The following is a 57,671-nucleotide window of genomic DNA, read 5'->3' as shown; positions in this document are numbered from 1 at the left end:
AAAGAGGCTATGGAAGGCAATGGGCACTGCCAGCGCAAAGGAACGGCGCGGCTGGGGCAATCTGTCGAAGGGGCTGCGCAGCACGAGCATGGCCATAACCAGACCGAAAAACGTCGACTGCGCAACCTTCAGCAGCGCCTGAACAGCCGCTATGCCGACATCGGCGCCTGATTGCAGAAGAGGTCCGTCGGGAAGAAGATGGAAGAGGCCGAACACCAGGGAGCTAGCTACCATTGCAAAGCGGGCCGGATTCCGGAAAAGGGCGCATGAGGCTTCCCGCTGGGAAAAGGATCGCGCCCAAGACAGGCAGCTCCACAGCAGAACCCCACGGAAGAGTATCTCCTCGACAAACCCCGCCTCTAAAGCGGCGGCCAGAAGCTCGCCCAGGCGGCTGAAATCCCAAGCCGCTGAGCCACCTTCTACCAACTCTTGGCCCGCGCCGCCCGCCACTGCAGCCAGCAGCGCAAGCACAAGAGGCAAGCCGAAGCCGGCAGGTATGATTTTGGCGTTTCCCATGGGCCATCATTATAATAGGTACGCTCACACGCGCCATAGGTTCTCGTCGAAGGCGGTGCGGATGAGCGATGTCGGTGCCGCCGGGACCATACCGCGCGCCCGCGCGACTATTTTGGTGCCGGTGCGTCGAGGCTGCCCGCTCGAACGTCGATGCCGATAACGACGTGGGTGGCGCCCGCCCGAGCAAAGACCAAAGCGCCGCCGGGACCACCTGCCTGCCCTGCCGCCTGTCCCCTGCGAAAGGATTCCCGTGGATCGTTTGCCTTCTGCCTCCGCATTCATCTTAAAGGTAGCGGCCATCGTGGGCATGACGTGCAATCACGTGGCGAACGTATTCGGCGGCGCGCTGCCCGGCGGGGCGATGGTGGCGCTGTATGCCTTGGGCGGCCTCACCTTTCCCATCATGGCGTATCTGCTGTGCGAGGGCTATCGACACACATCTAGCGTGCTGCGCTATGCCGAACGGCTCGGCGTGTTCGCGGCCATCTCTCAAGTACCCTATTCGCTGCTGTTCGGCGCAACGGGCAATGTGCTTATCACCCTGCTCATAGGTTTGGGGATGCTGTGGGCGCTTGACCGCATGAGAAGCCGCGCGCTGTGCGCGCTGGCGATGCTCGCGGGGCTCGTGGTCAGCAGCTTGTGCGACTGGGGAGTTATTGGGCCAGTGATGATTCTGCTGTTCTGGCACCTGCATGACCGTCCGCGTGGCGTGGCGCTGGCGATGCTTGTCCCGCTGCTCGCCTTTGGACTGCCGGCGCTTTCGTGGGTGATCTCCGAGACAACGCCGCTGAGCCTGGGTGTGCTGGGCTACTACACCATTGGGTTCGGTTTGGCCACGGTGCTCATGCTGAACTACAACGGCCGGCGAGGCCGGCCGATGAAATGGTTCTTCTACGTGTATTACCCCGCGCACCTCATGGTGCTGTGGGCGCTGACGCAGATTGTCTAGAACGTCTGCTGCGCGTTCGGCGCGACGGACGCATCGGCTTCGGGAGCAACGTTGCCGAGCACCTGACCCTCGAACGCTGCGAGCTTCTGGGCCATGACCAGGCGGCGGCGAACTGCCACCACGCCCCACAAAGCGGTACCGATTGCGCCCAACCCGGCAACCCATGGGGCCGGATCAACCGGAGCGTCGAAAGCGCCCAAGGGTACCTCTTCTTCGGGAATGACGGCCGACGAGCGAGCTACCATGGGCGTAGCGTCATCGGCAATGGCAACCTCTCCCACCACGAAGGGCTCGGCGGCTGCGGCCATCATCGGCTCGGCCACCAGGGCGCGAGACTCCGGGATTGCCTCGGAGACCTTCGAAGGGGAAACCGTCGTGCGTTCACCGGCGGCAAAGCCATCACGCGGCGCGGTCGCGGCGGCGTTGCCCTGCGCCGAGCCCTGAGAGCGCTGCGGGTTCTTCGGCATGGTGAAGTTGACGTTCGGCGCACTCGGTTTGCTGCCGGAAGGAGGGGTCGGCTTCGCAGCGCCGCCCTCGCCGGCCTCACCCACGCCGGGGCCTTCGCCCTGCTCACCATTGCCAGGAACGTCGGGCACAACCATGGGATCATCGCCATTGCCCTCATCATCGGGAGTGGGATTGGGAGAGGCGGCCACCTTCTCGTACACCAGCGTCATGCCCGCTGCCGCAGACCGCGCAATGGGCGCCCCCGTTACCTCAACCGACAGGCCGCCGTTCTGCTTTTCGGTAAGGCTTTCGGAATAGACATAGCCTTCAATGTCGACGACCTGATCAGCTGCCGCCATCTGAGAGCCAAGGGCAGCGAGGATGGTCCGTGTGCCCATCTTGCCGCCTTCCACATCGACGTCGCCCACCTCAAGAGCGTTTCCGTCGGCATCGATATAGCGAATCTCAAAGCTCACCAACTGATCGGACAGAGCACCGTCCAGGTGCCATGCATTGCCCTTGACGTCATAGCTGGAAGCTCCGCTGTCTACCTTAAGGGTCGTCCACTCTGCCGCACTCAGGCTCAGAATCTCTGCCCCTGGATAATACGCAATGTTTTTCAGCGCCGCAGCGATGCCGTCTTGATACAGCGCGACATCCTCGCAGGCCCCTTGAGCAAGGAGATTGGCCTTCTCTAATCCGTCCAAAGCAATGACGCCGACCGTGAACCAACCGTCTTTGTTGACTCCCAGGCCGCTTGCGTTTGCCGCCTCAAGAGCTTTACCCTCAAGCTTCAGGTACACGAACACGTTGGCGCCTACCTCGGGATCCTCGGGCGCTTCCATAGTCGGCTGCTCGATGGCCTCAGGCTGGCCAGCCTGCGTCTCATCCGCCAAGGCAGCGCTCGAAAGCGTAGCCAGGTTCAAAAAGGATGCAGCAAGAAGCACCGTCACAACGGCGGCAACTGCTTTGGCAAAAAGGCTCTTTTGCGTATTGGTAAACCGTGTGATGCCTGCCATGACCATCACCCGTTTCCTTCCCGTTTAACCTCTCGATAAAGATTATTGTAGTTTACCAAACGCTGGCGAAGTTATCAGCCGACTAGCGACCATTCGGGGCAATTATTACAGGAATCCTCATAGAGAAATTCCCAGGTTCTCGCCTATTTTCGCAAAAGAACTAGCTTTGGCCCAAACCTCGAAGGAGTTCCTCTCGATAATCCGCATCGGTCGCTGCGCGGCGAGCGTCCTCGAAACGGCCGGCATCCATGAGAGACGCTATGAGCGCACCGGCCTCAGCGAGGCCCTCGGCTCTCCCCTCGGCTCTCCCCTCGGCTCTCCCTTCGGCTTTCCCTTCGGCCATTCCGACAGCTCTTCCCTCTGCCATTCCGGCAGCTCTCCCCTCTGCTAGGCCTTTTTCCCATCCGGCCTTTTGCAAAAGACGCCCTTGGGCGCGCATATCTTCTTCTATGGTCAACATGGCGAGAGCTCCTTCCTTCCACAATCCGTCGGCATTGGCCGCTGCAACCGCAACAGCAATATCAGCCGCAAGTCCGTCGTCGCCGGCATCATCGGTTGCTATGTACCGAAGTAAACCACGAAGCTGCCCGGCGGGCAACTTCTCCCAAGCAGAAACGTTCAAGACCGACCAAATGAACCCGTGACCTAGCTCGACACCGTCATTCTCTTCGCAACGCATATCGAATGTGTACACGGGCAATCCGGCGCCGAACTCGTCTTGTAGGCAAATGAATATGATGAAGCTATTCGGGAGGTTGTCGTAGGAGACCCCCGGCGTCAGCATCGCGGTATCCATCGCGCCCTGGTAGTAGCGCATGCGCTTTCCGAGACCCTCGCGAGAGTAAGTCTGCATCTCGACATCGTAAACCGCACCTGACGTGCGAGCCATCACATCGAGTCGCACACCATGGGCGCCGATTCGCGGCTGCAGGGTTCGCTCGGCAACTACGTTGCTCACTTTTGCGATGGGCATGCCGAGAACCGTCTCCAACAAGCGCTGGCACAAATCGGTTCGTTCTTCCATGACGCGATCGAACATTGGATGTTCGCTGAACAGAAGGTCTCTTATCTCCATGGCCGTCTCTTTCTCTCTCGGATAGACGAGACCAATCTGCGCCATCCGAGTCGCAGAAACGACGGCGGGAAGTCCCGCCTTACGCCTCCCCCGAACCGCAAAGACATCGCTTGATTGCCTCAAACGCGCCTCCCGCAAACCTCCCGCGCGAGACAATCGCCTGAAAGGTTAGGCATTGGCGCAACGTCCGTGCACGCTGGAACTGTCTGCACAAGAAGCGTTTCCGCCGGAACATCCCAGCAGATAGCGATACTGGTCTGAAAAAGGAGACGCTGGGAGCTTAGCTCTGCGCCGGCGCTCGTAGGAGCTACTCGTAATAATCCACATCGGTCGCTGCGCGGCGAGCGTTCTCAAAACGGGCGGCATGACGGGGTCTTCTTTCTCTCAGGATCGTCGAACAAGCCCTCTATGCGAGCAACAAGATTTGCCACCATCGCAGGGTCCTCCAGCCTACTCAGAGCGAAAGCCCGTTTGCCCGCGTCCTTGAGCGAGGCGCCGACATGATATGCCTCCCTTCCATCCAATACGAGAAATCTGTCGTGGAAGGAGCGGCTCTCTGCAACCGCCAAGGGACCGTGCTGCCATTCGAAAGCGGCTAAGTCCTCCTTGGCAAACCCGCGCCCGGGGTATGTCACCACGGCGCATCGCACGTTCTCTTTTTTCTTCGCGAGCACATTCAGCGTGGCGGCATCAATGTAGCCGTCTACGAGAACGATCTCTTCCTCCGCTTTTCTTACGATGCTCGAAAGCAGAACGAAGGCGTCGAACGTTTCTCCCTCATAGAAGATGCGCTGTGTCGGCACAGCACTAGCCTCAAGGTAGCCGAATATCTTCTCAAATCTCTCATCTGACACGCGCTCATGCTCAAGCTGTCGCCCTTCTAGTGCTGACATGCGCTGCGACAGGCCGGCGCTGCGCATAATCGACCGCCGCATCTCTACAAAGGCGTCCATTATGCCGATGCTAACCTCAATGGCCCTGTCGCTGCGGAGAACGGCTGAGAGCATGGCGACCCCTTGCTCGGTAAACGCATAGGGCAGGTACCGCGTCCCGCCCCAACTTGAGGTCACAATTTGTGACCTCAAGTTCTCGACCTCGCTGGCAGTCAACCTGAACCTGAACCTCGAGGGAAATCTTCCCTCGTTTCTTTTCACGGCTTGATTGAATGCCTTCGTCTCCACTCCGTACAAAGCCGCGAGATCTCGATCGAGCATCACCTGCTGTCCACGCACCGTGTAGATTAACGACCTCAACTCTACCTTCACGCCCGCAAGCTCCACAAAATCATTCATATCGTCCTGCCGTTCAGTTCAGTTCGTGAGACCCCTATCCTGCTTTTACCGAAAGACAATCGGAAACATAGCAGCGCAGAGTCGCAGAAATGACGGCGGGAAGTCTCGTTTCGCACCTCCCCTGCGTCTCACAGATGTCGCTCGATTGGCCCAAGCGAACCTCCCGCAAACCTCCCGCGCGAGACAACCGCCCGACAGGTCAGGCATTGGTGTGGGGCGGGAGTGCCCGTCGCAGTTCCGAGTCTTTTCATGAATTCATGCGAGGAGGGCGGAGCTCGTCAGAGCGCCGCCCTCCTCCGGGTTGGCTATGTCGCGGGCGCGGAAGGCCCGTTTGGCGCCTCGGCCCTAGGCGGCCAGGAGGGCTGCCAGGTCCTCGCGGGAGGCGAAGGGGCGCGACTCGGCGTCAGGGTCGTGGGCGGGGAGCACCTCGCCCCCTCACTCCCGACCTAGCTCGCGCATAAGCTCCTCGCGGTAGCCCGCATCCGTTGCCGCACGGCGTGCGTCCTCGACACGCCCGGCGTCCAAGAGAAGCACAATGAGCCGTCCGAAAGCGGCTTCGGCCTCCGAGACTTGCATCTCCATTTCCTGCTCCAACGTGTGCACGCGGCCCACCCACTTCTTGTCCTTGTTGAACTCCGCGACGAGCCAGTCAATGCGCTCCGTCAACGGCCCGGTCGCCTTGCCGGTTCCCACGTATTCTAGCATCTCGCCAACAGCGCCACCGGCCTCGACCCACGCCCTGGCGTTAAGCGCGGTCCAATGCGAGCCATCGCCGACGCGCATCTCCTTAGCTTCGACGCACATACGCTCGATTGAGTATACCGGGAGTCCCATACCGAACGGGTCATACATGCAGAAGAACACTATGAAGCTCTCGGGCAGCTTACTGTAAGCGTGGCCCTTCTCTAGAGAGGCGATGTCCATCGCCGCTTGGTAGTAGCGAAGGCGCCTCCCCATGGAGGGCTCGCGGTCAACCTGCATCTCTATGTCGTAGACCCGCCCATCCTCTTTGGCGACGACGTCCATGCGCACGCCCTTCTCGGCCGCGGCGGGCTCGTAGCACTGCTCGGCGTTGAGGTACACGATCTCGCCCGCCTCTATGCCGGTCACCGCGCGAAGCACTTCCCTGCAGACGTCCTCCTCGCACATGACCCTGTTGAACATCCACCGGTTCGTGAACTTGAGCCTTCCCTTAGCCATCGCTTCCTCCTTCTCGCTCGGTCTTGAGGTTGAGCCTAGCCCACCACAACCGCAGAAATGACGGCGGGAAGTCCCGCTTCGCGCCTCCCCCGTGCCTCAAGGACGTCGCTTGATTGACTCAAACGAACCTCCAGCAAGCCGTAGTCACCGGAAAAAGGGACGGGCCGCGCGTCTGCGCGGCCCGTCCGGGCAATTGGCTATGTCGCGGGCGCAGAAGGCCCGTTTGGCGTCTCGGCCCTAGGCGGCCAGAAGGGCTGCCAGGTCCTCGCGGGACGCGAAGGGCTTGGGCTCGGCGTCAGGGTCGTGGGCGGGGAGCACCTCGCCCTCCCACACCTCGCCGTTGCGGTCGAACTTGCGGGAGCGCACCACCCAGCGGAACGACGGGCGCACGCGTTCGTCGAGGGCGGCCACCTCGTCGGGGAAGGCCATGCCCGCCAGCGTGCGCTCGAGCGCGCCCAGCTCCGTCTCGCCCGCGTCGGGCATCACGAGCCCGGCCTCGGGGTTGTACACGACGCCCTCGCCCACGAAGGCCAGGCGCATCTTCTCGCGGCGCTTGCTCTCGGCCCACGCGATGCCCGCCACGACGGCGGCCACCACGAGCCACCACGCGACGGCCACGACCAAATCCAGCGGATCGTCCACATGGTTGAAGCCGAGCGCGAACCACATCCACAGCAGCACGCCCGCAGCGACAGCCGCGATTGCCGTGACGATCCAGTTGCTCTTTCTCATCTCAGTCACTCCTTTCAAGTGAGGAAGGGGGCGGATCTGTCGGCCGCCCCCTCGCGGCTTTGCTTACAGGGCCTGGTGACCGGCAACGGCCACGGTCTCGGCCTCAGCATCCTCGATGCCGAGGACCTGCTTTTCCATGTCATCGATCTCATCGGTCAGGCCGAGGCGACGACGGGCAACAACGATGCCGTACACGGCGGTGATGAGGATGCCGAACAGCATCACCCAGTGCACCCAGCAGTGCGGCTCGTCGAAGGCGCCCATCGGGGTTCCCTCGTCCTCAATCTGCTCGGGCTCAGCGGCGGTGAGCTCAACCGTCGGCGTGGCAGCCTGCGGGGTCGCGTCATCGACAATCTCCTCAGCCTCGGGAGCCGTGGCCGCAGGAGCGGCCGGAGCGGCAGCCGGGGCCGGAGCGGCAGCGGTCACCACCGTAGCCGGACCAGCCGGAGCGGCGGGGGTCGCAGGGGTCGGAGTCGCCGGAGTCGGGGTCGCCGGCGGAATTACCGGAATCACCGCCGGCGGCACGACAGGCGCAGCCGAAATCGTGAGCGTCGCAGGCACGTAAGTCACCGTGTAGTTGCCCTGGATTGTGAGACCCGTCGGCACGATCTGGTAAGAGCCAACAAGCTCGCCCGCAGCACGAGAAATCGTGTAGCGGATAAGGCCGGCGGTCTCGCCGTTCACCAGACCGCTAACCGTAGCGGCCAGCGCCGGATCGGCCGTGCCGGCCACCTTGCCAGCAGCGACGGCAGCCACGGTCACGGACGCGCGGTTGATGACCACGGTCACGACCTTCTCAACCGTCTCGTAGTTCGGGTTGGTCGCGCGGACAGAGACCTCGTAGCTGCCGGCGTTTAGGAACGTCGGCAGCTGGGACGTCCACGCGCCGCCGTCGACGGAGTACTCGACGGTGGAGTTCTCGCGAGCGGCTGTCGCCGTCAAAGTCAGCACCTGACCGTCGTAGGTCTTCACGATGCTGTTGGCCGCAACGTCGTTGATGCCGGGAATGATCACGTCGTTCTCGGTAGAGGAGAGAATACGGAAGTCGGCGGGAACGAACGTATACTCGTAGTTCGGGTTGCGATCAACCCAGGCCACATTGGGAACAAGTACGCCCTCGTAGAGGCCGGCCTCGTTCACAGAGGCGTTGGAGCGGATCACGGAAACGGCACCAATCGGGTCCTCACCAATCAAACCAGTCTTACTCCAGTCAAAGGTGGGATCCTCCTCCCCGTATACCTTGCCATTGGCCACGGCGGAGATTGTCAGCGGGGCCGGGGTGATCTGGTAGTGGCGCTCCACGGTGCCGGCGTAGTTGCCCTTGCCGGTGATGGTTACCACGATGTCGCCGGTCACGTTGGTGAGGTCGTCCTTGGAGTAGGCGACCTCGTAGTCGGTGCCCGCGACGAGCTCCTTCTCGCCGTCCTTGACGACGGGCTCCCACTTCTGCTCCTCGCCGTTGTAGACCAGCGAGATCGGGCTGTCGGCGTCGAGGCCGAGCTGCTCGCCGGGGTTCTCCGGGTCGGGCTCGGGCTCCGGCTCGGGCAGGGCCTTGGCGGAGACGGTCAGGTCGGCGGGGACGAACTGGATGTCGTAGTTCGGGTTGGCCTTGTCGATTGCCTCCCATCCGGCGACGGAGACGGCGCCGGGGTATTTCTGCGCGGCGAGGTCGGGGGCGGGGGCGGGATTGGACTCGGCGGTCAAGCCCTTCGGTTCCTCGCCGGCCACGAAGCCGCGGCCACCCTCGGCGTCGAACGCCTCGGCGGAGATGTCACCCCTGGCCAGGCTGAACAGGTCGCCGTAGGTCATGGACCAGTCACCGGCTGCGACCCTCGCGGGGCGGGCGGTGATCTGGTAGTAGCGCTTAATCGTCTGAGTGCCAGTGGAGTAGTTGCCGATGCCCTCGATGGATACCTCGATGACGTCTACAACGTTCGTGAAGTCAACGCTTTCGGGAGAATTGACGTACTTGTACTCAACCGTGTAGTGCAGACCTTCTTCGAGCTCCTTCTCGCCGTCCTTGACGACGGGCTCCCACTTCTGCTTCTCGCCGTTGTAGACCAGCGAGATCGGGCTGTCGGCATCGAGGCCGAGCTGCTCGCCGGGGTTCTCCGGGTCGGGCTCGGGCTGTGGCGCGGGCAGGTCCTTGGCGGTGATGGTCAGCGAGCCGTACACGGCGGCACTGTAGTTCGCGGACAGGTCCTTGCTGTCCTTCACGATGGTGACCTGCGCGCCCTCGATCGGGCCATGAGCCTGCGGGTAGGTTCCGACGTCCACGCCCTTGACCTCGGCGCTGGAAACAGTGACGGCCGCGTCCTTGTCGGCCTCAACCAGGCCCTTGACCTCGATTGTGGCCGCTTCGTCCTGGCCGACAGTCAACGTCTGCTCGGAGCCGTTGTACCCGACAGTCTTGGAAGCGCTAACGGTCAGCGGAGCCGGGGTGATTTTGTAGGTGCGCTTCACCTCTCCGGTGTAGTTGCCCTTGCCCTTGATGGTCACGGTGATCTGCCCGGTAACGTTGGTGAAGTCCCCGGTGCTGTAGGAGACGTCGTAGTCGGTGCCCTCGCGGAGGACGGACACCTTGCCCTCGGCATCCTTCATGGTCACGATCGGGGCCCACTGATGGGGCTGGCCGTCGTAGACGACGTTCTCCGGGGAGTCGATGGCGACGCCGACGTAGCCGGGCGCGTCGGGGTCCTCGCCGGGGACGATGGCCCGCTCGGTCACCGTCAGGGTGCCGCACATGGACTCGACCACCTTGTAGTTGGACGCCTTGGCGGTGTCCCACTCGATCACGTAGGAGTTGTTGCCCGCGGCGCCGCCGACCTCGGTCTGGGAGCCGGTGACGTCGAGGGCGGCGGTCTCCCCCTCCACGAGGCCGTCGATGCTCCACCCGTCCTTCTTGGTGAGGGCGATGCCGTCGTAGACCTTGCTGGCCGAGGCCGTCGAGACCTTGAGCTCGGCCGGGGTAATCACGATGGACCCGGAGACCTTACGAATGCTCAGCTTGTCGGTGACGTCCTCACCTGCAGCGTTTTCGATCTTGAGCGTCGTGACCTCGGCCTTGACCCCTTCAGCGGGAGTGACGTCCTTGGCCGAGGCGGTGGTCACCGCCTCAACGAGGGTGTATCCCTCGGGAAGCTCGGACACGAAGGCGGAAGCCGCGTGCTCCTGGCCGTCGTAGACGTACTCACCGCCGACAGCGGCAACCACGACCTCGTCAGCGTACTCGGTGACGGTCAGGGTGCCGCACTTGGACTCGACCACCTTGTAGTTGGACTCCTTGGCGGTGCCCCACTCGATCACGTAGGAGTTGTTGCCCGCGGCGCCGCCGACCTCGGTCTGGGAGCCGGTGACGTTGAGGGCGGCGGTCTCCCCGTCAACGAGGCCGTCGATTCTCGACTCGTCCTTCTTGGTGAGGGCGGTGCCGTCGTAGACCTTGCTGGCCGAGGCCGTCGAGACTCTGAGCTCGGCCGGCGTGACCTCGTAGGTGCGGGTCACGGTGCCGGTGTAGTTGCCCTGGCCGGTGATGGAGACCGTGATCGCGCCGGTGACGTTGGTGAAGTCGCTCTTGTCGTAGGAGACGGTGTAGTCGGAGCCCTCGGCGAGCTCGGACACCTTGCCCTCGGCATCCTTCATGGTCACGGTCGGGGCCCACTGATGGGGCTGGCCGTCGTAGACGACGTTCTCCGGGGAGTCGATGGCGACGCCGACGTAGCCGGGCGCGTCGGGGTCCTCGCCGGGGACGATGGTCCGCTCGATCACGGTCAGGGTGCCGGGAACCTTAGTCACCTTAAACTGAGCCGTCACATCATTACCCTCGGAGTCGAGGACGATCTCATTGCCAGAGATAGTGGTCGGCCAAGAGCCGGCGTTCATATTCTTTGCGGACGACGTAAGGCCCTGCACATAATAGGTCATATCCCCAAACGTCACGACAATCGCAGGCTCGCCTCCATGACGAAGAGCAGACGCTGGAACAAAGCCAGCATTCACAAAGCCGCTTACTTCAAAAGTGGTTTTACCGTCGTAGATATAGGGAGTCGTATTGGAGGCACCCGTCACGGTTGCCTTAAGCTTATTCTCGTCAGAGAGAGAATTGACGGTAAGAGAACCCTCGGAATCAGTAATGTTGTAGTTCTCTGGATTCGTGTTGGCCTTAAGAGTATAGGTGAAGGTGTTCTCGCTCATGCCGGGAATGGTCTGAGAGCCCGTGCAGACGAGTTTTTCGATGCCTTCGCCAGCGACAAACCCGTCGCCATCGGAGACCTTATAGCTGTTCTCGGTCAGAGGCTTGCCGTCGTAATCCTTCTCGTCGCTACCGGACGTGATGGTCACGGTGCGCTTTTCAATGGTGACGGTCACGGTGCGCTCGAGCTCGACACGGCCGAGAACCGTTGCCTTAAGATTGACGGTGTACTTACCGGCATCCTTGAACTGGGGCATCTCGCTGGTCCACGCGCCCTGATCAGAGGTCTTATACTCGACATCGTACATGTTCTTGTCGAGCTCAAAGTCCGTTCCGAAGAGCTTGACCTTCGCGTCGATCACGCCGTCATGGTTCTGTCCGTCGTACTTGCCAGCATAGCCGATCGCTTCAAGCTGAACGAACTGGGCATAGAGCTTGTTGCCGTCCATACCGTCGACACCGATCTTGATACCAGGCTGGAAGGCATTGCTCACTGCCTCAGCAGTCGGACGTTGCTGCTCGGTCCAGCCGATGAATTCGACGCCTTCGGGAGCGGAGAACCCGAGCCCAGAGAGCTCGGGGACGTTGAGCGTCGCATTGTTCGCGATCGACGCGACTCCATTTTGCTCATAAACCACACTATTGCCCTGATTATCGTCGAAGGTCAGCGCGGTCTTGGGGGCCGCGAGGCCGTACTCGGCAACGGCAACCACATCGACGGTTCCCATGGGGATCTTGTCGCCGGGCTGGTACAGGGTGTCGCCGATCTTCCAACCCTGGAACAGAAGCCCCGCCGTAGGAGCCTCATCAGCGCAAGGGAGGAGCTTCGCGTAGGCACCGTCGACATAGTGGTTGGAGTCGGAGGTGGCGGAGGCGGTGGCGCCGTCGGTCTGCCTGTAAATCACCGTCGCGCCCTCGGTCGCCGTGTTGGAGACGTACAGCGGGCGAATGGAGATGTCTTTGGTGATGACGGTGCTGGTATTGAACGGGGCGCCGTTGTCGTACACCCAGCCGGCGAACACCTTACCCGCAGGGGTGTTTTTTTCCGCGGCGGCGTTCATCTTAGCGACGGCCTCGTCGCTCAGCGGTTTGTTGTACTCGGCCGCAATGGCAACCGTGTCAGTGGCATCGGCGTTTACAAAGACGGTCGCCTTGACCTCGGGGGCCTTCCACTTGGCGTAGGCGATGAAGTTTGTCGCGGGCATCGTGGCATCTTCGGCTACCGCGTCCGTGCAAGCAGGATCAAGATGCCAGCCATCGAACACGTAGTCGCTCATACCTTCAGGCTTCTCGGGATTATAGAATCCCTTCAGGTAAGAGGAGAGGGGCTTTTCGTAAGGAACCGTCTTGGTGCTTACAATCTTCACGCCATTACTGAATTGAAGAGTATACGAGTTACGGTAATACAATAGCGGAGGATTATCATATGCATAAGGCTTATTGAAGCGGTTCGCTGTTACAGCCTGGGTGAATCCTGTTCTATCGAAATAATCCTCGTCGTATGTGAGGTATACTTTCCCGTCATAGTAAAACGTATCCGCGAGGTAATAAACCTTTCCCCCAGACTTCAATGTCTCAGCCCCAGCGGGCACCTCTCCATCAATAGATTCTAAATAATGATAGAAAGGGTGTTGAGTCGCTGAACTATAGTATGTCAAAGTCAGCTTGGCAGAAGGCATCTTTGCGAGATAGACATACTGTTTGTTAGTCAAACTTGAAGTCCAGCTAGAAGACGGCTGCTGCTTTCGCACCTGCTCCCATATTCTTGCCAAATCAGCATCATATTTTACTTTTTCGTTGTAATAAACGGTGCCACTGTTCCACAACACGCCTTTTTTTACAAACTTGAGATCATATGTCTTGCGCTCGAAGTAGATGTTGAAAATAGTGGAGCCATCGCCCGCAATGGTAACGCCAGCGTTCTCGCTTTGCGTCTTAGCTGCGTAATATGTGAACTGGTTCCTGTCACCTTGGTTCGGAAGCTTACTGTTCAAAGAGCTCACCAGCTGGTTACCGTTCAGAGAACCGATACCCGCGCCAGCGGTGCCGGTCTTCGTTTCACTGTCGACGTATGTGTAGCCATCATCGTCGGCGTTCTCGATCCAGTACTGGACGGTATAGTTCACGTTGGTCTTTGGCGTCCAGCGAGCCGTAAGGGTCATAGACTCCATCGGCAGGCTTTCGAACGTCTCGCGGGTGTCGCCGTTGTACCAACCTGCGAAGTCGTAGCCCGGGCGCGCGGTCTTGAAGGAGGCCTCGGCGTAGCCCGCCTGATCTCCCCCAGCCACAACGAAGAAGGGGTCGACGGCCGTGCCGCCGGCGCTGTCGAAGGTCACCCAGCAGCCATCGGCCACCTTCGGGTAGACCTTCATGGGCTCGGAACCGCTGAACTTGGCGCCCTCGGCGAGGGCAACCGTGCACTCGCGATCGATGAACCACCCGGCGAAGCCCTGGGTTGATGACTGGATGAAAGCCTTGGCCGTCGCCGTGGCGGCGGTCGTGTTGACGACTTCGCTCTCAGTGCCCGACTCGGTCCACAGGACGTTCTTGCCCTGCAGATCCATGAAGTAGACGTAGCGAATCTCCTCGAAAGCTGCGTAAACCTCTACCGTGGGCTCCTCGGTCGTGCCCGCATTAACGGGCATATAGGGGGCAGCGAGATCGAGAACGTTGCCATCCTTGAACGTCCATCCGGCGAACTTGAAGCCGTCCTTTGAGGGGGCCGCCGGGGCTACAAGCGTTTCGCTCCCCTTGATCTTCTGGGTATCGACGAGCTCACCTTCCACATAGAACTTGTAGGTGACGGGCATCTTCTCCGTCGCGGCCACCACATAGATAGAGAAGTGCTCGACGTCGAAGGACTGGACGTCGGCCTCGGCCTGGCGGGTGGCGACCTCGGTCACGGTGGCGGCGTTGTCGCTCACGTGGTAGACGGAGATGTCCTCGCCCTCGAGGTTGGCATCAAAGAAGCAGACGTTCACCTTGCCGTCGGGCTGAATTTCCTGGCCGTCCTTCACGAGGGTCACATCGATGGCCTCGTAGTCGTCGAGGGACTTGCCCTCTTCGGCCACGGCCTCTTCAACGGCCTCCTTCACGGCGGCGGAGTTGACGCGCTTGGCGTTCACTTCCGTGCCTGCGGGGACGACTCCAGCGTCGGCAGTCACCTTCACGACGATGCTGCCAACATGGGCGTAGCCCTCGAATGCCTCGGGGGAGTCCTCCTCGGCGGCCTCGGTCGCAGGAGTCTCTTCCCCAGCAGGAGCCTCATCCTCGGCGGGGGTCTCGGTCACCTCCTCTGCGGCTTGCTCGGGTTCGGCCGGCTCCTCTACGGAAGCAGGCTCGGGCTCGTCGGTCTCAGGCTCGACGACCTCCTCATCGGTCTCCGCCTCATCCGCATCGTCGACTTCCATGCCGAGGGTCTCCTCGACGGTGGTCTCCTCGTCGACGGCGTTGGCGTAGTCCGTGAACATGGTCACGTTCAGGAACGAGAACACCAAAAGCACCGACAGCATTACCGATAGGAATTTGCCCTCGGCGGTGTTTCTCGCGTCCATGAATCGCGCGATGGTCCGCATACCCCACACCTTCTTTCTCTACTACGTTTGCTTCTACGACTCTTTAAATACCGTCTGCTCGCCAGCCGGATATTTAACTAGGTAACCGAAGCGTTTCGCTTAGGCTGTTTTGTTGCCTGCGCGTCACGCTTCGTACACCCGCGCGTTACGGATGACTAGAATCACTTTATCTATCTGGGAAAACTTTTCCACCGACGTTATGACCGGTTTTGTCAACAATAATTAAATTGCTCAGAATTTCAAAGCTTTGACCTGGGGTTTTACAAAGAAAGTTCTGATTTAGACGAAAAATTACAGATAGGCTAATGACAGGGCAAAGAACGACTAAGTTACGCTCTAAACGAACTAAACCAGAACCGAACGGTAGGTTCGGAGGGGCGAACGGTTTTTAGCCTGTAAGGTTTTTGAAGATACCTTGAAGCGCGCATGGCCGCGTTTCAAACTAGGCGCCGAGGCAGGTGATGGGGATGACATAGACTCCATCGTCGCGGCGATAGGCGTAGCCACCGGGGGTAAGCACGGCACAGAAGGACGGCGCGCCCATGACCCCTGTGTCTATTTTGTCAGCTACCTTTTTCAGGCTCTGTGCGCCCTCTTCCACCAAGCGCGCGCTCATCTTCATCTCAAAAAGGGCATAGCTCCCGTCCCGAAGGACCACGACTGCGTCGGCCTCAAGCCCCGTCTCGTCACGGTAGTGGAACACCTCTCCGCTGAGCGGCTGCGCGTATACACGCAGGTCGCGCACGCAGAGCGATTCGAACAGCAGGCCGAAGGTTGACATGTCCTTCAGCAGAGAAGCAGGGCTTGCGCCAAGCGCAGCCACGGCGATAGAGGGGTCGGCGAAGTGTCTTTTGGGTGTCTTCGTAATGCGCGAGCGCGCGTGCAGCGACGGTTCCCAGGCCGAGAGATCCTGTACGACGTACAGCTTGCGTAATGTGGCAATATAGGTGTCGACTGTTTCCCGGGACAGTTCGGTTCCGCGGGACTTTAGATCCTTGCGAATTGTCGCATGTGTGGTTTGCGTGGCAGTGCACCGAGCGTATTCACGCATAATCACGCGCGCGTACTGGGAATTGCGTGCCACATTATCAGGACGAGAGATATCTTCCTCTGCAATGGCAGTAAGATACTCGTAGGCAGTCTCCAGCGATGCTTCGGAGACCTCATCTAAGGCCACGGCAGGCCAGCCGCCACGGCAGGTAAGCGCGGCCACTGTCTCTATCGTAGAGTCGGAGTGGGCCTCTATCCCCTCACCTCCTTGCTCGAAGAGGCGGGCCATTGACACCTGGCCTGTGGAATCTCCTGATTCTGCAAGGGACATCGTAAGCATATCCATAAACGCAAACCGGCCTGTGCCGGAGTGACTCGGCTTGCTCGTCGGTGTCGCTGACCCAGCAAGGATGTACTGCCCTTTGGCCCTTTCTCTGTCCACGGCAAACCGTACTGCGTCCCAAAGCTGGGGAGCCTCTTGCCATTCATCCAAGAGGCGCGGTTTTTCACCTTGCAGAAGCAGCGAGGGGCGCGCCTCTGCGAGCAGCAGGTTGTTTCCCTTCTCGTCAGGGTCTTGCATCATGAGGGCACTTTTTGCCGCCTGCAGTGCCGTTTCGGTCTTGCCGCACCATTTAGGACCCCTTATTACGACAGCACCTGCGCTCGCCAGCTTCTTGCGAAGAATTCCATCAGCGATGCGAGGACGGTAATCCTTTATTGCAAGATCAGTGACCATTTCTTACCCGTCCTCTTATATTCGACCAGCAATTTCCGTGTATTTTAACCTACAAATTCCGATTTTTTCAACCTGCAAATTTCGGTTCTGATTGATTGAGGGTTGATTCAGGGTATGTTTTCCATAGGATGTTCCGCCTGCTCAACCGAGTGACGCTTCTTCTTTAAGCAGTCCACTCTTCTTTTTTTCAAGTTCTTTGGATACGGGTTGCACCGGGGGCTTAGACGCCTAAGGCGTCTTGTCAGCGCGCTACGCTTTGCGGGTGGAGAGGCCGGAAAGGACAGAACCTATGGCGCAGAAGGCGGCGGCCATGAGGACAATCCAGCCGAGGAGGAGCTTGCCCGGCGTGCTGGCGAGCGCCATAAGGAAATACCCCACGTAGGGGATGTGGAACGTGACGCGCCCCAAAACGTTGGCGTAGGGGACGGGGCGCACGTCGAGGTCTTCGTTGGCGTCGCCTTTGGTGACAAGCTCGGCGCGATTGGTATCGACGACTTCCACGCGGTGCACGATGACATCCTGGTCGCGCCAGAAGGCGGCCACATCGCCCGGGGCCAAATCGGCGCCGCCGACGGGCTCAGCATAGACGAGGCTGCCCGTGGGATAAGCCGGTTCCATAGATCCGGAAATGATAGCGTAGGACTGCAGGCCCATGATACGCGGGGCCACCGACGCGGTGATAGCCACAGCGGCCAGCGCCACCAAGATAAGCGCCCCTAAAGTTGTGAACAGGCGCGCAAGGGCGCGGTAACGAGCAAGCCGCCGCTCAACGCCATGGGAGAAGGCGTCGGCGGCGGCTTGGGTATCAGAGGCGGGTGTTTGCATGGGGCTATTGTCCCACACTTTCCGCGTTACTCCTCGGGCTCGGGCTTGTTGTTGCGGCGGGCGATTACAAGAATGATAGCGATAAGCGCGGCAATGACACCAGCAGCAAGGGCCCAGGGAATCCATGCGGTGTTGGGCGCCGGCACCTGGCTGCCGGGCTGCTCGCCAGCGGACAAGGCGTTCTCGTCGTCATCGATGCGCTCAACGCCGGGGGCGGCTAGAGGGTTGCCGCCGGCGTCGAGAAGCTCTTCGCCATCGGGGGTGACAAGGCCCGCACCGGGCTCGCGCACGCCACCGTCTGCCAGGCCGGCGTCAGCGTCGTCGGCCGCACCGGGCGTGACGACCGTGGTGTAGGCGCCGGGGATGGTGTTACCAGTGCCAGTGCCGGTACCCGTGCCCTGGCCGTCTCCCGTACCCTGCGGCGGGTTCACGGTGATGTTCACCGTGCCGTCGGGCTGCAGTTCAGTAGAGGCGTTGTCGGCCAGGCGGGTGTAGCGGAACTCCACCACGTTAGCGGACTCGTCCTCGCTGAGCGTGAGCAGCACAAGCGTCGCCTGGGGCAGATAGTTCTCAATGTAGCGCGGCGCGGTGGCCGGGGTGTCGCCGATGTCGCCGAAGAACGTCTCGGACTCGCGCAGCGCCTCGCCCGTTTCCGCATCAACATAGTTCACCGTATAGGCGACGCGATTGGCCATGATGCCGTAGGCGACGACGAAATCCATATCCTCGGTGATGGCAACACCGGGAGCAGGCACGCCGTCAACCAGGGTGTCCTGCTGGTCCACCATGACGCCATCGGCGTTGGGACGGGCGTAGTAGATGGTCTCTTCGCCAATTTTCGTGGCGCCTTCGCGATTCTTGTCGGAACGCACGTTGTCCAGCGCGGCCAGGCGAATGCCCTTGGCGTAGTACTTGCTGTCTTCGGGGACCTCGATAGAGATGCCGTCGAAGGAAAACGCCGTGCCGGGCGCGACATCGGCAAACGTGAGCTGGGTCTGGCCCGCCTCGGTACCCTGGGCCAGCGTGCCCTGGTTGCCGCTGAACACCGACACCAAGTAGGTGGTGCCCGCGTAGGCTTTGGCCGGGGCCGGCTGCGCGTCACTCTTGCCCTCAGAGTCGGCAAACGCCGCAGGAGCGGCCAGCGAGACGGCCATCATAGTGGCGCACAGCACCGCCAGGGCGCGGCGGCCGAGGTTCATCTTCTTCATCGGGTCTCGCCCTCCTCAATCTCGTTTTTACGGCGGCGCACTGCAGCCACCACCAGCACGGCACCGGCAACAATCACCACAATGGCGATAATGCCGATGGGCAGCATGTCGCCGGTTTGAGCCAGTCGCTCAAGCAGCGACGGCTTCTTGTCGGAGTCTTTCTTCGAATCGTCCTTGTCGGACTTCTTCTCGTCCTTCGGGTCCTGCGGGTCGCCAGAACCGGAGGTGCCCGGCTCGTCGGTGGGCTCGGCGGCGAAGGACAGCTTGATAACCGCCTCGGAATCGAAGTAGGTGTTGCCGTGGGTCTCGCCATCGAGCGCCACGTCAAGCTGCATAGAAGCCTTGGCGCCTGCGGCGAGCGTATCCAGGAAGAACCATTCGGTCGTGCCCGAAATGGCATCCTTCAGGCCCTCGGTGGAGCCCGTGTTCGCATCGCCGGAAACCACGTCGTTGGTGAGGATGACCTTCTTCTCGCCGGCCGGGGTGATGAACGTGAGGCGATAGCTGTAGGAGCCGCCCGAGGCGTTCACCTTTTCGAAAGTCTCCTCCATGGTGGCGAGCACTTCGTTGCGCATATACCAATCGGCGGCCGTAGATGCGCTTTCCTTCAGCGTGATGGAGAACTGCGCAGAGTCGCCCGGCTGCAGGCCCGCGATGGTTTTGGTGATGTTCGCGGAGTTGTTGTCAATCATCTTGTCGCCGGTGAACTCAACGGTCCAGTCTTCGGCATAGGTTTTCGCAAAGGCCGGCGTGGCGGTGATAGCGACGCAGGTAAGCGCCAAGGCGATGGCCGCGAGCGCAGCGAAGGCACGGCGCATAGTGGTAGTCATCGCGACCCCCTATTCCTCGCCGGACCAGTCAAGGCCCTCGTCAGCGAACTGGGTGACATCGATGCCCCACGCACTTTTTGCGGCGGCGACGGCGTTGTTCACCTGCACGGAATCAACCTGGGCATCCAGAGTGAGCCAGCAGGAGGCGTAACTTTCCACGGTGTTCTTAATGCGGTCGTTCACCCTGATGGCGGTGACAGCCGGCTGCGCGGCGGCCTCGCCGGGGGCGAGTACCGTTTTGTAGTAGAACACCTCGCGCTCCGGCGTGCACTCGGCCTCGGAGCGGACCCAATACTCGGCAGACTTTTCATCGAAGACGAGCTCGATGAGCGACGGATCGAGGGAGGACGTCTTCGTTGCGGAATCTGCACTTTCCCCTTCGGACCAGTACTTGCGCACGGTGAGGCGCACGTACTCGGGCATGCCCTCGGCGGCGGTACCTTCGGCGGTTGCCACATCTTCGGAGATGTTCTTCACGGACAGCAGCTCAGTGTAGGCCTTGCCAGGGATAAGGGAGGTTCCCTCGGTTTCCGCGTCTTGCTTGGCAATTTCCTCAATTACCTTGTCGAGCTTCAAATCGCCCACGCCGCTGCGGATGTTTCCGTTCTCGGTGAGGGCGACGCCGATGTGGGTCTGCGCGATTTCGGCCTCGTACTCGGGGCTGAAGTAGGTGAGCGCCGAGCGGGCCGGGGTGACGGCCATCATAGCCAGGCAGCCCACCAAGGCCGCGGACAGCACGATAAGCGTGATGCGCTGCGTTTGGTTGAGGTTCTTGAGCGTCTTCAGCATGGGTTACTCACCGTCCTGGTTCTGCGCGGCGGTATCGTCGAAGGCGACGGCGCCGATGAGGCTCTTCTGGCCATCGTGGAACGTGCCCAGCATCAGGCCGCCGGGCTTGTAGGACTTAGCCGAGGCACACTGCTGAACGACGGCTATATCGAAGGCGGGAACGTCCTTGCTCTCATCGATGCTCACATCCACCTTAAGCTTTGAGGTAAAAGCACCAGGAACGATGGGGCTTGTGTAGTACCACCAGCCCTCGTCTTTGTTGCCCTCTACTGACTGAGTCCAGCCCGACCCGGTTTCAATTTCGGTCTTACCGTCATCGGCAACGGGGAAAATTCTAACCGTAACGCCGTCAATAGTGGGCGCGAACACCTTCACGCGCACCATGGCATCCACTTCGCCGGTGTTCTTCACGGAGATGACCTTGTTCAGGCCGTCCGGCTCTTCCTTCACTTCCGTCGAGGGAGGATTGGATTCGTATTTGAAGGCAATCATGCCGCTCGCGCGGTTCGTATCGGTGTAGTAAGCCCAGGCCGTGCCTGCGGCGGCTCCCAGGGAGACCACCAGAGCCACCGCCAGCGCCGCCGCCATCCGACGTCCAAAATGCTTGCGCGCCATGGCTACATCCCCTCTTCCGTCGTCAGTTCGCGAGTACGATCAGCGTAGTTGGCATCAGGTGTATAGGAGAACTTGCCGTCGTCGTCCTTGGAATAGTGATTCACCACGCCCGTACCATAGTGGGGTACTTTGGAGTAGACGTTTTTGAATTCGACCCGGTTCTTCTCTGCGTTTTCGAGGGCTTCTTTGCGAGCTTTCTCCAAATCCTCGGTGCTGGGCTCAGTCTTGCCGGCCTCAATAGCCACCGTCACGCCCTTAACCTGGACAATGCGCTTGTTAGCAGCGACCTGCTCGTCATTGAAATTGTCACCGCTATAGGAGATCTCCTCAATAACGTACCAGCCTTCGGGAATATCCTCGAGAATACGCGGCTCCGCAGACTTTTCCCCTGCCTTAAAGGTGAAGCCCACGATATTGCGATAGATCTCAAGATCTTTCACCTTGCGCTCAGCCGCATCTTTATCACGGTAGCCGACCACATTGAACACTGCCGTAGCAGAGCCATTGGCTTCGTTGAAGCCCTCAAGGCTCTTGTTAATCTGCAGGGCCGCAACACTGGTCGAGCTAGGCTCCTTGGAATCACCCGGGTTTCCCGGAGCCTGGAAGTCGTAGCCCACAGCGATGCGATCGTTGCTCGTGATACCCGCTCCGTTAGTGTTGGAGTAGTTGCCGGTGAAGAATAAACGGGCCTCAGCATAAGCAGCGGCAATAGCGTCATCATCGGGATGCGCCGCGAGAGCTAAGTGGCGAGAAGCCTTCACGTAGGCCGCGTTCTCAGGAGCAAGCTCGCCCTTCTCGATTACGCTCACCTTGAACTTACGCTGGTCTTTGAACGCCTTGATTTCTTGAGTTGTCTCAGGGTTTTTCTTAAGGCCAATAGAAGGGAGGGGCTCATCGGAAAGAGTGATGAGATACTCGTTGTAGCTACTGTCGGTTTCTTTGATATATTTAATATCTTCGATGACTGCAGTGCCCGATATCGGAGCTTTATTATTCCCCAAATCAATTGTCGAGAAATCTATCCCGTAACCCTTAACGGTCTTCAATTGATTTGCAAGGCTCTTAGGTGCATGGAGGGTGATTGTGTCTTTGTCTTCCGCGGCCGGATTTTTTGAATAATAGAGCATGTTCAGGAAACGTTCACTCATTGAACCGTTAATGCTTATGGTATTGCCAGCGTTGTTGTAGTCAACTCTCGTGCAGACGATCATGCCCTTGCTGATATCGCCGTCGGTGTGACCGGTCCAGTTGTAGGCGCCTCCGCCAAGCATAGACCCAAAAACCGTAGCATCCTGCGCGCAGTAGAAATCGGAGGACTCGGAAGGTTCAGTGATAAGGTAGTTTTCCTCAGTCCATTCCGGATGACCCCAGCTCTCGAGAAGCTCCTCTTTCTTCTCGGCGCCATAGACCTCCTCGTACTTTGCAAGGTTGAAGTTCCACTTGTCGCCATACTCGTTGGGATTAGTCGTAACGTTTTCTCCCAGAGCCGTGTTACCGAAGACGGCCGCATCGGAAGAAAGGACAGCGCCATTCGTGCAAACACCGACACCGCCGCCAAAACCACGCGCCGTATTCTTAGTGACAAGCGGGTGGTAGACGAGAATACCCGTCGTGCAGGCCAGAGGCTTCGATGAATCCCACATGGCGTGCTCGAGGAAGAGGCCGCCTCCGCCGTAATCGAATTCGGTAGCCGTCATGTTGTTGGTCACGTAGCCACTCTTCACATAGCTGTTGTCTTCGATCGCGCGGCCCGGCTTGTAAGAAGTACGCGCGAAGATGCCGCCGCCCTCGCTTGTGCCCGCATAGTTCGAAGAAATCGTAGCCGATTCAATCTGAAGAAGCGGTTCGACATATCCGTACTTGAAGTAAGTCACCATCAGACCGCCGCCACCATCGGCAGCGAAGTTGCCGGTGATTGTAGCACCATCGACCGTTACTTTGTCGCCTGAGAACACGGCTCCACCACCACCGCGGCCAGCTTTCCCTATTTTCCCAGCTGTATGACTAGCGCTTTTGTCGTTGTCTGCACGGTTGTTGGTGAGCATCACATTTTCGGCGAGAACGAGCGTATTTTGGTTGTAATCCGTGTTCAGTCTGTCGGGCAAACAAATGGCGCCGCCGTTGCCGCCGGCCACATTGCCCGAGAACACACTGTTGCCCTGAGCGGTAACGGTGCTTCCTTTTTCGGCGTAGATGGCGCCGCCAAGGCAAGTGCTGTCAAAGCTTGTCTCATTAAAAGTTTGCAGGGCCGCCTCTCCCGCTTTGTTGCCAGCGAACAGCGCCTCACCCTCGATGGTTACCTTGGATTTGTTTGCGTAAATGGCACCGCCGTTGTTGTTGTTGTCACCTGCGGCCGTGTTACCCGCAATAATTGCGTCACCCTTGACGGCGATATCCGCCTTGGTGGCATTGATAGCGGCACCACTTTCGCCGCGGCTGCCAACGAGGAAGCCGCCGCTTACGACAACCTTACCTTCGTTGACCTTAATGGCGCTCTCGCCGTCGGTCTGCGTAAGGCGGCCGCCTTCGATGCTCAGTATGCCGTTCTTCTGCACGTCAACAAGGTTCGAAGTGCCCCTGGCCTCAATAGCGCCCTTCGCAGGCAGCTTGAGGGTGTATTCATAGACGTACTCTTCAGTTTGACCCTTGGCGGGCATATCAGGATAGGAAATCGTCTTGTAGTAGTTCAGAAGCAAGTCGCCGTTCTCGTCGACTCCATAGGTAGCAGTCTTGCCGACCATTTTCTTGAACGCGCCCGGATTATCCGCGGGGTTGGGCAGCTTCGTGCCGTCAAGCGTGGATTCCTCCTTGTCTGCATTGTTGGGCTTGTTGGGAACTGTTACCGCCTTGGCTCCTTCGCGGCTATCGGTGATGGTGAAGTTTGCGCCATCACCGACCGTGAAAAGGCTTCCCGTGCTTTCAACCGTGATATTGTGACCATTGAGGTCGAGCGTCTTCGTTCCATCAATCGCGATAGTGCCCGTGGTCACCTTGATATCCTCATGCAGGACAGCCTCATTGGTGCCGGCGTGCCCAGTGAGGATTTCGACGAGGTCCTCCCAGCTGCTCACATTCCCCTGCTTGGAATCGGTAGTGGCGATCGTTACCACCACGAGGGCGTTATCAGCGCCTGCCTGCTGGAGGACAGCCTCTTCAATAGTGTACGTTCCGTCCTTAGCGACAATGGCGGCGGCGTGAACCGTAGCCTGCTGGTCCGCATCGTCAGCTTCTACGGAATTTACGCCGGAAGCCATAGGCGTCGCATCCTCTTCGACGACCTCCTCTTCGGCGTTCTGAGTTGCCGGAGCATGCTTCTCGTCGTTCGCAGATTCCTGCTCATGCTTCTTCTGAAGAGCCGCCGCAGTCTCGGAAATGGGAGCACCGGCTCCTTCAACGTAGATGATTCCCTCTTCCGTAGCAATCGGCTCCTGGTCGGCCGACTCGTCTGCCGAGTCTCCCTCGGCAAGGTCGTCGGAAGCTTCCACTTCGCTGGCCTCGGACTCGTTTTCGCCCTCCTCCGCCGTGACGAGACCGGAGCCGGGCTGCTTGGAACCCATGGCCTGAGCCTCGGGCGCCGCCGTAGCCGCTTCGGTGACGTAGCTCACGGCAAATTCGGTGTCGGAGTTTTCCGCCTCAATGGTGAAGTTCAAATCCGCGCTCGTGGACGCCTGGTAGGACTCCTCGGTTTGCGACGTGAATTCCTTGTCGCCCACCTTGGCCTTCACACCGGCCTGGGCAATTTCGAAACGCACTTCCACCGTGGTGTCGTCGGCCACAGCCTGGGGCGCACCCCACAGGTGGAAGTAGCTCATGGAGGCAACAAGGGCCGCTGCCACAGAACAGGCAACGACCTTCTTGGCCATGGATGCATTGTTTGCGAAGCTTCGGCTGAATGCGTTCATGCGCTCACCGTCTCCTCGTCGCTCCTCGTTTGGCCGCCCCTTTGCGACCAGTTTTCCTCATCTCTTCGGTGCCTGGCCTCGCAAAGTGCTCGACAGACACGTATACGCGCGCGAACTCTCTCACTTTCGCGCGCTTCGGAAGGTTTCTTTAAAAGAGAACTCAAGTCAGCCCCTCTAAGGTATGACCTGCTCTTTTCCTCCTTGTATGATGGAGGCTATTCTAACCTCTGCGACGAACTATTGTCTAGTCGTCAACGGATGGTCGACTGTTCCTTTCTGAAGGAACCTTCCGAGGTCGAGAATAAGATATATGTGCGCGAATGTTATTATTTGAAGGGTATTTGACTGTCATATGCTAGGGTATTGACAGGTTATTTTTTCGAAATTGTGCTGCTCAGAGGTCGTGAGTGGCTAAAACAAGGCGAACACCCGAAGGTGTTCGCCTAATTCTTCTATGGTGGAGCGTAGGGGGATCGAACCCCTGACCTCAGGCTTGCAAAGCCCGCGCTCTCCCAGCTGAGCTAACGCCCCATAGCGTGCACCGAAAGCCATCGCTTTGCGCGTTCGGGATATTCGACTGAGATTGCTGCGGCCGATTTGGCCCGAAATATAATAAACGCTCCACCGGCTAACTCGGCTCACGGTGGAGCGTTTATCGCAAAGTAATGGTGGGCCCGAATGGATTTGAACCAGCGACCTCACGCTTATCAGGCGTGCGCTCTAACCAACTGAGCTACGGGCCCTTGAAAAAGTGCTTGACTATCTTAAGCCTAGGACAGGGGTGGGGTCAAGAAAAATTTTGCCGAATTGTAAAAAGTGCACGGATGGCCGCAAACGGCATCAGTGAGAAAATGGAATCGTCCTCAGTGCCAGGGATAACAGGGCCGCTGGGGTCGGGCGCAGCGTCGGGACAAGAGGACGCTGAACGCGGTTGCAGCACCTACGACAACAGAAAGGTCGCGTTATGGTTCCTTTGAAAGTGCTGACCTTGGTGGTGGCAGGACAAAACCAACCTTCGGTACTGGTGCTTCAGCCGGTGGAGGACGCCCCGGCGGGCAAGGCGCGTATTGTGCCCATTTGGATTGGCCCCACGGAGGCGGCACAGGTAGGCATGGCGCTGGAGCACGTGAAGCTTCCGCGGCCGATGACCCACGATCTTATGCTGGATGCACTCACCAACCTGGATGCCCGTATCGATTCCACAGTCATCTACGGTTCGAAGGGGCAAATGTTCTTCGCACATTTGGTCATCTCCCAGGGCGGGCGCCTTATCACGCTTGATGCCCGGCCGAGCGACGCCGTCGCCTTGGCCGTCCGACAAGATGCGCCGCTCTATATCGAGGAAGACGTGCTTGATGCGGCGTCGTTCCCTTTCTTGTTCAAGGGAGAACAGCAAACAGAAGAAGAGATCGCCGAGTTCAAGACCTTCCTCGACCATATTTCGCCAGAAGACTTCACCAATATCGACGGACTGTAGGTTCTGCCCGCGCGGAAGATGGGGATGAGCCCCTTAGGAAGGCGGCTCCCATAGAAAAGGGGGCGACCGAAGTCGCCCCCTGTGCGTCTGGGTGTTATATCTGCGGCTCGCTACTCTTCGGCAGCTTCGCCTTCTGCGGCTTCTTCCTCGCCAGCGCTCTCCTCGGTGGCATCCAGATCGTCATCGAGGTCGTCGATGGCAAGGGTTCCGTCCTCGCTCTCTTCCTCGAGCAGCTCCATCTGGTTCTCGTCGGCCTCAGCCTTCTTGGCCTTCTTCTTGCCCGTAGAGGCGATGGCCACCGCGCACACCTTGTCCTTGTCGGCGACGTTCATCACCTTCACGCCCTGGGTGGAACGACCGAGCTCGGAGATGCCCTTCACCGGGGTGCGCACGATAACGCCCTCCTCGGACACAATCATAATCTCGTCATCGGGGCCGACGATCTTCATGACCGCGAGCAGACCCTTCTTGTGAGTCATGGTGATGGTGTACACACCCTGACCGCCGCGATGGTGCTCGGGGTATTCTTCGATCTTGGTGCGCTTGCCGTAGCCCTTCTCGGTGATCACGAACAAGTCGGTACCAGGCTTGGCGATTTCCATGCCCAGCACATGAGCATCGGCCGGCACGTTCATGCCGCGCACGCCCATGGTGCCGCGGCCCATGGCGCGGGCCTCGGACTCATCCCACAGGATGGCCTTGCCGGCACTGGACACCATGATGACCTTCTCGCCCTTGGCCACGCGCTTCACGGAGATAAGCTCGTCGCCGTCCTTCAGGTTGATGGCGATAAGGCCGTCGCGGCGGGTGCGGTCGTACTGGTCCATAGAGGTCTTCTTCACGTTGCCCTGAGCCGTGGCGAACATGAGGAACTCTTCGGCCGGGAAGTCCTTCGTGGCGATGACGGCTGAGATGGCCTCGCCCTTCTCCAGCGGCAGCAGGTTCACGATGGCCGTGCCGCGGGCATGGCGGCCGGCCTCGGGGATCTCGTACACCTTCAGGCGGTACACCTTGCCCTTGGTGGAGAAGAACAGCATATAAGAGTGCGTGGAAGCCACGAACAGGTGCTCCACGAAGTCGGCGTCCTTCAAGTTCACGCCCTGCATGCCCTTGCCGCCGCGCTTCTGCTGGCGGTAAGTGCTCACGGGCAGACGCTTGATGTAGCCGGCCTTGGTCATGGTGACGACCATATTCTCCTCGGCGATGAGGTCTTCCACCTCGATATCCTTGGCCTCGCCGGTCAGACGGGTGCGGCGCGGCGTGCCGAACTTCTTCTTGATCTCCTGCAGCTCTTCCTTGATAACCTGCTTCAACAGGTTCTCGTCGGCGAGAATCTGCTTGTAATAGGCGATCTTCTCGCGCAGCTCGGCCAGCTCTTCCTCGATCTTGGTGCGCTCCAGGCCGGTGAGGCGGCGCAGGCGCATCTCAAGGATGGCATTGGTCTGCTTCTCGGTGAGGCCGAAGCGCTCAGTGAGGCGAGCGGCGGCTTCCTTGTCCGTCTGGGACGAGCGGATGATGTGGATGACCTCGTCGATGTTATCCAGCGCGATGATGTAGCCCTCGAGGATATGCTCGCGCTCCTCGGCCTTGGCCAGCTCGTAGCGGGTACGACGGGTAACGACGTCCTTCTGGTGCTCGATGTAGTAGAACAGCATCTCCTTCAGCGAGAGCACTCGCGGTGTGCCGTTCACCAGGGCCAACATGTTGCAGCCGAAGCCCACCTGCAGCTGGGTGTGCTTGAACAGCTTGTTCAGCACCACCTGCGGAATGGCGTTGGACTTCAGGTCGATGATGATGTCGATGCCCTTGCGATCGGCGGCGTCATGGATGTTGCTGATCTCGGGCAGCTTCTTGTCGCGCACCAGCTCGCCGAGCTTCTCCAGCAGGCGCTTGCGGTTCACCTGATAGGGAATTTCCTTCACCACGATGGAGGCGCGGCCGTTCTTCTTCTCTTCAATCTCGCATTTCGCGCGGATGGTGAGGTTGCCGTGGCCGGTCTCGTAGGCATCCAGAATGCCCTTCTTGCCCATGATGAGGCCGCCCGTGGGGAAGTCGGGGCCGGGCATGGCGGTAAGCAGGTCCTCCGTCGTGCAATCCGGGTTGTCAATCATGAGGCAAGTGGCGTCGATGGCCTCGCCCAGGTTATGGGGCGGGATGTTGGTGGCCATGCCGACGGCGATGCCGTTGGAGCCGTTGACCAGCAGGTTCGGGAAACGGGCCGGCAGAACCGTGGGCTCTTGCAGCGACTCGTCGTAGTTGGGCTGGAAGTCGACGGTTTCCTTCTCCAGGTCGCGCAAGAGTTCCATCGCCGGCTTATCGAGGCGGGCCTCGGTGTAACGCATGGCAGCGGCGGAGTCGCCGTCGATGGAGCCGAAGTTGCCATGGCCATCGATCAGGGGCAGGCGCAGGCTGAAGGGCTGGGCCAGGCGCACCATGGTGTCATACACGGCGGAGTCGCCATGGGGGTGGTACTTACCGATAACGTCACCAACGGTACGGGCCGACTTCATGTGCGGCTTGCTCGGCGTGTAGCCGGACTCGTTCATGGCGTACAAAATGCGGCGATGCACCGGCTTCAGACCGTCGCGCACATCCGGCAGGGCACGAGACACGATAACGGACATGGAGTATTCCAGGAACGAGGTCTGCATCTCCTTGCCAAGGAAGGCCGCGCGCACCGTGGTGCCCTCGCCGCCGTTGGCGCCCTCGATGATGGAGCCGTGGGGGTTGGGCATGTCCACCATCATAGAGCGAGCGCGCTCCTCTTCGGAGATGACGTGCTGGGCGGCGTCTTCATCCATGGTGGAAGAGGCGCTAGCCAGCTCGGCGTCCTCGTCGCCCTCCTCGTCGGTGTCTACGTCCTCGGCCAGGTAAAGCTCGTCCTCTTCGGCGGCTTCCACCTCGTCGCGGTCGTCGAACTCGTCGATATCGTCAAAATTATCAGCCATTTAGCTCTCCTTAAATATCGAGGAAGCGGACGTCGCGGGCGTGCTTTTGGATGAACTCCTTGCGGGGCTCAACCTGCTCGCCCATAAGCTCGCTCACCACGCGCTCGGCTTCCACCGCGTCATCGATGTTCACCTGCAGAAGGGTGCGGGTAGCCGGCTCCATGGTGGTTTCCCACAGCTGCTCCGGGTCCATCTCGCCGAGGCCCTTGTAGCGCTGGACGTCGAACTTGCCCGGATCGTCGTACTCGGCCAAGGTGGCGGAAAGCGCCTTCTCATCGTAGATGTAACGCTCCACCTTGGGGCTGCGCGAGTTCTTCTTCTTCAGGCCGAAGATGGGCGGCTGGGCGATGTAGATGTAGCCCAGGTTGATGAGCTCGGGCATGTAGCGGTAGAAGAACGTGAGCAGCAGGCAGCGGATGTGCGCGCCGTCAACGTCGGCATCGGTCATGATGATGATGCGATGGTAGCGAGCCTTTTCGGCGTCGAAGTCCTCGCCGATATTGGTGCCGATGGCGGTGATCAGCGAGCTGATGGTCTCGGAAGACAGCGAGCGATGAAGGCCGGCGCGCTCCACGTTCAGAATCTTACCGCGCAGCGGCAGGATGGCCTGGAACTTACGATCGCGAGCCTGCTTCGCCGAGCCGCCTGCCGAGTCACCCTCTACAATGAAGATTTCGGACTGGCTGGCGTCCTTGCTGGCGCAGTCGGCCAGCTTGCCGGGCATGCTGAAGGAGTCCAGCACGTTCTTGCGGCGGGTCATCTCGCGGGCCTTGCGGGCGGCCTCGCGGGCCTTCAGGGCCTGGGTGGCCTTGCCGATGATGCGCTTGGCCGGCGTGGGGTTCTCTTCCAGGTACTCCCCAAGGCCCTGGGCCACGGCGTTTTGCACGAGCGGGCGAATCTCGGTGTTGCCGAGCTTCGTTTTGGTCTGGCCTTCGAACTGCGGGTCGTGCAGCTTCACGGAGATGATGGCGGCCAAACCCTCACGGGCATCCTCGCCGGAGAGGTTCGAGTCCTTCTCCTTCAAAAGGCCCTTAGCGCGGGCATAGTCGTTGATGGTACGCGTGATGGCCTGCTTGAAGCCGTCCATATGCGTGCCGCCCTCGTGGGTGTTGATGTTGTTGGCGAAGGCCATAACCGAGTTGGTGGAGTACGAGCTGGACCACTGCAGGGCCACCTCCACGGTGCCATCGGCGTTCTCGGCTTCGAAGTAAATGGGCTTGTTCAGGGTTTCCTTGCCCTCGTTCAAGAACTTCACGAAGTCGACGATGCCGCCCATGGCCTGGAACACCTCGGTGCGGGGGTTGCCGTCGGCATCGGTGATGCGCTCGTCGATGAGGATAATCTTCAGACCGCGGTTCAAGAAGGCCATCTCGCGGAAGCGGGCGGCCAGGGTATCGTAGTCGTAAACCGTGGTCTCGGTGAAAATGTCGGGATCGGGCCAGAAGGTGACCGTGGTGCCGGTGGTTTTGGCGCTGCCGATTTCATGCAGCTTCGTCTTCGTCTTGCCATGGTCGAAGTCGATTGCATATTCCTTGCCGTCACGGCGCACCTGCACTTCCACCTTTGTGGAAAGGGCGTTCACGACCGATACACCCACGCCGTGCAGACCGCCGGACACCTTGTAGCCCTCGCCGCCGAACTTGCCGCCGGCGTGCAGGATGGTGAGGACGACCTCGACCGTGGGGATCTTCTCCTTGGGATGCTTGTCCACGGGAATACCGCGGCCGTTGTCCTCGCAGGAGATGGAGTTATCCGGGTGAATCGTCACCTTAATGGTGTCGCAGTAACCGGCCAGGGCCTCGTCCACGGAATTGTCCACTACCTCATATACCAGGTGGTGAAGACCGCGGGGGCCGGTGGAGCCGATGTACATGCCCGGGCGCTTGCGAACGGCTTCAAGTCCTTCCAGAACTTGAATGTCAGAACCGTCGTAGTGATCTGGTTTATTTGCCACTGACACTCCTTCGCTCTCTGAACATAAGAACGCGCCCGGAATCGGGCGCCGAATGAGCGTCAATTATAGCATGGGGAAATCGTTTTTCTTCGACACATCGCGGATAGCGGCTCTTTTGAGACTGTTTAAGGGGTACTTTTGAGAAAAAGGGGAGAATCTATTGCGAATTATGGAAAACCACCCTTAAATCGCACGAGAAATCGTGGAGAAATAATACCGCGCTTTCGGTGGGGCGGGCGGCCCCCTTAAGCGAGGGGGAGATTCACAACCTTGCTGCGGGCCAGCATATCCTCGTCGAAGTAATCGATGTTGGCCGTCGTGATAAACGTCTGGCTTCCGCCCTCCATGGCCTCCACGAGCGCCGCGCGGCGGCGTCCGTCCAGCTCGCTCATAACGTCGTCGAGAAGCAGCACGGGCTTCTGATCGAGGATTTCCTCTATCACGGCGGCTTCGGCCAACTTGTACGCGAGCACGATGGAGCGCTGCTGGCCTTGGCTTCCGTAGATCGAGGCGTCCTGACCATCCAGCGTAAGAAGAATCTGATCGGAATGGGGCCCCACCAACGCCCGTCCCCGACGGCGCTCCTCCGCCGCGCGCTCATGAAGCGCGCGGCTCAGCGCATCGCGCACCTCATCGCGCACAAGCGACGAGGGAGCGGAAGTCGAAGAAGCCTCATGGGCACCTTCGGGAGGCGCAGGCTCGTCAGCCTCTTTCGAGAGCCCAGCTTCCCAAGAGGGCACGTAGCGGGCCTCCATCTCCTCCCGGCCACCGGATATCTCGCGGTACTTCCCCACCATATGTGGGCGCAGGCGCTCGAACAGGGCGATGCGATACATCGTCAGCTGCGAGCCCACGGTGACAAGCATCTCATCGATCGCTTCCACCAACGTAGGGTCGGCCTCGTCTTTGAGCAGGCGATTTTTATGGCGCACCACCTTCTCGTAATCCCGGCGCACCGTGTAATAGCTCTTGTTCACCTGCGAGCCGAGAACATCCAGCGCCGTGCGGCGGCCGGTGTTCGACCCTTTCACCAAATCAAGATCGTCGGGGGTGAAGATCACCGAAGGAATGAGGCCCTTCAGATCGAGGGGCCGCTTCGCCTTGTTGTTCAGCCGATACTTGCGCGTTTTCCCAGCGAGGAGCAGCTCAATATCGAGCTGGCGGTTTCCGTCGGTCGCCCGCAACGCCGCGCGCCCCTGGCTCTCGCCGTGGCGCACCAGCTGGTCGAAGGTCCCATGGCGAAACGACGCGAGCGCCGTCAGCAGCTGGATGCCCTCAACGAGATTCGTCTTCCCGACGGCGTTCTCCCCCACGAGCACGGTGATGTCACCGAGACCGTCGATGACGGCCTCGTCGTAGTTGCGGAAATTTCGCAGCTCGAGGCTTTCGATGCGCAGGGTCATTTAGGCGATGCGCACCGGCATGACAAGGTAGAGGAAGTTCTCGGGCTCGAGCGCGCGGAAAATGCCGGGCTTCAAAGCGGACTGCACTTCCAGGTACACCTCATCGGTGGCAATGGAGCCGAGGCCGTCCAGCACGTAGGCGTAGTTGAAGGCGATTTCCACATCCTCACCCTCGATGATGCAGGAGATAATCTCCTGAGCGCTGCCCACATCCTGGGATGCGGCGGAAATCTGCACCGTTTGGGAGGCGTTGTTCAAATCGAGGCGCACCGGCGAAGAGGTAGAGCCGAGCAGCGAGGCGCGACGAACCGAAGCCACGAGCTTATCCACCTCGATGGTGGCGCGGGTGGTATAGCTGTCGGGAAGCAGCTGCTTGTAGTTGGGGAAGTTGCCCTCGATGCGTCGGTTGATAAACACCGTATCCTCGCAGGTCACCACAATCTGGTTGTCGGCCAGCGCCAGCGAGACAGGCGATTCCGTTTTCGGCAGCGACGCGATTTCCGAGAGGAAGGCACCGGAGATGACCGCCTGGAACTCGTCGGCCGAAGAGTTGGGCAGCGGGGCATCGGTGATGGCGAGGCGGTACGAGTCGGTGGCCACCATGCGCAACACGCCGGCCTCGAGGGTGATGAGCACGCCAGTGAGAATGGCGCGGGACTCATCTTTGGACACCACGCGAGACACACGCTTGACCATGGTTGAGAACTGCTGGAAGGGAATCTCTATTTTCTGATGAGTATCGACGCGCGGGAATCCGGGGAAGTCCTCGGCATTCAAGGCGCGAATAGAGAACGACGAGGTGTCGCAGGTGATAAAGGCCTGCTCCTCGGTGGCTTCAACGTGCACGGCGGCATCGGGGAGGTTTTTCACGATCTCGGAGAACAGCTTGCCGGGGACCACGGTGCGTCCCTCTTCCTCAACCAGCGCCGCAACGGAATACTGGATAGAGAGCTCGAGGTCGGTTGCCTGGAGGATGATCTTATCGCCGGTGGCCTCGATGAGAATACCGGAAAGCACGGGCAGGGTTGAGCGGGTGGACACGCCCTTCAGAACAATGGAAAGGGCATTGGCAAGTTCGGTGCGGTTGATGCTCAGCTTCAAAGGAGGCCTCTCTTCGAGTCGTCGCGGGAGCTTACGTAATAAGGTCGTGCGGCGTATTATAGCGCCGCAGCGAGCCTGTCCCCAACCAAGGGCGCCCTCTGCGGCTTTTTTCCAAGTCCGCGGAGCAAAAAAGAATATTCTCGCGAAGGGGAGCGTGGGGCTGAAGAAAGAGTTTTTCACACACGGTGGTTGAAGACTTATCCACCACTTTCCTCTTCAAACTTGTGGATAATGAGGAAAACTCTCTCTTTTCCCAGAGAATCAAGTGGAAAACACGGGTTTTTCGAAGGTGGATATCCACATCAAAGATGGTTGACAGTTTCGAATTCTGTTTTCTCGTCATGGAACACCTCGAAAAATAAGGCTCTGAGCTGGTGTTTTAAAAACTGCGAGAGTTTTCCCGTGTTTTCACGCACTTATGTTCGAAAATTACAGGCAACTAACGAAGCTCATTACCTCAGCCTCGAGAAGAACGCCGAGAAGAGGCGTTGGGAGGTAATGTCAAGGTTTTCGAGAGAAGTTTTTCACATTTTCCTCTTTCTCTTATTCCTTGAGTTTTTCCCACGTTTCAATGTTTTCCACTTTTACTGAATATCTAGTTCATAACTATGAATTTATCTGAATACTGCAGGTAGATAGATTTCAGTTTTCAACTTTTGCTGAATAAAAAGTGAATTACTCACCGCTGACTCTGAAATGCGCAGGCGAGCACCTTCTCTTTATTCAAAACACGCTACAATATTGCGAAAACTTTCCGAAAACACTGAATAAGCGACGAACACAACGGAATGAAATTGGAAAACATGGAACAAACGCCCTCTTCAATGACTGAAGCCCCCTCTGGGGCTTCCTTCGACTATGCCTTCGTCGAGACCGTGGGGCGCATCGCCCTCTACGATGATTTGCGCAGCGCGCCGCGCGTCGTGGAAATCGACCCCGCGGAAACCGGCGCCTACATCGAGGCTTTGGCATCCACTATCTACGAGCAGTCCCACAGCGCCGGCGGCACCATTCCCTACACCGTCATTCGCGAGGTTTCCGAAAACTTCATCCACGCGCACTTTAAGGAAGTAGTCGTCTCTATTCTAGATAAGGGAAACACCATCCGCTTCGCCGACCACGGACCGGGCATCCCCTCGAAAGAGAAGGCCCAGATGCCCGGGTTCTCCTCGGCTGTCGAGCCTATGAAGAACTACATCCGCGGGGTCGGGTCGGGTCTTCCCATTGTTCGCGAATACCTTGAATCTTCCCACGGCACCATCACTATTGAGGACAACCTGGGAACCGGCGCGGTGGTGACCGTGAGCCTCGTGCGGGACGAAGACGACCCTCTTGACGACTGGGACGAGAGCGACGTGCTGACTCCCTCGGGATTAGCCGCCGCCAGCCCTGCGAGCAGCCCCGCTCCCGACTACTACGGCGCGGGCGCAGCCCCGGTCGCGCCCATAGCTCCAGCGGGCGCTTACCCTGCTCAGCCCGCGGCGGCGCCGATGGGTAGCGCGCCCTACGGCCAACCTTACCCCGCCCCGACAGCGGCGGTAGCGCAGCCCTACGGGAACGCCTACGCGCCCTACCCGGCCTACGGCGCCTATCCCCAACCGGCCCCCTACCCGGCCTACGGCGCGCAAGCCCCCGCTCAGCCCTACGGGTACCCGGGCGGCATGGTGACCGGCCCCGTTCTCAACGAGCGCGAGCGCATGTTCCTCAAGCTGCTGCTCACCGAGGGGATGCTGGGAAACAAGGAGATGAGCGAGCTCACCGAGACCGCCCAATCCACTACCAATACCACCTTCGGCAAACTTCAGCAGGCCGGGCTGGTGGAGATGATTGGGAAGAAGAGAACCCTCACCCCCTACGGGCGCCAAGTGGCCCAGGGTCTTTAGGGACAAGCGCGATCGATTTGCTTATTTGCTAGAATGGCCGAACAAGCGAGCGAAAGACCGCGGCGTTTCCGGCGCCGGTGGAAGGAAGTGTTATGGATAGCGAGAAGCTGAACGAGCAATGGGCGCGCATCTGCGCCCAGGTCAAGAGCTATCAAGATGTTGATGCCTCCCAGGTTGCCGCGTTCTTCTCGCGCCTCGAGCCCCAGGCCATGAGCGATTCGTTCCTTATGCTTACGGCTGACAACGACTTTATTAAAACCTGGGTCGAGCAGCATTACATCGAGGCAATCGTGCGCGCGCTGCACGATCTTACCGGGGTGACCTACGCCGTGGCCATCGCTGTAGACCCCACGCAGGAACAGCGCAAAAGCGCGGCCGCGAACGCGATGACGGCAGCGCCGGCGCCCGCTGCGACCCCGACGCCGGCGTCGGCGCCGATCCCATCACCGACTCCGGCCCCGGCCCCATCGCCGGTGCCGACCCCTTCTCCCCAGGCGGCGCCGATCGCGATGGCAGAGCCTGCGCCGGCAGCCTTCGTCCCCGCCGCGGCCGCCCCCTACACCGCGCCCCAGTGGAGCGAACCGGCGCCCCAGGCAAGCGAGCACCCCGCGGCAAGTTCCACATTCGAGGCGCCGGCCCACCGCACGGAAGAATCCCACGAAGGCGCGGCGGGACTCAACCCCCTCTCTTCGCTCACCTTCGCCAACTTCGTTATCGGAGAGTCGAACCGCATGGCCTACTCCATGGCCGTCGAAGTGGCGGAATCTCCGGGCAGCCTTCCGCTGAACCCCCTGTTCATCTATGGAAAAAGCGGCTTAGGTAAAACACATCTCATGCGCGCCATCCAGAACTACATCAAAGAGACGCGCCCGACGTTGCACACGGTGTACGTGGACGCCCAAGAGTTCGTGTCCCGTTACTCCGAGGCCGGCCAAGCCAAAGACCGCGAGAAATCCAGCTTCAAGAACTTCCGCACCTACTACGAGCAAGCCGATGTACTTCTTTTGGACGACGTGCAGCATCTGCAGGGCAAAGAGCAGTCAATCAACATGCTCTTCCAGCTCTTCAACACGCTTACCAGCCAAGGGAAGCAAGTGGTGCTCTCCGCCGACCGCGCCCCTAAGAACATCGAGGTGGACGAGCGTTTGAAGTCGCGCTTCTACAGCGGCGGGGCCATTGACATCCAGCCTCCCGAGGTGGAGACGAAGCTGGGAATCGTAAAATCCTTCGCCCGCGAGCATTGCCGGAGCGCCGGCCTCGATAGCTTCACCATTCCCGACGACATCCAGATGTACATCGCGGAAAACTCCGGGTCCAATATCCGCGAGCTGAAGGGCGCCGTGAACACGGTCATCTACCGCCTGATTTACTCGGATCGCCGCGATATCTCCATCGAGGAAGTGCGCGAGCTGCTGGCGAACCATTTCACGGGAGGCCGGTCGCGCAGTCTCTCCATCGAGGACATCCAGCGTGAGGTGGAGAAGTTCTACAAGGTGACCCATAACGAAATCGTGGGGAAATCGCGGTCGCAATCTATCGTGCGCCCTCGCCAAGTGGCCATCTACCTGTGCCGCCGGCTGCTCGATCTGCCCTACGGCGATATCGGGAAGCGCTTCAACCGCGACCACTCGACGGCCATTCATTCCAGCAACTGCGTCGAAGAGCGTCTGAAAACCGATCGCGACACGCAGGAGGAAATCGAAATCCTCATGAAGATTATCAGCGAGCTTGATTAAGAGCGGTTCATTGCCGTGGGAAAAGTGGAGGACAGGCTGCGCATAACCCGCCTCCTTTTCAACCGTATCTCGCAGAGGCACCGAGGTGAACAGGGGCGTCGGTGCAAAACAATGAGCGTTTCCACGAAAGAAAGCACCGCAGTTTCATAGGGCTTCATCTGCGGAAATGCAAGTTGTTGACCAATCCACTGTCCTTATTGGTACTACTACCTTTAGTTTTAAAAAGAAGAAGCGGCGTTCTCCGCTCTTTCGCCCTCGTGGAGAACGCTCCGTGGAATCTCGCAGCCTCTCTCACGCTTTCACGGTTTCTACCATCCTCCTTATTCTTTCATCTGCCCCGTTGACAGCGTTTTTTCGCGTTGTATAATTCAAAAGCTACTCTTCAAACCATGAAAGGGAAAGAAACAATGAAACGCACCTATCAACCGAACAAACGCAAGCGCGCCAAGTGCCACGGCTTCCGTGCCCGTATGGCCACCAAGGGTGGTCGCGCTGTTCTCGCTTCCCGTCGTGCTAAGGGGCGCAAGCGTCTCACCGTCTAGGAGTTTCTTAGGTGCAGACGATTAAATCCAGCACTGAGATCTCCCGGCTCTTCTCTACGGGACATCGCCTTCACACGCCGCACCTGACCATTATCGTGGGTGCTCAGAAGGCTGATGGGCAAAGCAATGCTAAGCGACACGGCCATTCCGGTCGTGTCGCTTTTATTGCGGGGAAGAAACTGGGAAATGCCGTTTGGCGCAACCGAGCCAAACGGCGGCTTCGCGCCCTTTGTCGGGACATGGGCGGCCCCTGGGACGGCTCGGACGTGATATTTCTGGCAAAGTCGGGGCTTACTCGGGCATCTTATAGTAAAGTGCTGAAGGCATGCGGAAACGCCGCCGAACGCCTTGCGGAAGGCGAGGGAAAGAGCACGGTTGAAAAAGCTGTTCACATCCATTAAAAGGCTACCGACGCTTATCGCCGTCGGCCTTATTATGTTCTATCGAATGGCCATCTCCCCCCTGCTGCTCCCTGCTTGTCGGTTCGTTCCCTCGTGCTCCGAGTACGGGCTCACCGCGTTTAAGCGCTACGGGTTTCGCAAGGGGTTCGTGCTTACAGCAAAGAGGATATTGCGCTGCCGCCCCGGCGGCCCCAGCGGCTACGATCCCGTACCCTGAGGTACTGGCGCTTTTGGAAAGGTAAGCTATGTGGGATATCTTTAAAGACTGGATCTTCGACGTCATCCAGTTCTTCTACAACTTCTGCCACGACTGGGGCCTGGCGATCATCATCGTCACCATTATCTTCCGCATCATCGTGGCCCCTCTCATGCACAAGCAGGCGAAGTCGAACTACGCCATGCAGAAGGTGCAGCCGAAGATTCAGGCCCTGAAGGACCGCTTCCCCGATGACCCGACGCGTCAATCTCAGGAAATGCAGAAGATTTACGCGGAGATGAAGTTCAACCCGCTTGCCGGATGCCTGCCCATGCTGCTGCAGATGCCCATCTTCATCGCCCTGTTCCAGGTACTGCGCGAGATGGGCGACCGAATCGGCGAAGGCACTTACTCGTTCTACAATATCGTTCCTAGTTTGGTTACTACACCTGCTCAGGCATTTAGCGAGGGTTTTGGAACGTTTGTTCCCTATCTTATCTTGATGGTGATCTTCGCGGGTGCAACCTTCCTGCCTATGGTTCTTCAGCAGTTGAAGACTGAAAACAGCCAGCAGAAGAATCAGACGCTCATGATGGGCGGCATCATGTCTATTATGATGCTCTGGATTTCGTGGGGGTCTCCTGCCGGCGTGCTTTTGTTCTGGGGTGCTTCCTCGCTGATCGGCATCGGTCAGAACCAGCTGACGCTCGCCCGTTGTCGTGCCGCCGATAAGCGCAAGGAAGAAGAAGAGGCGCTGGTTGTAAAACCGGTCGAAGTCAACGTGACGCGCAAAGAGAAGAAGAAGCGCCCGAAGAAGAAGCGCTAGGCATTGCTGAATTTAGAGAGTGTTTCATGTGAAACACTCTCTTTGTACATTCCGCGGCAATATTCAACCGCGGTACCAAACGTAAGGAGTAAGCATGGCGGAAGAGACCGAAGAAATCATCGACGACATCGAAGAGGTGGACGAGGAATCCGCGACGGCTGGCGTGAGTGATTCTGAGGAAGATGAGCTTGTGGTAACCGATGAGATGCTCGACAACATTGCCGATACGGCTATCGCTGCGCTCCAGGATATCCTTCAGTACTTCAATGTGGGCGAAGTGACCATCGATGAGTACGAAGGCGACGAGGGCGAGCTTATCCTCGATATCAGCGGTAACGATATGGCCGTTCTCATTGGGCGTCATGGCAAAACCCTCGATGCTCTGCAATTTATTGTCTCTATGATCACGGTGCGTACTATTGGCTTCCGCTATCCCGTTATCGTGGATGTGGAGGGCTACAAGAATCGCCAGCGCCAGAAGCTGGAGTCCATCGCCCGCAGCTCCGCCAATCGCGCTGCTTCCCAGCACCGCAAAGTTGGCCTTCGCCCCATGACTCCTTACGAGCGCCGTATCGTTCATATCGCCTTGCGCGATGATGACCGTGTTGAGACTGTTTCCGAGGGCGAGGGTCCGTCTCGCCACGTTGTGGTGGTTCCTCTGTAGAATCTCTCCAGATATCTCAAGTTACCGAGAGGGGCAAGATTGCTTGCTCCTCTTTCCTTTATCATGGTGTCGTACTGGTTTTCAGGAAAGGAGTTAAGGTGGTGGGCGAGCAAACCGAAGCGCTCTGTCGTAGGTACCTTGACGATATTCTGAAGGCAAACGAAATCACGAATCTGACCCGTATCACTAATGAAGAACAAGCGATGCTTCTTCATCTCGAAGACTCCCTGGTGGGACTACCTGAAGTTAACGAGGCTCCCGAGGGATTGTATGGCGATTTGGGTTCTGGCGGCGGCTTTCCCGGTGTTCCCCTTGCTCTGGCCACAGGCCGCCAGACGATCCTCGTAGATTCAGTTAAGAAGAAGATGGCTATTGTCCAGTCAATTTTAGACGAGCTCGGTCTTTCCTCTCAGGTGGCTACCTCGAGCGAGAGAATTGAGGATTTACCCGTTGAGTACGAAGCGCGGTTTGCCGTCCTCACTGCGCGTGCCTTATCTCGACTGGTTTCTTTAATTGAACTTGCTTCTCCCCTGCTCTTCAAGGGAGGGAGGCTTGTCTGCTATAAGGCGCAAGTGACTTCCGAGGAGATTGAAGAAGCGAAAGCTGTTCAAGATCTTGTCGGCATGAAACTTGTTTCTCAAAGAGAAGCTCTCTTGAGCGACAGAGAAACTAAGCGGACTATTTTGGTTTTCGAGAAGGTAGCTCGTCCTCGTATAAAGCTTCCTCGCAGAGTCGGCCTTGCTCAGAAACAACCCTTGAAACCTCGCCCGTGATGTTTCACGTGAAACATCACGTAATTTGAATCCATCTATCGAACACCGCCTGAACAGGCGTTAGTCGGTGCTATACTGAGCTGCAATTATGGAAGGAGGTTCCTGTGGGATTCTTTGATGGTCTTAAACGAGACACAAAACAAACCCAGGCTGTCGAAGAGGTTGAAACGCCTCAAATTCAGGAACAAGAGGAAGCAGTTGAGAGCTTCAGGGAGACAGACCCGGAAGATATCGAAGTGATTGTCCGGGAAACTGACACCTATGAAGTAGTTGATATGCCGACAGAGCCCTTGAAGACCTACAAGGACAAAGCGCCCGTCAAGCATGTCATCGGGCACACTAAGATTATCGCCATCATCAACCAAAAAGGCGGCGTCGGTAAATCGACAACAGCCATCAACTTAGGTGCAGCACTGGGAGAGATGGGTAAACAGGTACTGTTGGTAGACCTTGATCCTCAGGGAAATTGTTCAAGTGGCCTTGGTGTGGAAAAGAGTCTGATTCAACAATGCATTTATGATGTGCTGCTGAACGACGTCCCTATCGAGAATGTGATCATCCCCGATATTGCCGAGGGTTTGGATATTGCGCCGGCCACTATTAATCTTGCCGGTGCCGAAGTTGAGCTGGTCTCCGAGATGGCTCGCGAGAATCGTCTTAAAGAGGCTGTTGGCTGTATGCGCGGGAAATACGATTTTATTCTCATTGACTGTCCTCCTTCTCTCGGCCTTTTGACTGTTAATGCCCTTGTTGCTGCAGACAAGCTGCTTATCCCGATTCAATGTGAGTTTTATGCCTTGGAGGGTGTGACAAAACTTCTTGAATCAATGAAACGTGTCAAATCACGCCTGAATCCAACCCTGGATATCTATGGTATCTTGCTCACTATGTACGATAGCCGTACCACCCTCTCCAAACAGGTTGTTGATGAGGTGCGCGAATACTTCGGGCGCCTGGTGTTCTCTACGCCCATTCCGCGAACCGTCAAGTTGTCCGAAGCTCCCAGTTTCGGACAGCCTATTACGCAATACGACCCCAAGGGAAGAGGCTCTCTTTCCTATATTGAGCTTGCAAAGGAAGTGATTGCTCGTGGCTAAGCCTGAACGTCGTGGAGGTCTTGGACGCGGCCTCGGCTCCCTCCTCCCCGGTTCCTATGACGCACCTGCGCCCGCAGCACCGGCGCCAGAGCGCCAGCGCGTAACAGTGGAGGTAGATGAGGCCGCAGCAATGGAAGCCCCGGTTTCAACGCGACCGGCTCGTACGGTTGCTGAGATGGAGGAAGACCCCGCTGTGGTGTCGGAGCCGGTTACCCGCGATATTATTACTACTACTATTCCCTCTGCGGATCAAGCGTCTTCTAAGAGAACCGACGAGGTTTCTCTCGATAAGATCGTTCCCAATCCCGACCAGCCTCGTACTCAGTTTAAAAAAGAGGAAATTGAGGAATTGGCCGCCTCTATCGAAAAAGACGGCTTGCTTCAACCGATTCTTGTACGGCACATGGCTGATGGGACGTATCAGATTATCGCCGGAGAGCGTCGTTGGCAGGCTTCTCGGGCAGCGGGGCTGGAGAAAGTTCCCGTAAGAATCAAAGAAGCCGACGATGATCAAGCTCTCGAGCTGGCGCTTATTGAGAACATTCAACGCTCCGACCTGAATCCTATCGAGGAAGCCTATGGATACCGCCGTCTGATGGAGCGGCGGTCTATGACTCAGGCTGAAGTCGCTCAGGCGGTTTCGAAGGGGCGCTCGACGGTAGCCAACGCTCTTCGTCTCCTTGATTTGCCGGAAGAGGCTCAACAGCTGCTGTATGAAGAGAAAATTACTGCCGGTCATGCCCGCGCTATTCTTTCCGTGCCTACAGCAGAAGGCCGGCTTACGCTGACTCAAAAAATTATCGATAACGCGATGACAGTTCGTGATGCCGAAAATCTGGCACGTCTTATGTCAGGTAAGAAAGAGGCCTCGGCGCCGAACAACCGAGAGCCTCTGCCCGCAGTGTACAAATCGGTAGCGAAGACCTTGCGCGAGACTCTTAAAACCAATGTGCGCGTGAAGTCCTCGAAGGGTAAGAACAAGATTGAGATCGAGTTCAAAGACGAAGAGGATCTACAGAGACTCTTCAATGAGCTTCTCGGTGAGTAGGAACCGTATAAATCTCTCATATTAAAAAACCCCTTGTTTCACGTGAAACAAGGGGTTTTTAAATTCAGAAGGCCCTTTAAGAAGCTATGATAATACTCATGGAAAATATTTTACATAACACTCCCTTCCTGTTCCGATGTTTCACGTGAAACAGAAAGGGAGTGTCTTCGTCAATCCTGGACGCGCTTCATTTTGTTCTTCAATTGACCACATGCACCATCGATATCGGAGCCGCGCGACCGTCTGAAGCTCGTCTCGATGCCATGACTTGAAAGAGAGGTAACCCAATGGTTGGCAGTTTCCTCCGAGGATGGTTTAAGGGGAGAGCCGTCAACGGTGTTAACGGGAAGGAGGTTGACGTGGCAGAGAAGTCCTTCACAGAACTCAATAAGCGCTTGCAAGTCTTCTTCGGAGTCATTGGCGCCTTCGATGAGAAGATATTCGAAAGTGACGCGACGGTTGGTCTTTTGAGTGTACGCTCGCAAAGCCTCCTTCAGCAGGGGCAAGGGTTGTTGGGAAACGTTCGGCATGAGAGCGTCGCGTTTGCGCTGTATCGCTGAGTGAAGCGATACAGCAAGGGTGAATTGCTCGGGCTCCTCTGCGAAGCGGTTGATGCCGGTTATGAGGCCACAGGTGGATATCGTGATGTGGCGGGCTCCGATATTGAAATCCTGGCTGCTGTTGAGAATACGAAGAGCCGAAAGAACCTCTTCGTAATTCAAGAACGGCTCCCCTTGTCCCATAACAACGATATTGCTTACTCGATTTTTGAAATCCTTCTGCACGAGCGCGACCTGGGCGATAATTTCCGATGCCTCCAGATTGCGGGTAAGGCCTTCGCGGCCAGTGGCGCAAAAACGGCAAGCCATAGGGCAGCCCACTTGGGAGGATACGCAAACGGTGAGGCGATCTATGGAGCCATCTTTCTTAAACACGGGCATGCCTACGGTCTCGACCAACGTGCCGTCGGAAAGCCGAACAACGTATTTACGCGTCCCATCTTGGGATACTTGTCGATCGAGTAAGGCTATGGCATTGAGGGGGAACTCGTCAGCTAGACGTTTTCGGAGGTCTTTCGGGAGGTTGCTCATCTCGTCAAAAGAGCTCGCGTGGTGGTGATGGACCCATTCGAAAACCTGTTTACCACGAAAGCGAGGATAACCCCACGAGGCAAGCAGGGTGCATAGTTCATCTTCGGAAAACTTTATTAGTTCGTTATTCATAGACTCATTATAGACCCTGAGACTGCTCTGATATACTGCCCTCAGGCATTTACCGTTCGAAAGGGAAGGTCTATGGCTGCGATGATTGAACCTGCGAAGTGTCGTGTGGCGCTGCTTGCTGGAGGAACCAGCGGCGAGCGTGAGATTTCCCTTGCCTCGGGTGTAGGGGCAGGCGCAGCGCTCCGCGAGGCGGGCTTTCTGGTGACGGAGCTTGATCCCGCTCGCCATGCTGATTTAGCTCAACTCCTCGAAGGCTCGTTCGATGTCGCTTTCCTCTGTCTTCACGGGAAGGGCGGAGAAGACGGCGCGCTTCAGGGGTTTCTGGAAACCATCGGCCTACCGTATACCGGGCCGGGCGTGTGGTCGAGCGCAACAGCTATGAATAAAGCCCAGTCGAAGCTGTTTTACCAGCGTGCCGGCATTCCTACAGCGCCGTTCCAGTACCTGCAAAAGGGCGAACCGTACTCCGTTGACGAGATTGCTCAGGTTATGGGTGGAACCTGCGTCGTGAAGCCAGCGACGGAGGGCAGTGCGCTGGGTATTTACATCGTTGAGGGTGTTGAGGCCATAGCCGAGGCGATTGAGAAGGTCTTCGAGATAGATGAGCTGGTGGTAGTGGAGAAGTATATTTCCGGCACCGAACTTACCGTTGCGGTTCTGGGTAATGACCAGCCGTTCGCTCTCCCGGTCATTGAAATCGTACCTAAAGCCGAGTTTTACGATTTCGATTCGAAGTATGCGCCGGGCGGATCGCAGCACAATTGTCCGGCCCCGCTGAGCGAGAAGCTCACTGAGCAGGTGATGCAGGCGGCCGTGAACGCGCATAAGGCGCTTCATTGCAGCGGCGTTTCCCGTTCTGATTTTATTCTTGATGGAGAGGGCATTCCCTGGATTTTGGAAACTAATACGATTCCCGGCATGACGGCTACGTCCCTTTTGCCCGACGCGGCCCGCGCCGCCGGTATCAGCTTCCCGGAGCTGTGTACGAAACTTATCGAATATGCCTTCGAGGACGCCCGGTAGCGCCAATGCCCTCGATAAGCTTCATTGAAACGAGAAAACGCCGCTTCATGAGCGGCGTTTTCCATGCTTGAGCTGGGATTGTAATCCAAACAGGTGTTCTGTTGTTAGAAGACGCCGCAGGATTTCAGCCCGAAGATAATCGCAGCAACAAGGGCAAGCAGGAAGGCCCAGCTGAGAAAGTAGCATCCCTTGTTGCCCGAGCGTCCTGCTTCCACGAGGCCGTCGATGAAGCCGCGGCGGGTCTTAAGCAGCGCCATGCCGCGCTGCTTCTCGGGCAAAGGCTCGCGGTCGCTGGGCAGCCAGGTGCCCTTCGAGGAGATAACCTCGTCCACCGCCGACCCTTCGAAGGAGAGCTTCGGGCGAATGCCTTTGCCGATAAGGCCGCACACCCCGTTGATGAAGGTATTGAACTCATCTTTGTACGCAGGGTTGTAAGCGATGACGGCGGCCTGGCCCCAGTACTCGCCCGGCTCAGGTGTTTCCGTGAAGGCGATGAAAGAAAGGATTCCCACGAGACTCATGCCGTCGGCCTTGTAGAGACTGAGCGTGCGAGAGAAGTCCTCCCCGAAATAGCCGATGCGCTCGCCAAATTTGTTGATGAGCCATGCGCGGTGCTTGCCTTCCTCCAGTAGACACTCAATGGCGTAGCGGTCGCCCACGAGGGTGTTCGAGCTCATAAGAAGCGCTGCATCTTTCTTCGACAGCGTTCGAAATGTTTGATATGTACCGAAATACCGTTCCATGAATGTTATCTCCGCCCTGACTGATACAATACCTACCGTTTCGAGAACACCATAACCGAGCCCGATGGATCAGGGAACTCTCGCTAGGCCGAGGTTCCTTTTTTTCACCACCAAGGGCGCCGCGGTAGATAGGCTGCACCATGTCACGTGAAACCACCCCCTTAAAAGGACAGCTGAAGAACTTTATAAGCGACGGAACGCCCTGGGAAATTGTAGAGCGCTATGAGTCTCTGCCCGAGCGGGCCCGCCAGAGCGATTTTGGGAAGTTCGACAGCAATATCGTAGTGCTCGACACGGAAACAACGGGTTTCTCTCTGGCTCACGACGAGCTGACGCAAATTGCGGCGGCCCGTGTGCAGAACGGCGAGATTGTCGATTGGTTCGTGACCTTCGTGAACCCGGGGAAGCTCATTCCGGAAGATGTGGCTCACTTGACGGACATCCATGATGAGGATGTAGCCGATGCGCCGAGCGCCTCTGAGGCTCTCGGAGCCCTGGCCGCCTTTGTGGGGGATGCTACCGTGGTGGCTCACAATGCCGAGTTCGATCGCAATTTCACGACTAAGCATCCTGCCGGCTACCCTTTGCTCGAGAACACCTGGGTCGATTCGCTCGATTTGTCGCGCATCGCCTTGCCGCGTATGAAATCTCACCGGCTCATCGATTTGGTGAAGGCTTTTGGAGCCCCCCGCTCAACCCATCGCGCCGATGAGGATGTGGCGGCCACCTGTGCCTTGCTGCGCATTCTTCTGGCCGCCGTTGAGGCTATGCCCGTCATGCTGCTGCGCGAGATTGCCGGTATGGCCACCCCCGACGAGTGGCCGACGGTGGTGGTGTTCCAGTACTTTGCGGAACAGACCAACGAGGTATCCGCAGAAAGCCCTCTTCCTTTCTCGCTCCGCACGTTGCGTCGCGAGCGCGTGGGCAAGACCGATATGAGGTCGCTGGTGGATGCCGACGAAATTGCGGCCGATCCGGCGCGGTCTATCCTTCTTCCCACCGCAGAGACGGTTGCCGCGGCCTTTACCGCCGAAGGCGTCGTAGGGTCTCTCTACCAGGATTACGAGCAGCGCGACGAGCAGGTGGCCATGGCCGAAGCGGTTCGCAGCGCTTTCGCCCGCTCGCGCAACCTCATGGTGGAGGCCGGTACCGGTGTGGGCAAATCCATGGCTTATTTGATGCCCTCTGCGGTAATTGCCCGCGACAACGGTATCAATATTGGCGTGGCCACAAAGACCAACGCCCTGCTCGATCAGCTTGTCTACCACGAGTTGCCCGCGCTCTCGGAAGCTCTGGGAGGCACGCTCACCTACGCCGCGCTGAAGGGATTCTCCCATTATCCCTGCCTGCGCAAGGTGGAGCGCTTGGTGGTGGATGGTCCGGCGATGCGCACCGTGGGAAAGGAGCAGAAGTCTCAGGCTCCCGCCTTGGCGGCCCTGCTCTCCTTCATAGAGCAGACGGCCTACGACGATATCGACGGGCTCAAGATAGATTACCGTACCCTGCCTCGCTGGGCGATTACTACGACAAGCCACGATTGTCTGCGCCGCAAGTGTCCCTTCTTCGGCACCTCGTGCTTCGTGCACGGTTCGCGCCGCAAGGCCGAGGCGGCCAACATCGTCGTGACCAACCACAGCTTGCTGTTCTGCGACCTGGCCGCCGATGGCGGTCTTCTGCCGCCGATTCGCTATTGGGTGGTGGACGAGGCCCACAGTGCCGAAAACGAGGCCCGCCGCGCATTTTCCCTTGAGCTGGCCGAAGACGACATCCTCTCCCTGGTGCGCCGCGTGGCATCCGAGGAGTCGCGCCGCAATGTGTTCGTGCGCGCCGAGCGCACGGTGGTCATGCCCGGCAATGAATCGTCCACCACGCTGTTTTACGGCCTCACGGGCAAGGCCCGCCGCGCTGGCGCCGATTTCGGCACGGCGGCCGAGGCCTTCTGCAAGGCCCTGCCCGATTTGTTCTTCTATGACACCAACAAGCGATCGAAGGGCTACGAGAACGTTGACTTGTGGCTGAACGACGAGATTCGCCGCGGGTCTATTTTCCAGAACATCGCCCGACTGGGCCGCGAGATGGCCGAGCGCGCGGAGAAAATGGTAACCGTATGCCAGGAGCTGGTCGGGTACCTGGAAGACATTGAAGGCGCCGCTGTCATCCAGCGCGAAATTGCCTCTATCGCCATGGAGATGAAGGAGATTATCCAGAATGTCGAGGTTATCTGCACGCAGTGCCCCGAGCGCTACGTGTATGCCGCGAGCCTCAGCCGCAAGACCGACCGCCCCCAGAACAAACTTGAGGCGCTGCTCGTGTCGGTCGGCGAGACGCTGAATGAAACGCTGTACGCCCGAACCCATTCGGTGGTGTACGCCTCGGCCACGCTGACAGTGGACGGCGCCTTCACGAGCTTTGCCAACGCCATGGGCTTGAATGCGGGGGAGTACTCGGCGGCCGATGAGCTTCTGCTCTCGTCGAGCTACGACTTCGACAGCCAGATGATCGTCTACGTGGTAAACGACATGCCTGAGCCCAACGAGCCGGCCTATTTGGATGCCCTGCAGAAGCTGCTCATCGGCGCCCACCGTGCTCAGCAGGGCTCGATGCTTACCCTGTTCACCAACCGTCGCGAGATGGAAAAGTGCTTCGACGAGGTTCAGCCGGCGCTGAAGCCGGACAACCTGCGCGTGGTCTGCCAGAAGTGGGGCGTGTCCGTGAAGGGGCTGCGCGACGATTTCCTGGCCGACGAGCACCTGTCGCTGTTCGCGCTGAAGAGCTTCTGGGAGGGTTTCGACGCGCCGGGTTCCACCCTTAAGGGTGTGGTCATTCCGAAGCTTCCGTTCTCAAAGCCCACTGACCCTCTGTCCTGCGAGCGCGCCGCCCGCGATGATGCCGCCTGGCGCCGCTATGTGCTGCCCGCCGCCGTATTGGAAACCAAGCAGGCTGCCGGCCGCCTTATTCGCAAGGCCGACGACCAGGGCATCCTCATTCTCGCCGATAAGCGTCTGGTTACAAAAGGCTACGGAAAGACGTTTTTGCGCTCGCTGCCCAGCCAGAACATCCGATTCCTCTCTGCTGCGGAAGTCGTCGCCGAGATAGCCGCCGCGCACTAAGGTACCGAATCGACTATGGCCGCGAAAAAGCCCCACCATCCGATGCACATTAAGAGCCGCACCCAGGGCTCTTCCAATGAGATCTCGTTCAGCGTGCTGGACGCCGCCCGCGAGGCCCGCGATGCCGAAGAGCGCGAGCGGCGCGATGCGGCGGCGGGCAAGGTATCGCTGTTCACCTTGGGCAAAAGGGGAAAACCTCGGTCCACACCGGCTAAGAGCCAATCGATCGTGCTTTCGGGGGGCGCTTCCGCACCTTCCTCCGGGACGAGCACTGTCGAGCGCGGCCTGCGCGGCATTGTGCCGGCGGTCGTGGTGATATGCGTGCTTCTGGCCCTAGCCCTTGTGGCCGGCCAGGCGCTGCTCTCCATGAAAGAGCGGCAGACCTCGTTGAGGGATACGCTGAATGCTCAGTTCGATATCCTCAACCAGTGCGATGAGATCCTCATCCCCTTCGACAAGCTCGTTATGGAGCAGTACGACCCCAAGCGCCTGGTTGCCTCGGCCACAGGAGATCGCGCGCCGTCGTCGTCGGCTCTCGTTGAGGGGTACCGCGCCGTGGTAGCCGATATTGCACCGGCGCGTACCCAGCTGGAGGAGGTTATCGCCGCCGTGGAGGCGCTGCAGCCCTCGCTTTCCGACAACACTGACAAAGAGGCGGCAGCCCAGGCGGTTACCGCCGCTCGCTCACGGTTGAATATGCTGGATGCCGGCGTGAGCATCATTGAGGAATCGCTTATGGCCACGGAAGCGTTTCTCGATGCCCGCGCTGGTTGGAAGGCGGTCATCGATGCGGATGCGGCGGCCCGCGAGGCTACGGCGCTTATGGAGGAGATGACCGAGCAGAACGTGCGCGGCTCGCAGGCCAAAAGCGAGGAGGCCTTGTCGCTGCTCGAACAGGCCCAGGGAAATTTCGCCCAGGCCGAGGCGGTGTATCCGGGCCTGGCCCTTGAGTCCTTCAACGAGTACGTGGCTCGCCGGCTCGCCTCCCAGCAGGCTGCCCTCGCCGCCGATGCGGCCTATCTGGCTCGGAACAAGGAGGAGCTTGCGGCGGAAAACGACCGTTACAACGCCTTGGAAGCCGAGGCGGCCGATTTGGCCCAGAACCTCGGCGAGGACGACCCCGAGCGCCTTGTGGCCAATCGTTTCTATGCCGCCATTGAGTCTGACAAGGCCGCTTATGAGGCCGAGCGCCTGAAAGCGGGGAATGCCGACGCGTTTCTTCGTGAATATCTGGGAACTTCCGCGTAATGGCGTATACTTACGATAATTATGTCCTACCAACCTCTTAAACGAGGAAAGGCAACGTACATGGCCGAAGTGAACGAACACGTCGCATACCTGTCTCAGGAAATCGGCCCGCGCCCGGCGGGTACCGAGGAAGAGCAGCGTGCGGCCCTCTATATCAGCGAGCAGCTTTCCGCTACGGCGGGGCTGACTGCGTCGATGGAAGACTTTCAGTGCAACCCCGACAGCTCGCTGCCGCGCGCGTTGTGCAGCGGCGTGGCGGTGCTCGTCATTTTGCTGGCCACTATTGTGTCGGTGCTGGCTATCCCAGCCACGGTCATCGCGGTTCTGTGCGCCGCGCTTGTCGCCGCCGAGGTGTTCGACAAGCCCGTTCTTTCCCGCCTGCTCAACCGCGGCGTGAGCCAGAACGTGGTGGCCAAATACATTCCGGCCAAATCGCCGAGCCGCGCCTCGCGCCGCCGCAAGGTCATTGTCGTGGCCAATTACGACAGCGGTAAGGTTCGCCGAGGTCTGAAGGCCCCGGTGCTCGCGGCGCTGCCCGTCATCTACTGGGCCGAGCTTGTGGCGCTGGTGCTCATGCCCGCGCTCATGATTATTCGCACTGTCGCATCGCCGGAGGGCACGGGGCTCATTGCGTTCAATGGGCTGCTGGCGGTGGGCATGGTGCTCGCCGTGCTGCCCGCGGTGTCGTTCGGCTTGGAGAAGTTGGCAAACTACAACGAGGGCGCCAACTGCAACGCCGCCGGTGTGGCGGTGCTCCTGGAAGTGGCCGCTCGCGTGGCCGCATCGCGCGACCTTCCCGACGAGCCTGCCCCCACCATCCATGGCGAGCAGGCGGCCCAATCTGCCGGCCTCGTTCCCGAGGGAGCGGAGATTTCCTACAACGTCGGGAATACGGCCGACGATTTGGGCACCTCTATGGAATCTGCCGCAGAGCGTCTCGCCGCCGCCAAAGCTGCGGTGGCTGCCCTTTCCGGCAAACCGGTCTCCCAAGCGCCCGCGACCGACGAGGTCCTTGTTTCGGAATCTGAGGGAGAGGTCCCGGTGGTCGTTGCCGCGTCTGCTGCTGCCTCTTCCGCTGATGATGCCGCCGAGGTTATGCCCGTCTCCGCCCCGATGTCGGTGGCGCCCGTTGCGGTGTCCGGCGAGCCGAATGTGCCCGATTGGTTCAAAAAGGGCCAGGAGCAGGCGAAAAAGCCGCGGTCGGAAAAGCCGGCCCAACGCTCGCGCTATGCGACGGCTCTGGAAAAAGTCGAGGAAGAGATTAACGCCCGCGAAGAGAGCGAGCGCAGCACGGCCGACGAGCTTTCCGAGCGCATGCGTGGCATGCGCGATTCGGTAAGGGCCGCTTCGGCGGCGGCCGGCGCGACTCCGACCGGGGTTATCGCCGACTTGACTCCGGTGGCCGCTGAGGAAGATGAGAAGGTCATCGAGGTGCCCGCAGTGGTTGAGGTGCCCGAGGTTGCACCGGAGGTTGTGCCGGCGACGTCTTCGAGCCTGCCGACCATCGATGCTGCCGAGGCGCCCGCCATCGAGGTGCCCTCGCCGGCCGACGATATTTCGGCCCCGCGGGGTCTTGACGCGGTTCCCGAGGTCGCGCCCGTCTCCCTTCCCACGGAGGACCCGGATGTCCTCGTTCGCGACGGCCAGCGTCCGCTGACCGGGGCCACCGTGGCCGCAGCGCCCATCAACCTCTCCGATCTGCAGGCGGTGCCGAGCCCTGCCGCACCTGCCGAGGGCCCTGCCTGTCGCTTGGTGGTGCCTTCGGTGGGCGAAGTTGTCGCCGCGCCGGCGCCCGCCTCTGCGCCCGCCGATGTCGCGCCGGCGCCGGCTCACCGCCGCCGTCGCGCTATCTCCCTGCCCGATATCGGCATTTCGCAGGAGCTGCCGCGCATCTCCATGGAAGATCGCCAGCAAGCGGCGCCTCTTTCCGAGCAGCGCCCTGCCCACGACGGCCGGGTGCACGATTTGAGCGCCGTTATCCCGGCTGTGGCCGAAATCGCCGAGGCCGCCCCGGCGGCCACCTCCTCTCGCGAGGCGTCGTTGTTCGACGCGCTGCCTTCGCTGGGTGGGGGTGCTTTCCCGTCAGACCCCGGTCTTTCCGGCAGCATCAATCTGGCCGGCACGTTCTCGGCTATGGGAGCCACCGGCGCGGCGGCGCCCATTGGCGAGGAGCTTATTGAAAACGCCACCGAGGAAGACCTCTACATCGAGGATGTCGACGATTCGGCCTATGCCGAGCAGGTCACGGAAACCGGCGCCATGGCCGGCCCCGGCTATGTGGAAATGCCCAAGAGCCGCTTCGGCGGTCTTTTCGGGAAGCTGCGCCGCAAGAACCGGGACGATCAGTCGACGCCCCAGGAATGGCTTGAGGTGGAGGAAGGGTTCGACGCCCGGGAAGCGGGCGCGGCCCGCGGCGGCTGGGAGAGCTTCCGCAATGACGACGAGTTCGATGACAGCGAGGACTATGCGCCCGCCGATGCGACCATGACTTTCGCTCCCGAGTTCGATGACGACTTCGCCGATGAGGAGTTCCCGGCCCCTCGTTCCCTGAACCGTCGCGGCCGTCCGTTCGAGGGCGGCGCCTTCTCGCGGGATATGCTCGATGACGAAGTCGAGGAAGAGATTCCCGCCGAAGACGAGGCCCCTCGCGAGGCGGCCAGCGTCTTTGCCGAGGGTCTTCCCTCCGACTTCGTGTTCGAGGCCGATCCGGCCATCGAGCAGATTGAGCAGCTCCGCAGCGAGCGCATCGACATGGAAGTCTGGTTCGTGGCCCTTGGCTCTGAGCTTGCTGGCAACGGCGGCACGAAGGCCTTCATGGAAGCCCACGAGGCTGACATGAAGGGCTCTATCGTCATTGAGCTGGAAGGTTTGGGCGACGGCGAGCTGACGCTCATCAACAAAGAGGGCACCTATCTCTCGAAGAAGGCCTCCAGCCGCATGAAGCGCTTGGCCCGCAAGGCCGGGCAGGCCGTGGGGCTGAAGGTTCCCGAAGGTACCATGGAGTGGCGCGATAGCGCTTCGGCCTACGTGCTCAAGCATGGGCAGCAGGCGATGCATCTGGCTGGCATGGCCAATGGCAAGCCGGCGTTCTTCGCCGAAGAGGATGACGTCATCGAGAACATCGACAACGACATGCTCGCCCTTAACACCGATTTTGTCATGGAGCTGCTGAAGAATATTTAACGGCAGGCTTCTTTCTATTCGCCCCCGTAGCTCAGCGGATAGAGCGTCGGTTTCCTAAACCGTGCGTCGGAGGTTCGAGTCCTCTCGGGGGCGCCAGTCAAATCTAGGCGGGGCCGGAAGGCCCCGCCTTTTTTGGTTGCGGGCGAGAAGAGTGGGAGGCAAAACGGCGACTATCAAGCGACAATCGTGCGGTGCGGGGGAGGGACCCATCGGGATTTCCCGCCGTCATTTTTGCGGTTTTGCGCTTCTATAGTGTTGCCAGCGACCGAAGCAATGTGTGCTTACCGTGATGGGAAAAGACCGTTTCGCACCAGAAGAGGAGAGCTCTGCTAGAATGGCAAGGCTATTCCTGCTCCGGTGTGTGCCTTCACCAGCCCGGAGCCGTAAAGTCCAAAGGAGGTGAGCTGATGAAGGCTTATGAACTGCTGTTTATTGTTGCTCCTACGATCGACGATGAGACTCGTGCCGGCGTTATGAAGCGCATCGAGACGACGATTACTGACGCCGAGGGCGTTGTGGACAATGTCGACAATTGGGGCAAGCGCAAACTCGCTTATGAGATCAACGGTCTGTCCGATGGTGACTACACTCTCATCGATTTCCACGCTGACCCGCAGAGCATTGCCGAGCTCGATCGCGTGCTGCGCATCAACGATGCCGTTATGCGTCACATGGTCGTCGCCCGCACCGATCGCGACTAGTTGGAAACCGAGCGACCTTGCTTGAGGCGCTCACCATGAGAAGAGGTAGAAATGAGCATCAATCGAGTGATTATCAGCGGCAATCTGACCCGCGACCCTGAATTGCGCAACACCCAGTCCGGCATGGACGTCATGAGCTTCGGCGTGGCGGTGAACGACCGTCGCAAGAATCCTCAGACCGGCGAATGGGAGGATTACCCGAACTTCGTCGATTGCACCATGTTCGGCGCTCGGGCGCGCAGTCTGTCCCAGTACCTGTCCAAGGGCACTAAGGTGTCCATCGAGGGCAAGCTTCGCTGGAGCCAGTGGGAGCGCGACGGCCAGAAGCGCAGCAAGCTCGAAGTCATCGTTGACGAGCTCGAGTTCATGTCGAGCCGCAACGGCGGCGGTGCCCAGTCCTACGGTGGCGATTTCGGCGGCAACCAGGGCTATGCCCCGGCTGCTCAGGCCTACAGCGCTCCGGCCCCCGCGCCGGCGGCTGCCCCGGTCGCGCCGGCAATCGACGCTTCCTCTTCCGTGTACGATGATGACATTCCGTTCTAAGCGAAACGAAAGAGGTTAAAATGGCCGATTACGCTAAGCAGCCTCGTCGTAAGTATTGCCAGTTCTGCAAAGACGACGTGGAGTATATCGATTACAAAGATACTCAAATGCTGCGCAAGTATGTTACCGATCGTGGCAAGATTAAGCCCCGTCGCGTGACCGGTGCCTGCACCCAGCACCAGCGCGACATCGCGGAGGCCGTCAAGCGCGCCCGCGTTATGGCTCTCATGCCCTATGCCGTCCCCGCTGTCAGCGGCCGTGGCGATCGCCGCAACCGCTAAGCGAAGGGAGGACAACCATGAAAGTTATTCTTCTTAAGGAACTTCAGGGCAAGGGCGGCGAGGGCGACGTCATCGACGTCAACCGCGGCTTTGCCAACAACTTCCTGTTGACCCAGGGCTACGCCGTTAAGGCCACTCCGGGCAACCTGAAGCAGCTCGAGGAGCGCAAGAAGAACATCGCCAAGCGCGAGGAGACCCGCATTGCCGATGCCAACGCTCTGGCCGAGAAGCTCAACGATGTCACCGTCCGCATCATCGCCCAGGTGGGCGAGGAGGGTGTGCTCTTCGGCTCTGTCACGGCTCCGCTCGTGGCCGACGCCATCGCCGAGCAGCTTGACATCGAGATCGACCGTCGTCGTGTGGAGCTGGGTAAGCCCATCAAGATGGCGGGCACCTACCAGGTGTCGGTGTCGCTGTACCGCGACATCAAGGGCACGGTGACCGTGGTCGTCGCTGGCGAGTCCGAGGCCGAAGAGGCCATCGAGGCCATCGAAGAGGCTATCGGGATCGCCGAGTCTCCGGCTGACGAGACCGTCGAGGTTGACGGCCAGATCGCCGAGGACGGCACGGTCGAGGTTGAGGTGACCGAGACTGAGGAGTAGTCCTCTCTCCGCGCGACCCATTGATGGCCCCTCCTCGGAGGGGCCATTTTCTATAATGGCGCTGTTTCCCGTGAAACACGGAGGACTGCGTATCCGATGGCGCCGACGGGAAACGCAACGAGGCATCACGCTCAAGGGTGGTCCCGCCTCGTGAGGAAACGCGTTACAATAGGCTCACCGACGAAACGAAGGACTTCCCCATGCCCTACCAGCCCAATCCTCCTGCTGATGCGAACAACACTCCGGGACTTGCCCCCCGAGCCCAGTTGCCCCAGAATATCGAGGCTGAGCAATCGGTTTTGGCTGCCTGTCTGCTCAACGGCGAGGTGACCGAAGACGTGGTGCTGAAGCTGCGCCCCGAGAACTTCTTCCGTCCGTCGCATCGCACTATTTTCGAGGCCATCATCAGCCTCACAAACCGCCATATCCCTGTTGACCCTATTGCCTTGGCCGACACGCTGAAGGCCTCGGGCCAACTTGAAGCGGTGGGCGGTCGTGCGTATCTGGCCGAGCTGGCGGACAACACGTTCTCCCTCACCAGCTGGGAGCGCCATGTCGATATCGTCAAGCGCCAGTCCATTTTGCGCGAGCTGGTGTTCGCCGCGACGCAGATCAACGCCTTGGCCTACGATGCGCCCGATGATTTGGACCAGGTGGTGGAAGAGGCCGAAAAGACGCTTTTCAACGTTACCGAGAAGCGCGTCAACTCGTCGTTCCGCAAGATGGACGAGCTGGTGGCCGATGCCTACGAGGAGATTTCCCGCCTCGCCAGCCAGAAGGACAAGATGGCCGGCGTGCCGACGGGCTTCAAAGATGCCGACGACCTGTTCCACGGCTTCCGCGGGGGAGACCTCGTCATCCTTGCTGCGCGACCCGGCGTGGGCAAGACCTCCTTTGCCCTGAACCTTGCCACCAATGCTGCCAAGGCCGGCGTGGCCGTGGCCTTCTTCTCTTTGGAAATGGGTGCCGAGCAGCTTGTTCAGCGTATTTTGTGCGCCGAGGCCCGCGTGAACCTCTCGAAGCTGCGCAGCGGCTTTATCGCCGAGGGCGACTGGGGCGCGCTCGCAGAGGCCTCGGGAAAGCTTTCCCAGCTCGATATGTTTATCGACGACACTCCGGGCCTTTCTGTGCTGGAGGCCCGCGCCAAGGGCCGCCGCGAGCTGCACAACTTGAAAGAGGGTCAGAAGGGCCTCATTATCGTGGACTACCTGCAGCTTATGCAGCCCGGCCCCATGACGGCCCACAAATCCACCAATGACCAGGTGAGCGAGATTTCCCGCGGCTTGAAGATTCTCGCCAAGGAAATGAACATGCCCGTGATTGCGCTCTCGCAGCTCTCCCGCGCCATCGAGCAGCGCGGCAAGGACAAGCGCCCCATGCTTTCCGACCTGCGCGACTCCGGCGCTATCGAGCAGGACGCCGACATCGTCATGTTCATCGACCGTTCGATGAACGAGATCGAGGCCGAAAGCGAGAGCCGCCCCGATTTGGGCATGGCCAAGCTTATCGTGGCCAAGCACCGCAACGGCGCCACGCGCGACATCGACCTCGCCTTCAACCCCGAGTTCACCAAGTTCATGGACTTTATCGACGACTCGCGCGTCGGCGGGTACTAAGGGTGCCTGTGGCGGATTCTCTCACATTCCTCCATGCCGCTGATTTGCATATCGGCGCCCCCTTTCGTGGGCTGCGGGCCCTGTCGGACGAGTGGGCCCGCCGACTTACCGAGGCGATTCCCGCCGCCTGGGACCGCGTGGTGGAATTGGCGGTAACGCGCCGCGTCGATTTCGTCGTCGTCTCCGGCGACATCTTCGATTCCGTAAGGGCGTCCTATCGCGATTACCTGCGCTTTTTCGAAGGGCTGCACCGTCTGGATGCCGAGGGCATTCCCTCGTATCTGTGCACGGGAAACCACGACCCGCTCAGCCTGTGGCAGCAGGACTTCTTCGCCCTGCCCCCTTCGACTACCATGCTCGCCGCCGATCGCCCCGATTTCGCCTTGTTCGAAAAGGAGGGACGGCCCCTCACCATTATTGGCGGCCGGGGCTATCCCAACAAAGTGTGGTCTCCCAACGA

At 59.3% G+C, this 57,671-nt stretch carries 42 protein-coding genes and 3 tRNA genes (2 of these 45 cut by a window edge); 23 read left to right on the top strand and 22 right to left on the bottom strand.

Annotated elements, in window-relative coordinates:
* Nucleotides 1-516: the 5' portion of a CPBP family intramembrane glutamic endopeptidase gene (locus tag VJ923_RS02770; protein WP_326438300.1), read on the bottom strand. 183 nt of this gene lie to the left of the window's left edge; 516 of the gene's 699 nt are visible here — the first part of the coding sequence; the start codon lies at nt 514-516; its stop codon lies beyond the left edge, outside the window.
* A gap of 250 nt (nt 517-766) precedes the next feature.
* On the opposite strand from VJ923_RS02770, the gene VJ923_RS02765 reads away from it, so the two are divergent.
* Nucleotides 767-1,465, top strand: a complete 699-nt coding sequence (locus tag VJ923_RS02765) for a TraX family protein (RefSeq protein WP_326438298.1) — start codon at nt 767-769, stop codon at nt 1,463-1,465.
* Here VJ923_RS02765 and VJ923_RS02760 read toward each other — a convergent pair.
* From VJ923_RS02760 to VJ923_RS02690, 15 genes are all read right to left on the bottom strand, one after another.
* Nucleotides 1,462-2,931 carry a hypothetical protein gene (locus VJ923_RS02760; RefSeq protein WP_326438296.1) on the bottom strand — a complete coding sequence of 490 codons (1,470 nt, stop codon included), beginning with the start codon at nt 2,929-2,931 and terminating at the stop codon, nt 1,462-1,464. The genes VJ923_RS02765 and VJ923_RS02760 overlap by 4 nt on opposite strands.
* A 160-nt stretch (nt 2,932-3,091) precedes the next feature.
* Complete coding sequence (locus VJ923_RS02755) at nt 3,092-4,006, bottom strand: Rpn family recombination-promoting nuclease/putative transposase (protein ID WP_326438294.1); 915 nt, start codon at nt 4,004-4,006, stop codon at nt 3,092-3,094.
* A gap of 350 nt (nt 4,007-4,356) precedes the next feature.
* Nucleotides 4,357-5,298 (bottom strand): ORF6N domain-containing protein, encoded by a 942-nt coding sequence (locus VJ923_RS02750; RefSeq protein ID WP_326438292.1) that lies wholly within the window; start codon nt 5,296-5,298, stop codon nt 4,357-4,359.
* A 435-nt stretch (nt 5,299-5,733) separates the two neighbouring features.
* Nucleotides 5,734-6,498, bottom strand: coding sequence for an Rpn family recombination-promoting nuclease/putative transposase (locus VJ923_RS02745; protein ID WP_326438290.1), 765 nt, complete (start codon nt 6,496-6,498; stop codon nt 5,734-5,736).
* A gap of 237 nt (nt 6,499-6,735) precedes the next feature.
* Nucleotides 6,736-7,230 carry a hypothetical protein gene (locus tag VJ923_RS02740; RefSeq protein WP_326438288.1) on the bottom strand — a complete coding sequence of 165 codons (495 nt, stop codon included), beginning with the start codon at nt 7,228-7,230 and terminating at the stop codon, nt 6,736-6,738.
* 63 nt (nt 7,231-7,293) lie between these two features.
* Nucleotides 7,294-14,994, bottom strand: coding sequence for an MBG domain-containing protein (locus VJ923_RS02735; RefSeq protein WP_326438286.1), 7,701 nt, complete (start codon nt 14,992-14,994; stop codon nt 7,294-7,296).
* Nucleotides 14,995-15,436: 442 nt separating this feature from the next.
* Nucleotides 15,437-16,720: an ATP-binding protein gene (locus tag VJ923_RS02730; RefSeq protein ID WP_326438284.1), complete on the bottom strand. Its 1,284-nt coding sequence runs from the start codon at nt 16,718-16,720 to the stop codon at nt 15,437-15,439.
* Between the two features lie 249 nt (nt 16,721-16,969).
* Nucleotides 16,970-17,545: a signal peptidase I gene (locus VJ923_RS02725; RefSeq protein ID WP_326438282.1), complete on the bottom strand. Its 576-nt coding sequence runs from the start codon at nt 17,543-17,545 to the stop codon at nt 16,970-16,972.
* 26 nt (nt 17,546-17,571) lie between these two features.
* Nucleotides 17,572-18,753 carry a MucBP domain-containing protein gene (locus VJ923_RS02720; RefSeq protein ID WP_326438280.1) on the bottom strand — a complete coding sequence of 394 codons (1,182 nt, stop codon included), beginning with the start codon at nt 18,751-18,753 and terminating at the stop codon, nt 17,572-17,574.
* Entirely contained in the window at nt 18,750-19,583 is an 834-nt protein-coding gene (locus VJ923_RS02715; protein ID WP_326438278.1) for a hypothetical protein, read from the bottom strand. Before VJ923_RS02715 ends, VJ923_RS02720 begins: the two co-directional genes overlap by 4 nt.
* Nucleotides 19,584-19,592: 9 nt before the next feature.
* Complete coding sequence (locus VJ923_RS02710) at nt 19,593-20,372, bottom strand: hypothetical protein (RefSeq protein ID WP_326438276.1); 780 nt, start codon at nt 20,370-20,372, stop codon at nt 19,593-19,595.
* A gap of 3 nt (nt 20,373-20,375) precedes the next feature.
* Nucleotides 20,376-20,987, bottom strand: coding sequence for a hypothetical protein (locus tag VJ923_RS02705; protein ID WP_326438274.1), 612 nt, complete (start codon nt 20,985-20,987; stop codon nt 20,376-20,378).
* A gap of 2 nt (nt 20,988-20,989) precedes the next feature.
* A complete protein-coding gene (locus VJ923_RS02700) occupies nt 20,990-24,889 on the bottom strand; it encodes a hypothetical protein (RefSeq protein ID WP_326438272.1) in 3,900 nt (1,299 codons plus the stop codon).
* Between the two features lie 455 nt (nt 24,890-25,344).
* A tRNA-Ala gene (locus tag VJ923_RS02695) sits at nt 25,345-25,420 on the bottom strand.
* Nucleotides 25,421-25,555: 135 nt separating this feature from the next.
* Nucleotides 25,556-25,632 (bottom strand) — tRNA-Ile (locus tag VJ923_RS02690).
* Nucleotides 25,633-25,853: 221 nt separating this feature from the next.
* Between VJ923_RS02690 and VJ923_RS02685 the strand changes: the two genes are divergently transcribed.
* Nucleotides 25,854-26,366 (top strand): bifunctional nuclease family protein, encoded by a 513-nt coding sequence (locus VJ923_RS02685; RefSeq protein ID WP_326438270.1) that lies wholly within the window; start codon nt 25,854-25,856, stop codon nt 26,364-26,366.
* 110 nt (nt 26,367-26,476) lie between these two features.
* Here the strand turns inward: VJ923_RS02685 and gyrA are convergent, their stop codons facing one another.
* The 4 genes from gyrA to dnaN form a co-directional block, all read right to left on the bottom strand.
* Nucleotides 26,477-29,314, bottom strand: coding sequence for a DNA gyrase subunit A (gene gyrA, locus VJ923_RS02680; RefSeq protein WP_326438268.1), 2,838 nt, complete (start codon nt 29,312-29,314; stop codon nt 26,477-26,479).
* A 10-nt stretch (nt 29,315-29,324) separates the two neighbouring features.
* Complete coding sequence (gyrB, locus tag VJ923_RS02675) at nt 29,325-31,268, bottom strand: DNA topoisomerase (ATP-hydrolyzing) subunit B (RefSeq protein ID WP_326438266.1); 1,944 nt, start codon at nt 31,266-31,268, stop codon at nt 29,325-29,327.
* Between the two features lie 245 nt (nt 31,269-31,513).
* A complete protein-coding gene (gene recF / locus VJ923_RS02670) occupies nt 31,514-32,671 on the bottom strand; it encodes a DNA replication/repair protein RecF (protein WP_326438264.1) in 1,158 nt (385 codons plus the stop codon).
* Nucleotides 32,672-33,772, bottom strand: coding sequence for a DNA polymerase III subunit beta (gene dnaN / locus VJ923_RS02665; RefSeq protein WP_326438262.1), 1,101 nt, complete (start codon nt 33,770-33,772; stop codon nt 32,672-32,674).
* A gap of 824 nt (nt 33,773-34,596) precedes the next feature.
* On the opposite strand from dnaN, the gene VJ923_RS02660 reads away from it, so the two are divergent.
* The 10 genes from VJ923_RS02660 (at nt 34,597) to VJ923_RS02615 (ending at nt 42,938) form a co-directional block, all read left to right on the top strand.
* The gene (locus VJ923_RS02660; protein ID WP_326438260.1) at nt 34,597-35,655 is read left to right on the top strand and encodes an ATP-binding protein; all 1,059 of its coding nucleotides are present in this window, start codon (nt 34,597-34,599) and stop codon (nt 35,653-35,655) included.
* 92 nt (nt 35,656-35,747) lie between these two features.
* Nucleotides 35,748-37,391, top strand: a complete 1,644-nt coding sequence (gene dnaA / locus VJ923_RS02655; RefSeq protein ID WP_326438258.1) for a chromosomal replication initiator protein DnaA — start codon at nt 35,748-35,750, stop codon at nt 37,389-37,391.
* 407 nt (nt 37,392-37,798) lie between these two features.
* Nucleotides 37,799-37,933 (top strand): 50S ribosomal protein L34, encoded by a 135-nt coding sequence (rpmH, locus tag VJ923_RS02650; RefSeq protein WP_022737978.1) that lies wholly within the window; start codon nt 37,799-37,801, stop codon nt 37,931-37,933.
* 11 nt (nt 37,934-37,944) lie between these two features.
* A complete protein-coding gene (rnpA, locus tag VJ923_RS02645) occupies nt 37,945-38,334 on the top strand; it encodes a ribonuclease P protein component (RefSeq protein ID WP_326438255.1) in 390 nt (129 codons plus the stop codon).
* A complete protein-coding gene (yidD, locus tag VJ923_RS02640; protein ID WP_394355937.1) occupies nt 38,282-38,551 on the top strand; it encodes a membrane protein insertion efficiency factor YidD in 270 nt (89 codons plus the stop codon). Before rnpA ends, yidD begins: the two co-directional genes overlap by 53 nt.
* Before the next feature lie 28 nt (nt 38,552-38,579).
* Nucleotides 38,580-39,356 (top strand): YidC/Oxa1 family membrane protein insertase, encoded by a 777-nt coding sequence (locus VJ923_RS02635; protein WP_326438253.1) that lies wholly within the window; start codon nt 38,580-38,582, stop codon nt 39,354-39,356.
* Between the two features lie 94 nt (nt 39,357-39,450).
* Nucleotides 39,451-40,020 (top strand): Jag family protein, encoded by a 570-nt coding sequence (locus VJ923_RS02630; RefSeq protein ID WP_326438251.1) that lies wholly within the window; start codon nt 39,451-39,453, stop codon nt 40,018-40,020.
* A gap of 98 nt (nt 40,021-40,118) precedes the next feature.
* Nucleotides 40,119-40,793 (top strand): 16S rRNA (guanine(527)-N(7))-methyltransferase RsmG, encoded by a 675-nt coding sequence (gene rsmG / locus VJ923_RS02625; RefSeq protein ID WP_326438249.1) that lies wholly within the window; start codon nt 40,119-40,121, stop codon nt 40,791-40,793.
* Nucleotides 40,794-40,897: 104 nt separating this feature from the next.
* Nucleotides 40,898-41,890 carry a ParA family protein gene (locus VJ923_RS02620; protein WP_326438247.1) on the top strand — a complete coding sequence of 331 codons (993 nt, stop codon included), beginning with the start codon at nt 40,898-40,900 and terminating at the stop codon, nt 41,888-41,890.
* Nucleotides 41,883-42,938: a ParB/RepB/Spo0J family partition protein gene (locus VJ923_RS02615; RefSeq protein ID WP_326438245.1), complete on the top strand. Its 1,056-nt coding sequence runs from the start codon at nt 41,883-41,885 to the stop codon at nt 42,936-42,938. Before VJ923_RS02620 ends, VJ923_RS02615 begins: the two co-directional genes overlap by 8 nt.
* Nucleotides 42,939-43,108: 170 nt before the next feature.
* On the opposite strand, the gene rlmN is transcribed toward VJ923_RS02615, so the two are convergent.
* Nucleotides 43,109-44,161: a 23S rRNA (adenine(2503)-C(2))-methyltransferase RlmN gene (gene rlmN / locus VJ923_RS02610; protein WP_326438243.1), complete on the bottom strand. Its 1,053-nt coding sequence runs from the start codon at nt 44,159-44,161 to the stop codon at nt 43,109-43,111.
* A 72-nt stretch (nt 44,162-44,233) separates the two neighbouring features.
* Here rlmN and VJ923_RS02605 point away from each other — a divergent pair, with 72 nt between their 5' ends.
* Entirely contained in the window at nt 44,234-45,184 is a 951-nt protein-coding gene (locus VJ923_RS02605; protein ID WP_394355936.1) for a D-alanine--D-alanine ligase family protein, read from the top strand.
* A gap of 104 nt (nt 45,185-45,288) precedes the next feature.
* Here VJ923_RS02605 and VJ923_RS02600 read toward each other — a convergent pair whose 3' ends face one another.
* Nucleotides 45,289-45,861, bottom strand: a complete 573-nt coding sequence (locus VJ923_RS02600) for a hypothetical protein (RefSeq protein WP_326438241.1) — start codon at nt 45,859-45,861, stop codon at nt 45,289-45,291.
* Between the two features lie 206 nt (nt 45,862-46,067).
* Here VJ923_RS02600 and VJ923_RS02595 point away from each other — a divergent pair, with 206 nt between their 5' ends.
* The 10 genes from VJ923_RS02595 to VJ923_RS02550 all read left to right on the top strand — a co-directional run.
* Nucleotides 46,068-49,037 (top strand): helicase C-terminal domain-containing protein, encoded by a 2,970-nt coding sequence (locus VJ923_RS02595; protein ID WP_326438240.1) that lies wholly within the window; start codon nt 46,068-46,070, stop codon nt 49,035-49,037.
* 15 nt (nt 49,038-49,052) lie between these two features.
* The gene (locus VJ923_RS02590; protein ID WP_326438238.1) at nt 49,053-50,285 is read left to right on the top strand and encodes a hypothetical protein; all 1,233 of its coding nucleotides are present in this window, start codon (nt 49,053-49,055) and stop codon (nt 50,283-50,285) included.
* A 60-nt stretch (nt 50,286-50,345) separates the two neighbouring features.
* Nucleotides 50,346-53,468 carry a M28 family peptidase gene (locus VJ923_RS02585; protein ID WP_326438236.1) on the top strand — a complete coding sequence of 1,041 codons (3,123 nt, stop codon included), beginning with the start codon at nt 50,346-50,348 and terminating at the stop codon, nt 53,466-53,468.
* Between the two features lie 20 nt (nt 53,469-53,488).
* Nucleotides 53,489-53,564 (top strand) — tRNA-Arg (locus VJ923_RS02580).
* A gap of 311 nt (nt 53,565-53,875) precedes the next feature.
* The gene (rpsF, locus tag VJ923_RS02575) at nt 53,876-54,169 is read left to right on the top strand and encodes a 30S ribosomal protein S6 (protein ID WP_296011007.1); all 294 of its coding nucleotides are present in this window, start codon (nt 53,876-53,878) and stop codon (nt 54,167-54,169) included.
* A 51-nt stretch (nt 54,170-54,220) separates the two neighbouring features.
* Entirely contained in the window at nt 54,221-54,712 is a 492-nt protein-coding gene (locus VJ923_RS02570; RefSeq protein WP_326438231.1) for a single-stranded DNA-binding protein, read from the top strand.
* A 20-nt stretch (nt 54,713-54,732) separates the two neighbouring features.
* Nucleotides 54,733-54,993 (top strand): 30S ribosomal protein S18, encoded by a 261-nt coding sequence (gene rpsR / locus VJ923_RS02565; protein WP_022738039.1) that lies wholly within the window; start codon nt 54,733-54,735, stop codon nt 54,991-54,993.
* A gap of 17 nt (nt 54,994-55,010) precedes the next feature.
* Nucleotides 55,011-55,595, top strand: a complete 585-nt coding sequence (rplI, locus tag VJ923_RS02560) for a 50S ribosomal protein L9 (RefSeq protein WP_326438229.1) — start codon at nt 55,011-55,013, stop codon at nt 55,593-55,595.
* A 200-nt stretch (nt 55,596-55,795) separates the two neighbouring features.
* The gene (dnaB, locus tag VJ923_RS02555) at nt 55,796-57,211 is read left to right on the top strand and encodes a replicative DNA helicase (RefSeq protein WP_326438227.1); all 1,416 of its coding nucleotides are present in this window, start codon (nt 55,796-55,798) and stop codon (nt 57,209-57,211) included.
* An 8-nt stretch (nt 57,212-57,219) separates the two neighbouring features.
* Nucleotides 57,220-57,671, top strand: partial view of a metallophosphoesterase family protein gene (locus VJ923_RS02550; RefSeq protein WP_326438225.1) — the beginning only. The gene runs 829 nt beyond the window's last position; 452 of the gene's 1,281 nt are visible here — the first part of the coding sequence; it begins with the start codon at nt 57,220-57,222; its stop codon lies off the right edge, out of view.

The organism is Adlercreutzia shanghongiae, assembly GCF_035830635.1.
Lineage (GTDB): Bacteria > Actinomycetota > Coriobacteriia > Coriobacteriales > Eggerthellaceae > Adlercreutzia > Adlercreutzia shanghongiae.
This window is presented reverse-complemented; position numbering and strand designations above follow the sequence as displayed.

Excerpts from the sequence above, each read along its gene's own strand:
- rlmN (WP_326438243.1), bottom strand. The coding sequence starts at position 44,161 with ATGAATAACGAACTAATAAAGTTTTCCGAAGATGAACTATGCACCCTG.
- VJ923_RS02605 (WP_394355936.1), top strand. The coding sequence starts at position 44,234 with ATGGCTGCGATGATTGAACCTGCGAAGTGTCGTGTGGCGCTGCTTGCT.
- rpsR (WP_022738039.1), top strand. The coding sequence starts at position 54,733 with ATGGCCGATTACGCTAAGCAGCCTCGTCGTAAGTATTGCCAGTTCTGC.
- VJ923_RS02725 (WP_326438282.1), bottom strand. The coding sequence starts at position 17,545 with ATGCAAACACCCGCCTCTGATACCCAAGCCGCCGCCGACGCCTTCTCC.
- VJ923_RS02590 (WP_326438238.1), top strand. The coding sequence starts at position 49,053 with ATGGCCGCGAAAAAGCCCCACCATCCGATGCACATTAAGAGCCGCACC.
- VJ923_RS02630 (WP_326438251.1), top strand. The coding sequence starts at position 39,451 with ATGGCGGAAGAGACCGAAGAAATCATCGACGACATCGAAGAGGTGGAC.
- VJ923_RS02740 (WP_326438288.1), bottom strand. The coding sequence starts at position 7,230 with ATGAGAAAGAGCAACTGGATCGTCACGGCAATCGCGGCTGTCGCTGCG.
- VJ923_RS02735 (WP_326438286.1), bottom strand. The coding sequence starts at position 14,994 with ATGCGGACCATCGCGCGATTCATGGACGCGAGAAACACCGCCGAGGGC.
- VJ923_RS02660 (WP_326438260.1), top strand. The coding sequence starts at position 34,597 with ATGACTGAAGCCCCCTCTGGGGCTTCCTTCGACTATGCCTTCGTCGAG.
- rpsF (WP_296011007.1), top strand. The coding sequence starts at position 53,876 with ATGAAGGCTTATGAACTGCTGTTTATTGTTGCTCCTACGATCGACGAT.
- VJ923_RS02710 (WP_326438276.1), bottom strand. The coding sequence starts at position 20,372 with ATGCTGAAGACGCTCAAGAACCTCAACCAAACGCAGCGCATCACGCTT.
- VJ923_RS02760 (WP_326438296.1), bottom strand. The coding sequence starts at position 2,931 with ATGGCAGGCATCACACGGTTTACCAATACGCAAAAGAGCCTTTTTGCC.
- rplI (WP_326438229.1), top strand. The coding sequence starts at position 55,011 with ATGAAAGTTATTCTTCTTAAGGAACTTCAGGGCAAGGGCGGCGAGGGC.
- dnaA (WP_326438258.1), top strand. The coding sequence starts at position 35,748 with ATGGATAGCGAGAAGCTGAACGAGCAATGGGCGCGCATCTGCGCCCAG.
- VJ923_RS02730 (WP_326438284.1), bottom strand. The coding sequence starts at position 16,720 with ATGGTCACTGATCTTGCAATAAAGGATTACCGTCCTCGCATCGCTGAT.
- VJ923_RS02595 (WP_326438240.1), top strand. The coding sequence starts at position 46,068 with ATGTCACGTGAAACCACCCCCTTAAAAGGACAGCTGAAGAACTTTATA.
- rpmH (WP_022737978.1), top strand. The coding sequence starts at position 37,799 with ATGAAACGCACCTATCAACCGAACAAACGCAAGCGCGCCAAGTGCCAC.
- VJ923_RS02705 (WP_326438274.1), bottom strand. The coding sequence starts at position 20,987 with ATGGCGCGCAAGCATTTTGGACGTCGGATGGCGGCGGCGCTGGCGGTG.
- VJ923_RS02745 (WP_326438290.1), bottom strand. The coding sequence starts at position 6,498 with ATGGCTAAGGGAAGGCTCAAGTTCACGAACCGGTGGATGTTCAACAGG.
- VJ923_RS02750 (WP_326438292.1), bottom strand. The coding sequence starts at position 5,298 with ATGAATGATTTTGTGGAGCTTGCGGGCGTGAAGGTAGAGTTGAGGTCG.
- dnaB (WP_326438227.1), top strand. The coding sequence starts at position 55,796 with ATGCCCTACCAGCCCAATCCTCCTGCTGATGCGAACAACACTCCGGGA.
- gyrA (WP_326438268.1), bottom strand. The coding sequence starts at position 29,314 with ATGGCTGATAATTTTGACGATATCGACGAGTTCGACGACCGCGACGAG.
- VJ923_RS02570 (WP_326438231.1), top strand. The coding sequence starts at position 54,221 with ATGAGCATCAATCGAGTGATTATCAGCGGCAATCTGACCCGCGACCCT.
- VJ923_RS02685 (WP_326438270.1), top strand. The coding sequence starts at position 25,854 with ATGGTTCCTTTGAAAGTGCTGACCTTGGTGGTGGCAGGACAAAACCAA.
- VJ923_RS02600 (WP_326438241.1), bottom strand. The coding sequence starts at position 45,861 with ATGAGCTCGAACACCCTCGTGGGCGACCGCTACGCCATTGAGTGTCTA.
- VJ923_RS02635 (WP_326438253.1), top strand. The coding sequence starts at position 38,580 with ATGTGGGATATCTTTAAAGACTGGATCTTCGACGTCATCCAGTTCTTC.
- VJ923_RS02720 (WP_326438280.1), bottom strand. The coding sequence starts at position 18,753 with ATGAAGAAGATGAACCTCGGCCGCCGCGCCCTGGCGGTGCTGTGCGCC.
- recF (WP_326438264.1), bottom strand. The coding sequence starts at position 32,671 with ATGACCCTGCGCATCGAAAGCCTCGAGCTGCGAAATTTCCGCAACTAC.
- VJ923_RS02755 (WP_326438294.1), bottom strand. The coding sequence starts at position 4,006 with ATGGAGATAAGAGACCTTCTGTTCAGCGAACATCCAATGTTCGATCGC.
- VJ923_RS02700 (WP_326438272.1), bottom strand. The coding sequence starts at position 24,889 with ATGAACGCATTCAGCCGAAGCTTCGCAAACAATGCATCCATGGCCAAG.
- VJ923_RS02585 (WP_326438236.1), top strand. The coding sequence starts at position 50,346 with ATGGCCGAAGTGAACGAACACGTCGCATACCTGTCTCAGGAAATCGGC.
- VJ923_RS02715 (WP_326438278.1), bottom strand. The coding sequence starts at position 19,583 with ATGACTACCACTATGCGCCGTGCCTTCGCTGCGCTCGCGGCCATCGCC.